Origin of the sequence: Caldanaerobacter sp. (assembly GCF_049701115.1) — a bacterium.
Classification (GTDB): domain Bacteria; phylum Bacillota; class Thermoanaerobacteria; order Thermoanaerobacterales; family Thermoanaerobacteraceae; genus Thermoanaerobacter.
In genome coordinates, this window is record NZ_JBNATX010000015.1 from 1 (window position 1) to 42,504 (window position 42,504).

Here is a 42,504-nt window from a genome sequence, read left to right on the forward strand (position 1 = left end):
CCGGTACCCCGCCTGAGCCTGAAAAGTGAGCCTTAGTTTAGTCGCTTTGCAACTCTGGAGCATTAACACAAAATGCCACTTAAATAAGAAGCACTTTGTCAACAGTCTGAGACCACTCGCAAAAGCAAGTAGTTTATTTGATTTTTAAGTATAGTATTGTCTACGAAATTATATATATTTTTTGCCTGTATACGTTATAAAAAATCGCTTTAAAGTATTGAAATTTGGTTTTTAATTGGTTACAATATTAGTGTAAACCATTAAATTTTTTAAGAGAGGGATTTTGTATGTATGAATCTAAAATTAAGGACAAGCTGGTAGATCAACTTTTTGAGGCCATTCTAAAGCTTAGGAACATAGAGGAATGTTACAGATTTTTTGAAGATATTGCTACTATAAATGAGATAAAGGCTTTAGCTCAGAGGTTAGAAGTTGCTAGAATGTTAAGGCAGAAAAAGACCTACATAGAGATTGCAGAAAAAACTGGAGCCAGTACTGCTACAATAAGTAGAGTAAACAGGGCATTGAATTACGGTGCAAATGGTTATAAAATTATATTGGAAAGGTTGGAAGCTGACTCTGAATCCCGGGATTAACTCCCGGCTTTTTTAAAACTTGATTGGAGTGAATAAAATGAGGGATTTTTTGTCGGATTTGAATGAGAAGCAAAAAGAAGCAGTAGTTACTACGGAGGGACCCCTTCTTATTTTGGCAGGTGCTGGCAGTGGTAAGACGAGAGTTATAACTTATCGAATAGCCTATCTCATAAAGGAAAAGAAAGTTTCTCCTTACAATATCCTTGCGATAACTTTTACTAATAAAGCAGCTGAAGAGATGAAGTCAAGAGTTGAAGAACTGCTAGGGTATGTGGGAGACCTGTGGATTTCAACTTTTCATTCGGCTTGTGTGAGGATTTTAAGAAGAGATATTGACAAAATAGGTTATGATAGGAATTTTGTGATTTTTGATACTACTGATCAGAAGGCTTTGGTACAGGAATGTTTAAAAGAGCTCAACTTAAGTGAAAGGCAATACCCTGTTAAGTCCGTCTTAAATGCCATCTCCTCTGCGAAGGACAAAATGATTTACCCGGATGAATACCTAGATTTTTTTGAAGATAACCATAGGAACAGAAAGATAAAGGATATTTATGCGCTATATCAGGAAAAACTAAAAAAGATAAATGCTCTTGATTTTGATGACATAATCATAAAGACTATAGAGCTTTTTAGGCAAAATCCAGAGATTTTAGAGTTTTATCAGAGAAAATTTAGGTATATAATGGTCGACGAGTATCAAGATACCAATGCCCCTCAATATTATTTTGTCAATTTACTGGCGCAAAAACACAGGAACTTATGCGTTGTAGGAGACGATGACCAGAGTATATACGGTTGGCGGGGAGCCGATATAAAGAACATACTTAACTTTGAAAAAGATTATCCTGATGCAAAAGTAATAAAATTGGAGCAAAACTATAGGTCTACAAAGACGATACTCAGTGCTGCAAATTCTGTCATTGACAATAATATTTATAGGAAGAAAAAGGTGCTTTGGACTCAAAATGAAGAGGGAGACAAGATAATTCTTTGTGAGCTGGAGAATGAGAGAGAAGAGGCAGAGTTTGTAATACAAGAAATAATGAGGATAAAAGAGAGAGAAGGCAGGAGTTTTAAGGATTTTGCCATACTTTACAGGACAAATGCCCAGTCAAGGCCTTTTGAGGAGGTTCTCATAAAGCTTAGGGTTCCGTATAAAGTGGTAGGAGCCTTCAGGTTTTATGATAGAAAAGAGATAAAGGATGTACTCGCTTATTTAAGGCTTATAGTGAATCCCTATGATGACATTTCTTTTAAAAGAATAGTTAATGTACCTAAAAGAGGTATTGGGCCTGCTACTATTGAGGCTTTAGAGGATGTGGCAAGAGAAAAAGATACCAGTCTTTTTTTTGCTATAGATCATGTAAAAAATGTGAGAAGCAAAGCAAGCTTAGTGGAATTTAAAGAATTTATTTTGGAGCTTATGGTTAAAAAAGATTCAATGAGTGTGAGCGATTTGATAAAATATATACTGGATGCTACAGGATATGTAGAAGAACTTAAAAAGGATTATGAAGATTCAGAGGAACGAATAGAAAATTTAGGTGAATTTTTAAATGCTGCATATGAATTCGAACAATCTTCCGATGATAAGTCCTTAGAGGCTTTCCTTTCTAGTATCACTCTGGTATCTGACATAGATATGGCAGGAGAAATTGGTGAAAGCGTGGTTTTAATGACAGTGCATTCTGCAAAGGGCTTGGAATTTCCCGTTGTATTCATGGTAGGAATGGAAGAGGGTTTATTCCCTTCCTACAATTCTTTTGACAATTACGAAGATTTAGAAGAAGAAAGACGCCTGTGCTACGTTGGAATCACAAGGTCTAAAGAAAAATTGTATTTAACTTATGCGAGGCAGAGAAACCTATATGGAAGGTCTTCGTATACTTCCTATTCCAGGTTTATAAGCGAGATACCTCAGCACCTTCTGATAAAACATGGAGAAAAGTCCTCCAGGCAGGGTACCGCAGGTGTCAGGACTTTTTCAGAGACTTACAACAGAAGTTTTTCTTTGGGGGATAAGGTAGAGCACAAAATATGGGGAATTGGAACTGTAGTGAAAGTCGAGGGGGAAGAGATTACTGTGGCTTTTCCGAATGTAGGAATAAAAAAGTTGGATTTAAAATTTGCTCCTATTAAAGCTATTTCATGAAGGCGGAGGGAATTTTATGGATAGGGAAGAAGCGAAAAAAAGAATAGAGGAGCTCAGAGAAAAGATAAATTATCACAATTACAGATACTATGTTTTGGATCAACCAGAGATTTCTGACTATGAGTATGACATGCTCATGCGGGAACTTATAGAACTGGAAGAGAAATATCCAGAGTTTAAAACAGAGGACTCTCCTTCTCAAAGAGTAGGGGGGGAGCCTCTTGAGGAGTTTGAGCCTTTTACTCACATAGTTCCTATGCTAAGCCTTTCCAACGCCTTTTCAGAAGAAGAAATAAGGGATTTTGACAGAAGAGTGAAAGAAGCGGTCGGGGAGACGAGTTATGTCGTTGAACCCAAGATAGATGGTTTATCCGTTGAATTGGTATATGAAAATGGGATACTGTCAGTAGGGTCTACTAGGGGCGATGGGATTGTAGGAGAGAATGTGACGCCAAACTTAAAGACGATAAAATCCATTCCTTTGAGGCTAAAAGAGCCTATTAACGTGGTGGTAAGAGGAGAAGTCTTCATGCCCAAGGCTTCTTTTGCCAAGTTGAACGAGGAAAGGGCAGAAAAGGGAGAGCCTCTTTTTGCCAATCCAAGGAATGCTGCTGCTGGGTCTGTAAGGCAGTTAGATCCGAAAATTACTGCAAAAAGGGACTTGGACATTTTTATATTCAACCTTCAAAAGATTGAAGGCAGGTCTTTTAAAACTCATGTAGAAGCCTTACAATTTCTGAAAGATCAGGGGTTTAAAGTTATTCCTCTTATAAAAGAGTGTTCTACGATAGAAGAGGTGCTTGAAGCCATAAAAGATTTAGGAGAAAAGAAGGAATCTTTGCCCTACGATATAGATGGGGCTGTGGTGAAGGTCAATGAATTGGATAAAAGAGAAATTTTAGGACAGACTGCTAAAGACTACAGGTGGGCGATAGCTTTTAAATACCCTGCAGAAATGAAGAAGACCAAGCTTTTAGACATAGTAGTACAAGTAGGGAGAACAGGTGCCCTTACCCCTACTGCTGTGCTCGAGCCCGTTGTTATTTCTGGGTCTGTAGTAAGTAGGGCTACTTTACACAATGAAGATTACATAAAAGAAAAGGATATAAGAATAGGGGATACAGTGATTGTGCATAAAGCAGGTGGCATAATTCCAGAAGTAGTAGAGGTGGTCAAGGAAGAAAGAACAGGCAACGAGAGAGAATTTGTCATGCCTGATAGATGTCCCGAATGTGGTGCTCTTGCCATAAGACTTCCAGGCGAAGCAGTGCGAAGATGCACGGGGCTTAACTGCCCTGCTCAGATTGCGAGAAGGATAATTCATTTCGCTTCAAAAGACGCCATGGATATAGAAGGACTGGGCCCTGCTATAGTGAACCAGCTGCTTTCAAAAGGTCTTATACACAATGTGGCAGACCTCTACTACCTTAAGTATAGAGATTTAATTACTCTTGAAAGGATGGGAGATAAATCTGCCAGAAATCTACTGGAAGCAATTGAAAAAAGTAAAAAGAGGGATTTGGACAGGCTCCTTTTTGGCCTTGGTATAAATTTGATAGGTAGCAAGGCTGCTCAGGTGATTGCAGAGCATTTTAAAAGCATGGACAACATAATGAAGGCGAAATACGAAGATTTTCTTGAGCTTCCTGATGTAGGTCCTAAAATGGCGCGAAGTATAGTTACTTTCTTTTCCCAAGAGCAGAATAGAAAGGTAGTAGAAAGATTAAAAGAAGCTGGAGTAAATATGGAGAAGCTTTCTACGGCTAAAGTGAATAATATATTTGAAGGTAAGACCTTTGTGCTTACGGGAACGCTTAAAAATTACACTAGGGATGAAGCGACAAGGCTTATTGTAGAGAGAGGAGGTAAGGTAACAAATTCGGTAAGCAAAAAAACAGACTATCTCGTAGTAGGTTCTGAGCCTGGCTCCAAGCTTAGAAAAGCACAGGAACTTGGAGTTAAGATAATTGGGGAAGAGGAATTTGAAGCCATGCTGAAAGGAGATATCCAACCGTAGATTTTTGTGGTAAACTATATGTGAAGAATTGATAAAGGGAGTGATAAAATGGCGATAAGCAGGGAGGAAGTAGAGCACATTGCTAAGCTTGCCAGATTGAAATTTAACGAGGAAGAGATAGAGGTGATGGCGGAAGAGCTTGGCAAGATACTGGATTATGTTAACAAGTTGAAGGAGCTTTATACAGAAAATGTTGAGCCTACAGCTCATGTGGTTCCAATACATAATGTTTTTAGGGAAGACGAAGTCAAGCCTTCCATGCCTAGAGAAAAGGTCTTGATGAATGCTCCTTTTACGGAGCAGGGTTGTTTTAAAGTGCCAAAGATCATAGAGTGAGGAGGTTTGTAAATTGGAGTTATATAATCTGACGATACACGAGCTCAAAAAACTTCTCCATAAAAGAGAAGTAAGTGCCAAAGAGGTTACAGAGTCATATCTCGAAAGAATAAAGGAAGTAGAGCCTAAAATAGATGCTCTTGTGACAGTGACAGAAGAATTTGCTTTGCAAAGAGCCAAGATTGCAGATGAGATGATAAAAAAAGGAGAGGCAAAAGATCTGACAGGGATTCCTGTGATAATAAAAGATAATATTTCAACAGAGGGCATAAGAACTACTTGTTCTTCCAAAATGCTAGAAAATTACATACCCCCCTATAACGCTACGGTTGTAGAAAGGCTTTTAGGGGATGGGGCAGTCATCCTGGGCAAGTCTAATTTAGATGAATTTGCCATGGGGTCTTCAACAGAAAATTCTGCCTTCAAGACAACAAAAAATCCCTGGGATCTGTCTAGAGTTCCGGGAGGTTCTTCTGGAGGTTCTGCTGCAGCGGTTGCAGCTTCGGAGGCAGCTTTTGCCTTGGGGTCTGATACAGGAGGGTCTATAAGACAGCCTGCTTCTCTTTGTGGTGTGGTGGGAATGAAGCCTACTTATGGTTTGGTGTCAAGATATGGACTTGTGGCTTTTGCTTCTTCTTTAGATCAGATAGGACCATTTACGAAAGATGTTACCGATTGTGCGATTGTGATGAACTCTATTGCCGGTCATGACCCTATGGATTCTACTTCTGTAAAGATTGACAAGCCTGATTATACTTCCTATCTTAAGGAGGAGATAAAGGGACTCAAGATAGGAGTTGCAAAAGAATTTTTTGGATCTGGAATTGAGGAGGGCGTAAAAAAGACTGTAGAAGAGGCCATAAAAGTATTTGAAGACTTGGGAGGAGAAATAGTAGATATTTCAATCCCCTATGTAGAATACGCACTGCCTGCATATTATATAATTGCTTCGGCAGAAGCAAGCTCGAATTTAGCTAGATATGACGGAATAAGGTATGGTCACTTTGCGAAAAATTATGAAGACCTCATAGATATGTATATGGTTGCAAGAAGCGAAGGTTTTGGTAAAGAAGTGAAAAGGAGAATAATGCTTGGCACATATGCTTTAAGCTCTGGCTACTATGATGCCTATTACAAAAAAGCATTAAAAGTGAGGACCCTTATAAAAAACGATTTTGAAAGGGCTTTTGAAAAGTGCGATGTGATAGTAGGGCCAACGAGTCCCACAGTAGCTTTTAAAATAGGGGAAAGAGCAAATGATCCGCTTTCGATGTATTTGGCAGATATATATACGGTTTCAGTGAATATAGCAGGGCTTCCAGCTATATCCATACCCTGTGGGCTATCTGATGGTCTTCCAGTGGGACTCCAGATAATCGGAAAACATTTCGATGAAGGGACTGTATTAAATGTGGCGTATGCCTTTGAGAAGGCTTACAAATTTGATGCCAAGCCGCAGGCTATAGGAGGTGGAAAGGAATGAATTACGAAGCAGTGATCGGATTAGAGGTTCACGCAGAACTTTTGACAGAGAGCAAGATATTTTGTGGATGTAGCACCAAATTTGGCAGCGAACCAAATACGCAGGTATGTCCGGTATGCCTTGGTCTGCCAGGTACTTTACCTGTTTTAAATAAAAAAGTAGTGGAATACGCGGTTAAGGCAGGTCTTGCCTTGAATTGTACTATTGCTAATTTTAGCAAGATGGACAGAAAAAATTATTTCTATCCCGACCTTCCAAAGGCATATCAGATTTCCCAATACGACCTTCCACTTTGCAGCAATGGGTACATAGAGATAGAAGTAGAAGGTGGTACAAAGAAAATAGGTATAAAAAGGATACACATTGAAGAAGATGCTGGAAAGCTCCTTCATGAAGGCACGGATGGGTCATTAGTGGACTACAATAGGGCTGGTGTTCCTTTGATTGAAATAGTTTCAGAACCAGATATCTCTACCCCTGAAGAAGCTTATCAGTATCTTGTCAAATTAAAGAGCATATTAGAGTACACAGAAGTGTCCGATTGCAAGATGCAGGAAGGGTCATTGAGGGTAGACACAAATGTTTCTGTAAGGCCCGTTGGGACAAAGGAACTTGGAGTAAAGATTGAACTTAAAAATTTAAATTCCTTTAAAGCCGTACAAAAAGCATTGGAGTACGAGATAAAAAGACAAATAAAGGTTTTAGAAGAGGGAGGTACTATAGTTCAGGAGACTCGCAGATGGAATGAAGCAAAAGGTATTACTGAGCCAATGAGGACCAAAGAGGAAGCACATGACTACAGGTATTTCCCAGAGCCTGACTTGGTGCCAATAATTGTTACAGAAGAATGGAAAGAGGAAATAAGAAAGACTCTGCCGGAGATGCCTGATGCTAAAAGAGAGCGTTTCATGAGGCAATATGGCTTGCCTGAATATGATGCTAAAGTCATAACCTCTTCAAAGAAGATGGCTGACTTCTTTGAAAAGTGTGCTTCAAATTATCACTCTCCAAAGATAGTGAGCAACTGGTTGATGGGAGAATTTGCACGCCTTTTAAATGATACAGGTAAAGAAATGGATGAAGTGCCAGTTACTCCAGATATGCTAATAGAGCTTTTAAAACTTGTTGATGATAATGTTATAAGTGGATCTATCGCGAAGACAGTCTTTGAGGAAATGTTTTTTACAGGTAAAGATCCACAAAGTATAGTAGAAGAAAAGGGTTTAAAGCAGATAGCCGACGAAGATGAATTGAGGAAAATTGTCAAAAAAGTTATAGAAGAAAATCCAAAATCCGTAGAAGATTACAAAAAAGGGAAAGAGAAAGCATTGGGCTTTTTAGTAGGGCAAGTGATGAAGGAGACGAAGGGTAAAGCGAATCCGCAGCTTACAAATCAGCTTCTAAAAGAAGAACTTTCAAAATAGCCTGCACAAATTGCAGGCTATTTTTTAATAATCTGACAATTACAATATCAATCTAAACCTTAAACAATTTTCACTGAATTTCTACAATATTATTGCCAAAATACCTTCTTGATGATATAATTTATCTAAAATTTGCGCGCCGCGGCGCATGGGCTTTTGCGTTGAATAGAGAATTTCAAAATAAATTTTAATTCTTCCAATTTTATTAGAGATTCTTGAATAGTAAAATAATAATTTATTCTTTTGAATTTGCAATTTTGATAATAAAAAATTTATTTAAATTTGTAGAAGGAATTTTAAAAGTTTTGGCTAATATAATTTAATATACGGACAAGTAAAGAAATACGCTGGGGGTGAGAGATTTTTTGGTTCGTTCGGGGGAGAAATTTTTTAATAATAAAATTAAAAGAGAGGGAGGCCGTTTAATGAGTAAAAAATCTTTAATTTTAATGTTTACTTTCCTGTTTATCCTATCTTCTGTTCTCTTCATAGGATGTTCAGGACAGCCTACAGCACCTACACAAACCTCCTCGAAACAGCTGACAGACGAACAGGTTTTGAACATAAACCTTGGGGAAGAACCGCCGAACCTTGACCCTCAAAAGGCTACAGACGTTGTATCTTTTGATGTTTTAAATGCTACTTTGGAAGGATTGGTTAGACTCAACAAAGAAGGGAAAGTTGAGAAAGGATCAGGGCTGGCACTTGATTGGGAGATTTCACCAGATGGATTAAGGTATGTTTTCCATTTGAGAGATGCAAAATGGAGCGATGGTACTCCAATTACCGCTCACGATTTTGAATATGCATGGAAAAGAGCACTGGATCCTGCAACGGGTTCTCAGTATGCTTACATGCTTTTCTACTTAAAGAATGGGGAAGCCTTTAACGCAGGAAAAGCAAAGGCTGAGGATGTGGGAGTTAAAGCTTTAGACGATAAAACGCTGGAGGTCATACTTGAGAGGCCAGCACCTCAGTTTTTAGGACTTACTGCTTTTGGGACTTATTTACCAGCCCAAAAGGCTGCGATTGAAAAATTTGGAGACAAATATGGAAGCTCTCCTGATACAATGGTTTACTCCGGACCTTTCATGGTAAAAGAGTGGAACCACGAACAGAATATAGTGCTAGTAAAAAACCCCAATTATTGGGATAAAGACAATGTAAAACTTGAAAGAATAAACATGGATATGTTAAAGGATGAAAATGCTATAGTGCAGAAGTATGAGGCTGGAGAATACGATGCTATAGGCGTGCCAGGCCAGTATATAGACAAGTATAAGAATGATCCGAATTTCCATCAGATGGCAGAAGCGGTGACTTTCTATCTCCAGTTTAACAATGAAACAGGGGTATTTAGAAATGTGAACTTGAGGAAAGCTTTCACATATGCTATAGACAGGCAAGCTTTTGTAGACAATGTTTTAAAGAACGGATCAATTCCTGCTCTTGCCCTTGTTCCTCCTGGCATTCCTGGGGAGAAAGAGGAGTTCAGGAAAGAGGGCGGCAACTACTTTAAGGACAATGACGTAGCAACTGCTAAAGAATTGTTTGAAAAAGGACTTAAAGAATTAGGGCTTGAAAAATTGCCGGAGATAAAATTTGTTGCAGGAGATAGCGATGCTGCAAAGAAGCACTCACAAGTGTTGCAAGAGTTCTGGAATAAAAATCTAGGAGTAAAGGTCAATATAGTGAACGTTGCTTTCAAAGTAAGACTCGACATGATGGACAAAGGAGATTTTGACATAGTTTATGCGGGATGGGGAGCAGATTATAACGATCCAATGACATTCCTTGATTTGTGGGTGACTGGCGGTGGTAACAACAGTGCTCGCTATAGTAATCCAAAATATGATGAGCTCATAAAGAAGGCAAACTCCACAAATGATAATGCAGTAAGAATGAGGGCAATGCATGAAGCAGAAAAGCTCCTCATGGAAGATATGCCAATAGGACCACTCTATTTCAGAGGAAGAGCATATCTGCAAAGACCATATGTTCATGATTGGGTAAGATTCCCTGTTGGCGTAGACAACGAGTGGAAGTGGACCTACATTGAAGGAAAGAACAAGTAAGAAATTCGGCCGGGCTTCTAGCCTGGCTGAATTTTTTTGAAATTCAACAACGATTTTATACTTTACAAAATATTTTCTTGATTTAATCAAAACAAAGTTACATAATATTTAGAGGAGAAGGAACGATTTATTTTTATAAAACTTTAGTGTAATAAAATTACATTATTTTATAGTTATTATTGAGTTTTTACTTATGATAAATTTTCAACAAAAAATTTTTAAGTTTCAACAAAAAATTGAAGGATTTTTTGATTTTGTGTCTAATAAATAATTATATAGAGAAAAGCTTTTCTTAAATACATTTTTTTGTGTATTGATTCTCTGTACTAAATGATATAAAATGTTATATATCAAACTGTATGCAAGCCCTTCGATACGGGGAATGGGTCAAGGAGAATGATGTAGCTTTAGAGGGGGGTCAAGTCATTCTAAATTTCAAAGGAGGAGAAGGGCATGATAAAAGTAAAGAAGCTTGTAGTTTTAGCACTCGCGCTGGTTTTAGCGCTAGGAGCACTGCTAGCTGGATGTGGTAATCAGGGCGGTACTGCTACTTCGTCGCAGGGACAGAGTGAGCAGGTGCTCAATCTAAACCTGGGTGAAGAGCCACCGACACTGGACCCGCAAAAAGCTACAGATGAAGTTTCTATCACTGTTTTAAACGCTGTATTGGATGGGCTTGTAAGGTACAACAAAGATGGAAAAATCGAAAAAGGTTCAGGGCTTGCGAAAGATTGGAAGATATCTGACGATGGGCTAACTTACACTTTCTATTTAAGAGACGCTAAATGGAGTGATGGTAATCCTATTACGGCTTACGACTTTGAATATGCCTGGAAAAGAGCATTAGATCCTAAAACTGCGTCTCAGTATGCATACCAGCTTTTCTACATCAAAGGAGCAGAAGAGTATAACTCTGGTAAAGGAAGCGCTGATAACGTTGGAGTCAAAGCACTAGATGATAAGACTTTGCAGGTAACATTAAAGGCACCAGCACCTCAGTTTTTAGGACTCACTTCTTTTGTAACCTATTTGCCACTTGAAAAGTCTGTATATGAAAAATACGGCGACAAAGTAGGTTCTGACCCAAGTACAATGGTATTTAGCGGTCCATTTATTATAAAAGAGTGGAACCATGAGCAGAACATTGTGTTAGAGAAAAACCCCAATTATTGGGATAAAGACAATGTCAAACTTGATAAAATAAACTTCTCAATGATTAAGGATAATAACTCTCTTGTCCAAAACTATGATACAGGTGCATTGGATTCTATCTTCGTACCAGGAGATTATATAGATAAATACAAAAATTCTCCGGAGTTTCACACTTATGCCTTAGCTACAGTTTGGTATTTGCAGTTTAACAACAAGGATAAGATATTCAAGAATGCAAATATAAGGAAGGCATTTACTCTTGCAGTAAACAGGGACCTTTTCGTAAAAGAAGTTATGAAAAACGGGTCGATTCCTGCAGAAGCAATAGTGCCTCCAGGTATTCCAGGTTACAATGGAGATTTTAGAAGTGAGGCAGGACCTGGCTACTTCAAAGACAATGATGTGGCTCAAGCTAAGGAATACCTTAAGAAGGGGCTAGAAGAGCTTGGACTTTCTAGTCTACCAACAGTAAAGTTCCTGACGGGAGACAGTGACACGGCAAAGAAATACTCTGTGGCTTTGCAGCAGATGTGGAATCAAGCTCTTGGCGTACAGGTAGAAATTCAGAATGTGGCTTTCAAGGTTAGACTTGACATGATGGACAGGGGAGATTACCAGATTGTTTTGGCTGGTTGGGGTGCTGACTACAACGATCCAATGACTTTCCTCGATATGTGGGAAACTCATAACGGTAATAACACGGCTTTCTACAGCAATCCAGAGTATGATAAACTGATAGAGCAGGCAAAGGTAAATGGCGATCCAAAATCAAGAGTGGAAGAAATGATTCAGGCAGAAAAAATACTCATGCAGGATATGCCGATTGGTCCTCTCTGGTTCCAGGCAAGGGCTTATGTAGTGAAACCCTATGTAAAAGACCTCTACTTCCCAGCATTTGGACCTGATTGGGAGATGAAGTGGACTTACATTGAGGGCAAAAAATAACGAATAATCTTTAAAATACGCGAATATATATGGCTTTAAGCCATATATATTCGCTGTATATTTAAATTAAAACTTCTCTGGAGGTGTAAAGATTTGCTGCGCTATACTTTAGAGCGGACTTTATACATGATCATCACTTTGTGGGTCATTGTAACTTTGACGTTTTTCTTAATGCATATGATACCTGGTGACCCCTTTACAAGCGAGAAAAAAGTACCTGAGCAAATAAGGCAAAATATGCTTGCTAAATACCACCTTGACAAGCCTTTAATCGTCCAGTACGGCTATTATCTGCGGAATCTGCTTCATGGGGATTTGGGTATTTCTTTAAAATATTTGAACAGGACGGTTAATGAAATAATAAAAACGGGCTTTCCTGCGTCATTTCAAATAGGAATGCAGTCCATTATAATAGGAGTATTTTTGGGACTTCTCCTTGGAATCGTAGCGGCTCTCAATAGAAATGGTTTTTGGGATTATGTATCTATGATTCTTGCCGTTATAGGTAGATCTGTTCCCAATTTTATAATCGCTACTTTGCTTCAGTTCTGGCTGGCTTCTAAGTGGAAATTGTTCCCTGTATCTGGATGGGGGACCTTCTCCCATACGGTTTTACCTTCTATAGCTTTATCTTTTGCCTCATTAGCTATTATTTCGCGTTTGATGAGAGCGAGCATGCTAGATGTTATCGGACAGGATTATATAAAAACTGCAAAGTCGAAGGGACTTTCATCTTTTGAAATTGTATGGAGGCATATGATAAGGAATGCTATTTTACCCATCATAACTGTCATGGGACCTTTGACTGCTGGTATTGTTACGGGTACTTTTGTGGTAGAAAGAATTTTCGGTATTCCTGGACTTGGAAAGTACTATGTCCAGAGTATCTACAATAATGATTACACGATGATATTGGGTACTACTATTTTTTACAGTGCTATACTTGTGTTTTTAGTATTTGTAGTAGATATAACTTACGGTTTGGTTGATCCGAGAATAAGACTTGCTAAGGGAGGTAAGTGAAGTGTTAGAAATTACGCGCGATAAGTTTGAGATAGTTGGACCTAATGTAGAAGAAAGCCAAGCCATAGTAAGACCCAGTATGAGCTACTGGCAAGATGCCTGGAGAAGGCTTAAAATGAACAAAGTGGCCATGGCCTCCCTGGCATTTCTGATTTTCTTGGGGATAATGGCTATTATAGGTCCCTATTTACTTCCCTATAAATATTCGGACCAGAATCTCTTGCTGACAAACAGGCCCCCTTCTGCTGAACATTGGTTTGGCACGGATTATCTGGGTAGAGACCTCTTTGTAAGGACCTGGATGGGAGCGAGGATTTCACTTACTATTGGTATTGCGGCAGCATTATTAGACGGTGTGATAGGAGTCATATACGGTGGGATTTCTGGATATTTCGGCGGCCAAGTTGACAATGTGATGATGCGTATAGTTGATGTACTCTACGGTATTCCATATCTTATTCTTGTTATACTTTTAATGCTTGTTATGGGCCCAGGAGTTGTGACAATAATCGTCGCAATGGTCATGACCGGTTGGGTTGGGATGGCGAGACTTGTAAGAGGGCAAGTTTTACAACTAAAGGAACAGGAATTCGTGATGGCAGCAAAGACTTTGGGGGCATCTCCTGGAAGAATAATTTTAAAGCATTTAATACCAAATACTATTGGTCCAATAATAGTTAGTATAACTTTTGACGTACCTGCGGCTATATTCACAGAGGCATTCTTAAGCTATATAGGGCTTGGTGTACAACCTCCTCTGGCGAGCTGGGGAACCCTGGCTAGCGATGCCACAAACGTGCTACTTCTATATCCTTACCAGCTTTTCTTCCCGGCATTTTTCATAAGCATGACAATGCTTTCCTTTAACCTGTTAGGCGATGGATTAAGAGACGCACTGGATCCAAGGTTGCGCAAGTGAGGAGGAATAAGGAATGGAGAAAAGAGAGGTCCTTTTAAAGGTAGAAAATTTAGAATATTCCTTTGACACTTACGCCGGGGAAGTCAAAGCCGTAAGAGGAGTGAGCTTTGAGGTTTACAAGGGTGAAACCCTCGCTATAGTGGGTGAATCTGGTTGCGGTAAATCTGTTACGATGCATGCAATAATGAAGCTCAATCCGGAGCCTCCAGGTAGACTTAAAGGCGGTAAGATAATCTTTGACGGTAAGGATATTACTAATTATACAGATAAAGAAATGCAAGCCATAAGAGGGCGAGAAATTGGAATGATCTTTCAAGACCCTATGACTTCTTTGAATCCTACCATGACTGTGGGAAGGCAGATAGCAGAAGTTATACTAAAGCACGAAGATGTGACAAAGGCTGAAGCAATGAGAAGGGCTAAGGAAATGCTGGATATAGTCGGGATACCTAATGCAGATAAAAGAATCCACCAGTATCCCCATGAATTTTCTGGTGGAATGAGACAGAGAGCCATGATAGCGATTGCCCTCGCTTTAAAACCCAAGCTCCTAATAGCAGATGAGCCTACCACTGCTCTTGATGTGACGATACAGGCTCAGATCTTGGACCTTATGAAAGACCTGCAGAAACAGTTTGGTACCTCTATAATCATGATTACCCATAATCTAGGAGTTGTTGCCGATATTGCAGATAGAGTTGTTGTGATGTATGCAGGTAAGATAGTGGAGAGAGGGACTGTAGAGGAAATATTTGAGCATCCTCAACATCCATATACATGGGGACTTTTGAGATCTGTTCCTAGGCTGGATGCTAAGAAAAAGGAAAAGTTGATTCCTATAATTGGTACACCGCCAGACTTGTTTTCGCCGCCACCAGGATGTCCGTTTGCGGCAAGGTGTGATTATGCTATGAAAATATGCTATGAAATGCCTCCAGAGGTCACTGTAGAGTCTGAAACTCATGATGTGGCTTGCTGGCTCAAGCACCCCTATGCTCCAAAAGTAGCAAATCCTGTAGAAACGGGGGTTGCATCAAATGAGTGAAAACAATGTGTTGCTTGAAGTGAAAAACCTCAAAAAATACTTTTATGTAAAGGGTGGAGTGCTGAAAGCCGTAGATGATGTAAGTTTTGCTATAAAAAAAGGTGAGACATTAGGACTCGTGGGAGAATCGGGGTGCGGCAAGTCTACTACAGGGCGTACCATTATAGGACTTTATGAACCAACATCCGGAGAAGTCATCTTTGATGGGGAAAAAGTTGATTACTCCAGTTTTGAAAACAGGAAAAAGCTTGCAAGAAGGCTTCAAATGATATTCCAGGACCCTTATGCTTCTCTTAATCCGCGTATGACGGTGGGGGATATAATAGGGGAAGGAATTGATATACACGGCCTTTATACTGGCAAAGAGAGGATGGAAAGAATATACCAGCTTTTGGAGATGGTAGGGCTTAACAGAGAGCATGCTAATAGATTCCCCCATGAATTTTCTGGAGGGCAAAGACAAAGGATTGGAATTGCAAGAGCCATGGCGATAGAACCGGAATTCATAATAGCAGACGAGCCTATCTCTGCCCTTGACGTTTCCATTCAGGCACAGATAGTCAATCTGCTGATGGAATTACAGCACGAAAAGGGGCTTACCTACCTTTTCATCGCTCATGACCTCAGCATGGTAAGGCATATAAGTGACAATGTGGCAGTCATGTATTTGGGCTCTATAGTAGAAATGACAAACAGTGCAGAGCTTTACTCTAATCCGCTTCATCCTTACACCCAGGCCCTGCTTTCGGCTGTGCCAATACCAGATCCTAAGATTCAGAAAAAAAGAGAGAGAATAATACTAGAAGGAGATGTTCCAAGCCCAATAAATCCGCCTTCTGGGTGTAAGTTTAGAACGAGGTGCAAGTATGCCATGGATATATGCAAAGAACAGGCTCCAGAATTAAAAGAGGTTGCCAGCGGCCATTATGTAGCTTGTCATCTTTTCGATAAATAAAGTAATTTCTTGGGGGTTTATTAAACCATTTGCAAGGTTTAGAAGTGGCATTTTGTGTAAAAATGCAGTTTAAAGGCATTAACACAAAATGCCACTTAAAATTATTCAATGCAGAAAGAAGGGGGTTATGTGAATAAAAAGGTTTTATCCATTATCTTAATTTCAGTTTTACTTCTAGGTATGATGATGTGGCATTTTTATGAATATTTAAATGCTTACTCTAGAAATCCTTCAAACATGTGGAGCAAAGACCTTGAGGTTGGAGAAAAGACCCTTAATGCCTCTTCACCACTATTTTATAATGAAGGAAAAGTGTACATATTATGGGCTAAAGAAGAGGGGTTTTGTTTACGAGAGGTTTATCCGGACCTCAAAGAGGAGCAGAAGATAATAGTGAGGGATTTTAAAGAGAGTTCTATAAGAAAAGTCAGGTACAAGGATGGAAAAATATTTTGGATACAGGATGGAAAAGTGAAAGATTTAATCTTGGGTCAGGAAAAAGAGGTAGATTTGGGGCTTAAAGGAGAGGATTTTGCACTGACACAAAATCACCTTTTACTTTCCGATGAAAAGGGGATAAAAATATTTGATTTTTCTATGTCTTCTATATCTTTTCTTCCTTTTTTCAATGTGTCTAAAATTGACGCTTTCGAGGAGGGGGATGTAATATACGTTGGATTCTTAACGGATGACAGGGAGGAAAATAAAATATATTATACTTATTATGATTTAAAAAAAGGGGAATGGAGCAAGGCTGTAGAGATTTATAAGCTTTTTCAGACTAGTACTTCCCATATAGACGATGTGAAAATAGCTTTAGATTCTTCAGGAGTCTATGTTTTTTATCTTATCACTGCAAAAAATGGTTCTTCAGCCTATTATGCCTATTTTCCAATGACAGGGGAAAAAGAAATAGCTCCTTCTAAGATAACTCTTCCTTCCTCAGAGATTATCTCTTTTGACCTTATAAGCCTACCGGAAGGTGTGGTAGGGGCTTTTTCTGCTCCTGTTAAATACCAGGTTTTTGGACCTTTTTCGCAGTCTGGAGTTGAGATTTTATGGGCAAAATTTAAAGGGGGGGAGCTTAAAAAATCGAGTTTTATCACGAAAGAAGGTAAATGGGCTTCGGCTCCCTATTTGATTTCTACACCCCAGGGGATGTTTGTTTCCTGGATAGAAACAGGGGGTTTTTCAAAGTACATAATAAAAGTGGCAAGCACAAATAAAGATTTCATGAAAAAAGTTGGTGGGATAAGAAAGATAGATATAGAAAAGGCCTTCAGCCTTCTTATGTATTCGCTTGCCAGTGCAATTTTTTTGGGGGGCATTATGTCTTTTGTAGTGACCTTCCCCTCGTACCTGTGGCTCATAATAGGATTGTTTTTTGAATCGGGGATTTTTAAAAAAGAATCATTAAATTTTTACATAGCGGTAATACTTTATACAGCTACAAAATATGCCGTTTATCCGCCTAAAGTGTTAAAGACGTTTACTGAGCTTTTTCCTCTGTATAGTCAGATTTTAATTCCCGCTTTTACAGTAGTTTTGGCTTTAATCTTTACAAAAATGTATTTTAAAAAGAGAATCGGCTCAGGATTTGGTGCATTTACTTTTCTATGGATTGTAGACAGTTTGATCACAAATATATTCTATTTGCCATTTATGGTGAAGTGATGTTTTTTGCTGGGATATAATAAGCGCATAAAGCTTCTTTTTCTTTTGAAATAGCATCTTTTAGATTGGTAAAATTATTTTTGTCTTTTATAATCTGAGAAAGATTTGATAAAGTGCACTTTCCGTCCTTTTGATATATACAATCTAAAGTACAATTTATATTCGTCATGGCTTTCACTCCTTCTATACTTATTTTTTGCAGAAAGCTAAAAAATAATCTGTTCTTGTAAAATAGCTACAAAGGTTTTAAAATATAAATGTAGATATATAGAAAGAAGGAAAGGGTTGAAGAAATGAATAGAATAGATGGAAGAGAGTTCAATGAATTGAGGCCAATAAAGATTACTAGAAATTTCAATAAATTTGCTGAAGGGTCTGTATTAATTGAAATGGGCGAGACCAAAGTGATATGTACGGCTTCCATTGAGGATAAAGTTCCGCCTTTCCAGAAAGGCACAGGTAAAGGTTGGATTACCAGCGAATATGGCATGTTGCCCAGAGCAACAGAGGTGAGAAATCCTAGAGAAGTTACGAAAGGGAGACCTTCTGGAAGGACAATGGAAATTCAGCGTCTGATTGGAAGGTCTCTTAGAGCTGTCGTAGATTTAGAAGCTTTGGGTGAGAGGACGATTTGGATTGATTGCGATGTAATACAGGCTGATGGGGGAACGAGGACAGCCTCCATAACAGGATCTTTTATAGCTCTGGCAGATGCCCTCAATAAATTAGTAGAGAAAGGTGAATTGCAGAGGATTCCTCTTAAAAGCTTTGTGGCAGCAGTGAGCGTTGGTATTGTGGAAGGTAACAAGCTTTTAGACCTGTCATTTCAGGAAGATGCCAATGCTCTTGTAGACATGAATGTGGTTATGACAGATAAAGGAGAAATAGTTGAAATACAGGGTACAGGAGAAGGTGGACCTTTTTCAAGAGAGAATTTTGAAGAACTTCTGGATTTAGCAGCTTTTGGTATTGATAAGATAATAAAAATACAAAAAGAAGTGCTTTCAGATATCGCTGACAAAATAGGGGTGGAAAACCGTGAAATTAGTAATAGCGACTCACAATCCCAACAAGGTTAAAGAAATAAAGGATTTTTTTAAAGGCTATACTATAGAAGTTTTGTCTATGAAAGATCTAGGAATAGAAGAGGAAATAGAGGAAGGTGGTAGTACAATAGAAGAAAATGCCCTCATAAAAGCGCGTTTTTTAAAGGATAGAGTGAAAGAGGGGATAATTGTTGCAGATGATACAGGACTTTTCGTGGAGTATTTAGGAGGGCAGCCTGGCGTATATTCCGCCAGGTTTGCAGGCGATAATGCCACTTATGATGACAATAACAGAAAATTGCTAAAATTACTGGAAGGTGTGCCCTACGAAAAAAGAAGGGCTTACTTTAAGACGGTTATTGCTCTGGTAGATGGGGAAAACGAAAAACTTCTAGAAGGAGTATTAAATGGTCATATTTTAGACCATCCGCAGGGAGAAAATGGTTTTGGCTATGACCCTGTGTTTTTTGTGGATGAAATAGGCAAGACCTTGGCGGAACTTTCTCTTGAGGAAAAAAATAAAATAAGTCATAGAGCAAAAGCACTGTTAAAGCTTAAGGAATATATTTTAAAGAGGCTGGAGGAAAATTAAAATGCTTGTAGCAGTTATAAGTGATACGCACGGCATGTTAACACTTGTCAGAAAGAAATTAAAAGAGCTCAAAGGGATAGACTATATATTTCACCTGGGGGACCATGCAGGAGATGGGATAGAACTAGCCAAGGAATTTAATATTTCGCTTGAATATGTGAAGGGAAACTGCGATTTCCCTACAAAAGACGAAATAGATAAAATTGTGGAAGTAGAGGGAAAAAAGATATTACTTACACATGGGCACAGATACTATGTAAAATATGAATATGATACAATACTTGAAAGAGGCAAAGAGCTTGGAGTAGACGCTATCTTCTTCGGTCACACTCATGTTCCTATGATTTCTAAGCACGAAAATATTCTGCTTTTAAATCCGGGAAGCCCTTCTCTTCCGAGAGAGGGGTCTAAAAGGACGATAGCGCTTGTTACAATCGATAAAACAGGTATTTTCCCTAGGCTTTTAAACCTAGAAGAACTTTCAATTTTAAGAAATCCTTGAATGCGGGTTTGCACCAAAAATTTTGAGGCAGAAGTGTTGACAAAGAGAAAACCATCTGATATAATCTAAAACTGTCAGAAGGAATTATAAATAATGCGGGTGTAGCTCAATGGTAGAGCCCCAGCCTTCCAAGCTGGTTGCGTGGGTTCGATTCCCATCACCCGCTCCAGAGATGCGCCTGTAGCTCAGCTGGATAGAGCAACGGCCTTCTAAGCCGTGAGTCGGGAGTTCGAATCTCTCCAGGCGCACCATTTTTTCTGTGGTGGATATAGTTCAGGTGGCTAGAACGCCAGATTGTGGCTCTGGAGGTCGTGGGTTCAAGTCCCACTATCCACCCCATGCTGGGATGTAGCCAAGCGGTAAGGCACCAGACTTTGACTCTGGCATGCGCAGGTTCGAATCCTGCCATCCCAGCCAGGGCGTGACCCATTAGCTCAGGAGGTAGAGCACCTGCCTTTTAAGCAGGGTGTCCCGCGTTCGAATCGCGGATGGGTCACCATCTGATTATGAAAAAGAAAGGGCGTCTTAGGTTGTGCGGGAGTGGCGGAATTGGCAGACGCGCTAGATTCAGGTTCTAGTGCCCGCAAGGGCTTATGGGTTCAAGTCCCGTCTCCCGCACCAATGGGCGGGCATAGCTCAGTTGGCAGAGCATCACCTTGCCAAGGTGAGGGTCGCGAGTTCGAGTCTCGTTGCCCGCTCCAAATTGAATACCAGTATGTTACGTGCGCCATTAGCTCAGCTGGCAGAGCAGCTGACTCTTAATCAGCGGGTCCGGGGTTCGAATCCCTGATGGCGCACCATTTTATATGCGGGCATGGCGGAACTGGCAGACGCGCCAGACTTAGGATCTGGTGGGATTTCCCGTGGGGGTTCAAGTCCCTTTGCCCGCACCATTTTACAGTTTGCAATAGAAATTGGTCACAAAATGGTCACATTTTGCCTACAAACGGAGGACTGCCAACAAGGCAGTTTTTTGTTTTTGCAGAAATTGAGATTTATTGTTTTAGAAGTGTAATAAAATTTGCCTCAGATTTAAAAATCTAGTATCATAATACTAGACTTAATAAAATTTCATCTTTATAATTTATATATGGAGCCTATTCATCTCAACAAAAAAGATACTTTATGATTAAAACATGGGAGGGAGTAGTGATGGAAGTTTTGAGAGTATCAACTAATTCCAATCCTAAGTCTGTAGCAGGTGCGTTGGCAGCTATTGTAAGGGAGAAGTCTGCTGCTGAAATCCAGGCTATAGGGGCAGGTGCGGTCAATCAGGCGGTGAAAGCTATAGCAATTGCTAGAGGATTTGTGGCTCCTAATGGTATTGATTTGGTAATGGTTCCTGCTTTTGTAGAAGTAGAGATAGATGGTGAAAAAAGAACTGCGATGAAATTTATTGTGAAGGCAAGATGATAAAATTTTAATGTGTTTTGTTTTCTATTTTTCTCTTCTTTTGTTTCACAAACTTTTTATGTTATAATATTATAAGTTCAAAAGAATCTATACGAAAGAAAGGAACAGGAGGATCTACTTAATGGGTGCGAATCTTAAGAAAATAGAAAAGAGTATAGCTACTCTTGAGTTTACAATACCAAAAGAAAAATTTGAAGAAGGCTTAGATTACTCTTTTAGGAAAAATGCTTCAAAGTTTAACGTTCCGGGTTTCAGAAAAGGAAAAGCTCCAAGATTTTTAGTTGAGAGATACTACGGTGAAGGAGTCCTTTATGAAGATGCTATAGAATATGTCTTTGATGAGGCGTACAAGGAAGCTTTAAAAACGTTTAATTTAGAGCCTATAGATTATCCTGATATTAACGTTTTGCAAATAGGCAAGGGGAAAGATTTGGTTTTAGAAGCAACTGTTCCAATTATGCCTGAGGTTGAGCTCGGGGAATACAAGGGTATAGAAATTGAAAAAATAGAATATGATGTGTATGATGGAGACGTGGAATATGAATTAGAAAAGTTAAGACAGCAGAACGCTAGAATCATTCCAGTAGAAGGAAGGGCAGCAGAAGAGGGAGACATAGCTATTATTGATTTTGAAGGATATATAGATGGTCAGCCTTTTGAAGGTGGCAAAGGAGAAAATTATGAACTTGAACTGGGAAGTGGAACTTTTATTCCCGGCTTTGAAGAACAGATAATCGGTCATAACATAGGGGAGACTTTTGACATCACTGTGACTTTTCCTGAAGATTACAGGGTAGAAGAATTGAAAGGCAAAACCGCAGTCTTCAAAATAACATTAAAAGGATTAAATAGAAAAGAATTGCCGGAATTAGACGATGAATTTGCCAAAGATGTGAGCGAATTTGAGACTTTAGAAGAATTAAAGCAGGATATAAGGAAGAAGCTAGAAGAAAAAAATAAAAAAGAAGCAGAGAATGAGATGAAAGAAAAAGCAGTGATGAAAGTGGTAGAAAACGCCAAAGTGGATATTCCAGATATAATGGTGGAAAGACAGATAGACATTTCTTTAAGGGATTTGGACTATAATTTGAGATTGCAAGGATTAGATTTAAACACCTATTTATCCATAACTGGTAAGACATTAGAAGACTTGAGAAAAGAAATGTGGGAAAGCGCCCTTAATAGAGTAAAGACTCAGCTTGTAATAGATAAAATAGCGAAGGTGGAAAACATCGAAGTTACGGAAGAGGAGCTAGAGAGCAAACTAAAAGAGCTGGCAGAGAGTTACAGAGTAAATCTGGAAGAATTCAAGAAAAGTTTAACTGAAAGCCAGATAAACGGTATAAAAGAGGATATAGCATACTATAAGACGATTGACTTTATTTTCAATGAGAGTAAAATAGTAAGTAAAGAGGAGTGATTTTATGAGTTTAGTTCCAATTGTAGTGGAGCAGACAAATAGAGGCGAAAGAGCTTATGATATTTTTTCCCGCCTCTTAAAAGACCGCATAGTGTTTCTAGGAGATGAAATTAACGATACGACAGCTAGTTTGGTTATCGCTCAGATGCTGTTTTTAGAAGCAGAGGATCCAGACAAGGATATATGGCTTTATATAAACAGTCCTGGCGGCTCTATTACTGCTGGCCTTGCAATATATGACACGATGCAGTATATAAAGCCGGATGTGGTAACGCTTTGTGTAGGCATGGCAGCATCTATGGCTGCTTTCCTGCTTGCTGCAGGGGCAAAAGGTAAGAGATTTGCACTTCCTAATAGTGAAATAATGATTCACCAGCCCTGGGGTGGGATGCAGGGGCAGGCTACTGACATAAAGATTCATGCAGAAAGACTTTTAAGGTTAAGAGACAAATTAGAAAGGATTCTTTCAGAAAATACGGGGCAGCCTCTTGAAAAGATAAAAGCCGATATGGAAAGAGATTACTTCATGACCGCAGAAGAAGCTAAGGCTTACGGCATAATAGATGACATACTTGTAAGGCAGAAAAAATGAGGCCCCCAGAAGAGGTGAAATTTTATGGCTAAATACGATGACCACAAGCAGTTAAAGTGTTCATTTTGTGGCAAAACTCAGGACCAGGTAAGAAGATTGGTGGCAGGGCCTGGAGTGTATATCTGTGACGAGTGCATAGAACTCTGTCAGGAGATTATAAATGAAGAATTTGAAGAGGATATGGACATGGCTATGAGAGATTTACCAAAGCCAAAAGAAATAAAGGCTTTTCTTGACCAGTATGTTATCGGTCAGGACAGAGCTAAAAAAGCTTTGGCAGTCGCTGTTTACAATCATTACAAGCGCATAAATTCTAAAGTCAAATCAGATGACGTCGAACTTCAAAAAAGCAATATATTACTTCTGGGTCCAACAGGATCTGGTAAAACACTTTTGGCTCAGACCCTTGCTAAGCTTCTAAATGTTCCATTTGCAATAGCTGATGCTACAACTTTAACCGAGGCAGGATATGTGGGAGAAGACGTGGAGAACATCTTATTAAGGCTTATACAAGCTGCCGATTACGATATAGAGAGAGCAGAAAAGGGTATAATCTATATAGATGAAATAGACAAAATAGCCAGAAAGTCAGAAAATCCTTCTATCACCAGAGATGTCTCTGGCGAAGGCGTTCAACAGGCTCTTTTAAAAATACTGGAAGGGACGATTGCCAATGTGCCTCCTCAGGGCGGCAGAAAACATCCTCACCAGGAGTTTATCCAAATAGATACGACAAACATCCTTTTCATATGCGGAGGCGCATTTGAGGGAATAGACAAGATAATAGAATCAAGAATTGGAAAAAAGAGCCTTGGATTTGGCGCGGAGGTTCAAAGCAAGAAGGAAAAAGACGTTGGAGAAATTTTGAAACACATCATGCCAGAGGACCTTCTAAAATTTGGAATGATTCCTGAGTTTATAGGTAGAGTTCCAATAGTTGTAACACTGGATCCTCTGACAAAAGAGGACCTTGTGAGGATACTGACAGAACCAAAAAACGCTCTTGTAAAGCAGTATGAAAAGCTGTTTGAAATGGATGGCGTAAAGCTTGAGTTTGAAAAGAAAGCGCTGGATGTTATTGCTGACATGGCTTTAGAGAGAGGAACAGGTGCTAGAGGCTTGAGGGCTATTCTTGAAGAGATAATGCTGGATGTTATGTACGAGATTCCTTCCGACGAAACCATAGAGAAATGCATCATCACTGAAGAGACTGTCAAAAAGCTTGCACCTCCTACGCTGGTGTATGCAGATGCTCAGAAAATAAGTAGAAAAAGGGCTAAAAAGACTGAATCTGTTTCATAAAAGTGAACTCTTTTACATTAACTCCCCTTCTCCTTCACATACTAAAATAGTGAATGAGAAGGGGTTTGATTATATTGCAAAAAATGAGGTGAGGTCATGGCAGAAAAAAGGTACACACTTCCTATGATTCCACTAAGAGGATTAACGATTTTTCCTTATATGGTAATTCATTTTGATATAGGACGAGAAAAATCCATAAAGGCGCTGGAAGAAGCCTTTATGAAAAACCAGCTTATATTTGTGACTACTCAGAAGGACCCAGAGCTTGAAGACCCATCAATTGATGACGTTTACAAAGTAGGAACTATAACCAAAGTCAAACAGATGCTTAAACTTCCCGGGGAGCTCATAAGGGTTTTAGTAGAAGGTATAAGCAGGGGAGAGATTGACAAAGTTACAAGAGAAGACGAATTTTTTGAGGTGGAGGTAGTTGAAAAAGAAGAGCAGACAGAGATTGAAAAGACTCCAGAGTTAGAAGCATTGATGAGAAGTGTGATCTCTTCTTTTGAAGAGTATGTGAATATGACTTCTCGAGTACCTATTGAAAGCCTATATAGTGTAATTAGCATAGAAGAGCCCGGAAGGCTTGCTGACATGATTGCAGCTCATATTTCTTTGAGCACAGCGCAGAACCAGGAGCTTTTAGAGTGTTTTGACGTAAAAAAGAGGTTAGAGATTTTACTCGGTTTTTTAATGAAGGAGCTCGAAATACTAAAAATCGAAAGAGAAATAAATGCAAAAGTGAAAAGCCAGATTGACAAGCTTCAGAAAGAGTACTATCTAAGAGAACAGCTAAAAGCAATAAAGGCGGAATTAGGGGAGACAGAAGATTTTGACAGTGAAATAGAAGAGTACGAGAAAAAAATTGAGGAAAAGGATTTACCTGAAGAAGTGAGAAAAAAAGCCAAAGAAGAATTAAAGAGACTTTCCAAGATGCCTCCTGGTTCTGCTGAGGCGTCTGTTGTGAGAACTTACCTTGACTGGATACTGGAACTTCCCTGGAACTATGAAACAGAAGACATTCTAGATTTAAAAAGGGCTCAGAAAATACTGGATGAGGACCACTACGGACTCAAAAAAGTAAAGGAGAGGATAATAGAGTTTTTGGCAGTAAGAGCTTTTTACAATAAAGTCAAAAGTCCTATTTTATGCCTTGTAGGTCCACCAGGAGTGGGCAAGACTTCTTTAGGAAGGTCCATAGCTAAAGCTATGAACAGAAAATTTGTAAGGCTTTCTCTTGGAGGAGTAAGAGATGAAGCGGAGATAAGAGGGCACAGGCGTACTTATGTTGGAGCAATACCAGGAGGGATTATAAACTCTATAAAAATTGCAGGTTCAAAGAATCCGGTGTTTTTACTGGATGAGATAGATAAAATGAGTCATGATTTTAGAGGAGACCCGGCTTCTGCTATGCTGGAGGTATTGGACCCTGAGCAGAATGCCACTTTTAGAGACCATTATTTAGATTTGCCTTTTGACTTATCTAAAGTACTTTTTATAACTACAGCCAATACAACTGACACTATTCCCGCGCCTCTTTTGGACAGGATGGAAGTTATATACATATCAGGATACACTGAAGAGGAGAAATTTCATATTGCTAAAGGTTATCTGATACCCAAAATTTTGAAAGAACACGGAGTTTCAGACAATAAGATAATAATACAGGATTCAGCTATTAAAGGAATTATTTCTGAGTATACTCGTGAAGCGGGAGTAAGAGGGCTTGAGAAACATCTTGCCACAATTGTGAGAAAAGCTATAAGAAAGATAATGGAAGACAATGTGCCCTACGTGAAGGTAGGTAAAAAGAACTTGCAGTCTTACTTGGGCAAACCTCTTTTCAGAACTGACAAAACCAATGAAAAGAGCGAAATTGGGACGGTGATGGGACTGGCCTGGACAAGAGTAGGAGGAGAAATTTTGACTGTAGAGGCTTCTGTAATGCCGGGGAGTGGAAAGTTAAATCTTACGGGGCAATTGGGAGACGTGATGAAAGAATCTGCTCAAGCAGGGTTAAGTTATATAAGATCAAATGCCGAGAGACTGGGCATTGATAAAGATTTTTACAAAAATGTCGATATACATATACACGTGCCTGAAGGATCTATTCCAAAAGATGGGCCCTCGGCAGGTGTTACCATGGTGACTGCTATGGTATCGGCTCTTATGAAAGTACCTGTCAGAAAAGATGTAGCTATGACAGGGGAAATAACTTTAACAGGAAGAGTTTTACCTATAGGTGGTGTAAAAGAAAAGGTCCTGGCAGCTCACAGGGCAGGCATAAAAAGAGTGGTTCTTCCTGTGGAAAACAAAAGGGATTTAGATGAAATCCCGCAGAGTGTAAAAAAGAAACTGGAGTTTAAATTTGTAGAAAGAATAGACGAGGTACTGGAGTATGCTTTAATCAAGGAGGAAAAACATGAAAATTAAGACAGCCGAATTTGTGGGAAGTGCTTTTAATGAGAGTCAGTATCCAAAAGACAAAATTCCACAAATAGCGATTGTAGGTAAATCTAATGTGGGCAAGTCCACTTTAATAAATACCGTTTTGGGGAGGAAGAACCTTGCCAAAGTTAGTTCTACTCCCGGTAAGACAAGAGGAATAAATTTTTATCTTATTAACCGAGCTTTTTACATAGTGGACTTGCCTGGTTATGGCTATGCGAAAGTTTCAAAAGAGATGAAAAAACAATGGGCTTATAACATAGAGACATTTCTGAATACCTCTAAAAATTTAAAGCACGCTTTGCTCCTAATTGACATAAGAAGAGAGCCTACAGAAGACGATTTTATGATGATTAACTGGTTTTCTTTTAAAAATTTACCTTTTAGTGTTATTCTAACAAAAGCAGATAAAGTTAACAAATCTGAAGCCAATAAAGCTGTAGAGAATATATGCAAAAGTTTTAGTATTTCTTCTGATAGAGTGATAGTTTTTTCTGCAGTCGAAAAGACAGGGATATCAGAAATACTTAGAATTTTTGAAGAAGTGATTAAAAACTAAAGCTTGGGGAAAGAAATCGTTAAAATTTTGACTATTTTTTAATTAGAACAGATTTAGCAACGCTAAAATTATTGTGTTATACTGTAAAAGGGAGTATAATTTAATTAAGTCATAGTGAAATGGTTTTTATAGCTTGGAGGGGTTTTAATGAAGGGTATGCTGGAGAGCAAGATAAACGAAGAAATGATCAAAATTACAAAAGAGGCTATTGGAAGGGGAGCCGAAGCTGCCAAGACCCGCATTTGTGAAGACATGATTATTGTCAGGCTTAGTAAGTCTTTAACTCATGAGGAGAGGCAAATCATCTCGAATGCAGAGGGGAGAAGACTGGTTAGAGAATTAAGGTATTTGCTGGACGAAGAGATTTTAAAACCCAAATTTACAGAGATGATCTTGAGACTTACTGGCTGCCAGGTTATAGGAGTATATAGAGATATAAACCTTGAAAAAGGCGAGTATGTATATTTATTCGTGCTGGATAAAAATTTAGAAGAAGAATTAAAATCTAGATGATTCTATAAGACTTTACACGATTTTACAGGAAAGTAAATATACTAAATTGAAAAATTTTTGGGCAAATTATATAATTATACGTGTTGGGGGTATGCATTGAGGAGGTGAATTAATTGGAGATAGGCTCTCCAGTAGTATTTACCATACCGCTTTTTGGTGGAATACCTGTCACAGAGACGGTAGTGGTAGAATGGATAGTGATGGCAGTTTTGATTGTTGGTTCTGTTCTTTTGACAAAGGGATGGCAGCTGGTTCCTTCTGGGGTGCAGAATGTAGTGGAACTTATTGTAGATGGCTTTAATAAATTTGTAGAAAGCGCACTGGGGGATCATTGGAAGGATTACGCACCGTACTTGGGAACGGTGGCAGCTTTTTTAACTATTGCAAATACCATAAGCATTTTCGGCTTAACCCCTCCGACAAAAGATTTTAGCACCACATCAGCCCTTGCTATTATGTCTATTACGACAGTCATAATAGCATCTTTAAGGGCAAGGGGTTTTTTTGGGTTTTTAAAGCATTTTTTCAAGTCGCCTATAGACTTATTTATAAACCTTTTAGACCTTTTTGTAAGGCCCTTATCTCTGGCTGCGCGACTTTTTGGCAATATCTTTGGAGCAGTTGTAATAATGACACTTATAGAAGAAGCTGTACCAGTAATTGTACCTGCGTTTATGAGCATATACTTTGACCTTTTCGACGGTCTTTTGCAGATGCTGGTGTTTGTATTTTTGACGATGCTTTATATTGAAGAAGCGATAGAGTAGTGTATAATAAAAGGGGTAAAACGATTAAAAATTTTATATAAAAATAATCAAAAAAGAAAAGGAGTGGATATGAATGAATTTATTGGCTATAGGTGCGGGTATTGCTGCGTTAACAGGAATTGGAGCCGGAATTGGCATAGGTATCGCCACTGGAAAAGCTGTTGAGGCTGTATCAAGACAGCCAGAGGCAAGTGGAAGGATTATGCAACTTCTTTTGTTAGGAGGCGCTCTTGCGGAGGCAACAGCCATTTACGGGTTGCTTGTTGCAATAATGATCATAATCTTCAAGCCATAAAGAAAATACCAAAATTTCCTGATGAAAGAAGGGAAAGCCTTGGAACTTTTTAGTCTCTCCACTTTTGTTTTTACAATTATCAACCTTTTAGTACTTTATTATATCCTCAAAAGGCTTTTGTTTAAGCCTGTTACAAAATTTCTGGAAGAAAGAGAGAATAAAATTAAATCGGCTTTAGAAGATGCTGATAAACAAAGAGAAGAAGCCTATAGCTTAAAAGCACAGTATGAGGAAAAACTTCAGAATGCGGAAAACGAAGGCAGGGCTATAATTGAAAAAGCTAAAAGAGAAGCAGAGGAAAGAGCGAATGAAATCATAAAGAGTGCCAATAAGGAAGCAGAGAGCATAATTGAAAAAGCAAAAGAAGAGGCAGTTCTTGAGAAGATAAAGGCTATGCATGAGCTGAGGGCAGAAATGTCACATCTAATAATAGAAGCTGCTTCTAAGGTTTTAGAGAAAAAACTGCCTGTTGAGGATGAAGACCTCATTAAAGAGGTCATTGAGGAGGCAGGGTCATGGAACAAGTAGTGGCAAAAAGATACGCTTCTGCTCTTTTTGAGGTTGCTGAAAAAGAAAGCAAGGTTAAAGAATACTATGAAGAATTAAAAAAAGCTGTAGAGATATTGCAGATGGACGCCGTATGGAAAATTTTTGTAAATAAAAGTATTGACAAGACAAAAAAGATGGGATTTGTTGAAGAAGTACTGGAAGGTTTTTCAAAGGAAATTGTAAATTTTATCAAAGTAGTGATATCAAAGCACAGAGAAAATATCATCAAAGATATAGTGAAGGAATTTGAGGCTTTGTATAAGGATTACTTTAATATAATGGATGTAAAAGTGATTTCTGCTTATCCTTTAAAAGAAGAAGTGTTAAATCAGGTTAGAGAGAAATTAGAAAAAAGATATAATAAAAAAGTAAATCCGATTCCTGTAGTAGATAAGGAGATCTTGGGCGGATTGAAACTGGTCATTGGTAATACTGTGATTGATGGTTCAATTAAGGCAAGGCTTGAAGCACTTCTCAAGAACATGCGCCAGGCTGTCTAAAATGAATTAAGAAGGTGAAAAGCGTATGGGAATAAGACCAGAAGAAATCAGTTCTGTTTTGGCAGAAAAAATTAAAAATTTTGATTTTAATGTAGAAACTCAAGAGATAGGTTATGTGATTCAATCAGGAGACGGTATAGCTAGGATATACGGACTTGATAATGCTGTATACGGTGAAATGGTGGACTTTGAAGGCGGAGTAGTGGGAATGGTGTTAAATTTAGAAGAAGACACGGTAGGCGTTGTAATACTGGGAGACCCTGAGAAAGTAAAAGAAGGGGATGTAGTAAAAAGAACAGGCCGCATAATGGAAGTGCCTGTAGGTAAAGGACTTTTAGGAAGGGTTGTAAATCCGCTGGGAGAGCCTATCGACGGAAAGGGTCCTATAGAGTACGAAGGGAAAAGGCCCATTGAAAGCCCGGCACCTCCTATAGTGAGAAGACAACCAGTTAATACCCCTCTTCAAACAGGCCTTTTAGCCATTGACTCCATGATACCAATTGGTAGAGGTCAGAGAGAGCTCATCATAGGAGATAGGCAGACAGGTAAGACAGCTATTGCAGTCGATACCATAATTAATCAGAAGGGTCAGGGCGTATACTGTATATATGTGGCAATAGGGCAAAAGGCTTCTACTGTAGCAAGTGTTGTGAATATGCTTGAAAAATACGGTGCAATGGAGTACACCACCGTAGTTGCTGCGACTGCCAGTGAGTCTGCGGCTTTGCAGTATATAGCTCCTTACGCAGGCTGCGCAATGGGAGAGCATTTTATGTATCAAGGGAAAGACGTGCTTGTGGTGTATGATGACCTTTCAAAGCACGCAGTGGCATACAGAACTTTATCACTGCTTCTAAGAAGGCCACCTGGGAGAGAAGCTTATCCTGGGGACGTATTTTACCTGCATTCGCGCTTGCTTGAACGCTCTGCTCGACTTTCTGATGAGTACGGCGGCGGGTCTTTGACAGCTCTGCCGATTGTTGAGACTCAGGCGGGAGACATATCGGCGTACATTCCGACAAACGTCATATCCATAACAGATGGTCAGATATACCTTGAATCAGAGCTTTTCTACAGTGGCATAAGACCTGCTATAAACGTGGGACTCTCAGTATCCCGTGTGGGCGGTGCTGCTCAGATAAAGGCGATGAAAAAGGTTGCAGGACGTTTAAGACTTGAACTTTCACAGTACAGAGAATTACAGGTTTTCGCAAGATTTGGGACTGACTTAGATAAAGCTACTCTTGAGGTTTTGAGGCAGGGCGAGAGAATTGTAGAAATTACGAAACAGCCTCAGTACCAGCCTATGGCTGTGGAGGACCAGGTAATATCGATTTACACTGTGATGAATAGATATGTGACGGATATTGAGGTAAGTGAAGTAAGACCTTTTGTGATGGGACTTTTGAAGTTTTTGGATGAAACTTATCCCGAGATCAAGCAGTCTATAAGGGATACAAAAGACCTCACAAAAGAAACAGAAGAAAAACTCAAAGCTGCGATCCTTGAATATAAGGGAAAGTACGCCGCAAAGGGTGAAAAATAATGGGAAAGAGGGATATAGCTTTAAGAATTAAAAGCGTAAAAGAAGTAAGGAAAATCACAAGAGCAATGTACCTCATTTCTGCCTCGAAATTCCAGAAAGCTAAAGGCATGTTGGACAGAGTAAGACCTTATTACTACAGGGTTCAGGCTGTTATGAAAGATATTTTACTTCATACGGGAGAAGTTACGTCGCGATATCTTGAAAGCAGAGATGTCCCTGAAAAAGAAGATAAAAAGAAGGTCTTTCTAATAATAACAGGAGATAAGGGCCTTTGCGGCGCTTATAACCATAATGTCATAAAAGCGGCTTCGGATCTTATAAAGAACGAACGATCGAATTTAAAACTCATAGGGGAAGTAGGGAGAAGATACTTTGTAAAAAAAGGATATGATGTGGATTTAGACTTTTATTACAATGTTCAGAATCCTACTGTTGACTTGGCGGCGGAGATTGCAGATATTCTTCTTAAAGAATATAACAATGGTGATGCGGATGAAATATGGACCGTATACACTGAAATGAAAGGACTATCGCAAAAAGTAAGGACTTTAAGGCTTTTGCCTCTAGATGTTGAAAACTTTATGACTATTGCTGCAGAGGAAGAAGAAGCCGTGGAGGAGCCTGTTACAATTGACAGCGACATGATTTATGAACCCTCTCCTTCAGAAGTCTTTGATGCCATAGTACCAGAGTATTTGAAGGGGCTTATATATAGCATCTTAGTTCAAGCTTTTGCTTCAGAGCATTTTTCCAGGATGGTGGCGATGGATAGAGCGACTAATAATGCTGATGACATGATAGATAAGCTCACTCTCCTCTATAATAAGGTGAGGCAGGCTTCTATTACGCAGGAGATTATAGAAATAATCACAGGGGCATCTGTGTAAAAAGGAGATGATAATTTGAAAAAGGGATATATTACTCAGGTTATAGGTCCTGTTGTAGATATAAGGTTTGAAGGAGATCTTCCTCCCATATACAATGCCATAAAGATTCCCATGGGAGATAGAGAGCTTGTAGTTGAAGTAGCCCAGCATATAGGCGACAATACGGTAAGATGCGTTGCAATGGGACCTACTGATGGGTTAAGAAGGGGAATGGAATGCATAGACACCGGCGGTCCCATTAAGGTTCCAGTAGGCAAGGGAGTGCTGGGCAGGATGCTTAATGTCTTGGGGCAGCCCATTGACGAGATGGGTGAGATAAAAAACGTAGAATACATGCCAATTCATAAAAAACCGCCTTCTTTTGAGGAGCAAAACCCTGCGACGGAAATTTTGGAAACGGGAATAAAAGTAATTGACCTCCTTACACCTTATCCAAAAGGTGGTAAGATAGGACTCTTTGGCGGTGCAGGTGTTGGAAAGACAGTCCTTATAATGGAGCTCATAAGAAATGTCGCTATTGAGCACGGCGGTTACTCCATATTTGCGGGCGTAGGTGAAAGGTCTCGTGAAGGGAATGAATTGTGGCTTGAAATGCACGAGGCTGGAGTCATAGACAAGACAGCTTTTGTGTTCGGCCAGATGAATGAGCCTCCTGGAGCCAGAATGAGAGTGGGACTTGCAGGGCTTACCATAGCAGAGTACTTTAGGGACGAAGAGCATCAGGACGTTTTACTCTTCATAGATAACATCTTTAGGTTTGTGCAGGCAGGGTCAGAGGTTTCTGCTCTTTTAGGAAGAATGCCTTCTGCCGTTGGATATCAGCCTACTCTTGCTACTGAGATGGGGGCTTTACAGGAGAGAATCACCTCCACAAAAAAGGGTTCTATAACATCTGTTCAGGCTATTTACGTTCCTGCGGATGACTTGACAGACCCTGCTCCAGCGACAACTTTTGCTCACTTGGATGCTACTACAGTTTTGTCAAGAAGCATTGCAGAAATGGGTATTTACCCGGCGGTTGACCCACTTGATTCTACCTCCAGAATACTTGAACCCCACATAGTAGGAGAGGAACATTATTATGTTGCCAGAAAAGTACAGGAGATTCTGCAAAGGTATAAAGAATTGCAGGATATCATAGCTATACTTGGTATGGAGGAATTAACTGAAGAAGACAGGCTCATAGTATACAGAGCAAGGAAAATACAAAGGTTCCTTTCACAACCTTTCTTTGTTGCAGAGACTTTTACAGGCACTCCGGGCAAATATGTTCCTCTAAAAGAGACCATAAGAGGATTCAAGAAAATTGTGGAGGGAGAAATGGACGATATACCAGAGCCAGCATTTTACATGGTAGGAACTATTGATGAAGTCTATGAGAAAGCAGAGAAGCTGAAAGAGGTGAGGTAAGTGGAGAAGACCTTTCACCTCGAAGTATTGACCCCTTACAGAAAGTTTTATGAAGGGGATGTGGAAGAGATAATTGTGACTACTACCACAGGTCAGATAGGTATCTTAAAAGACCACATTCCTCTTACAACTCCCATCGCTCAGGCTGGCACTTTACAGATAAAAAAAGATGGTCAATGGAAAGAAGCTTTCATCTCTGGAGGCTTCATGGAAGTGAGAAGAGACGGAGTTACAATACTCTCAAGTGCTGCAGAATGGCCGGAAGAGATTGATATAGCTAGGGCTCAAGCCGCAAAAGAAAGGGCTGAAGAGAAATTGAGGCAAAAAAGGAATAAGCAGGAGTACATTGCTGCAGAAGCAGCCTTGAAGAGGGCATTGATGAGACTTAAGATTGCGGGAAAATATCAGGGAATGTAAAAATGAGCTTCCTTGTAAGGGAAGCTCATTTCTTTTCCGGCTCTTTTTCTGGAAGTTCGGATAAGATTATTCCTGTCAGCATAAAGGCGCCTCCAATGAGGGCTCTTAAGGACATTGTCTCCCCTGCGATTAAATAAGCGGCTAATGCAGCAAATACAGGCTCTAATGAAAAAATCAAAGCTGTATGAGTGGCGGTAGTGTAAGCTTGCATGGTATTTTGCGCCACAAAGGCAAAAGCAGTGGCGAATACACCGGTTATTATTATAGCTCCCCAAACATCCAGGGAAGTAGGTATAAAAGGCTTTTCAAAAATGAAACTTACAATTCCACTTAAGAATGCTACCATTCCAATTTGAACCGTGGCAAGAAGATGCGTGTCCATCTTTACTGCATATTTTGATATTAAAACTATGTGCATGGCGAAAGCAAAGGCACAGAGAAGAGTTAGAAAATCACCTATATTAATTCTAAAATCGATGTTGGTTGTAAGAAGTATAAGGCCTATAAAAGCAAGTACCACTCCCAGGGTAGCTGCCCTGGTGGGTTTTCTTTTAAGGAGTATGGCCTCCAATATGGGTACTAATACTACGCTAAAGCCTGTAATAAACCCGGATTTAGAGGCTGTGGTGTATAAAAGGCCCATTGTCTGAAAGGCGTATCCTAAGAATAACATTGTTCCAATTAAAGAGGCAGCCATTAGAGTACTTTTATCTATCTTTTTAAGTTTTTTATAAAAAATTGCTGCCAACAATAAAAAGGCTAATAAAAAGCGTATGAAAAGAAAATTATACACAGGAAGGGATTGAATGGCATTTTTCACTATTATAAAAGTAGAACCCCATATCATTGTCACAAGAGTCAGCACTATATCGCTTTGAAGTTGCTTTGACAAAATCATCTCCCCCTATGCTTTGAAATTTTGTACTATTGGCATTCTCCTGCCGGTACCAAAGGCTTTTGGTGAGATTCTAAGCACAGGAGCGGCCTGTTTTCTCTTGTATTCATTTTTATTTACGGTATTTATGATGTGTCTTACCAGATCTTTATCAAAGCCTTTTTCTGCTATTTCTTCTAAAGAAGCATTTTCCTCTAGATAAAGCTTAAGCACCTGGTCCAGTATTCTGTAAGGGGGAAGGGAGTCCTCATCTTTTTGGTTTGGCTTAAGCTCTGCCGAAGGAACTTTCTTAATTATCGAAACTGGTATTATCTCTTTTTCTCTATTTATATATTCAGCCAGCTCATATACTTGAGTTTTATATAAGTCGCCAATCACTGCTAGACTTCCACTCATATCTCCGTACAAAGTGCAATAACCCATTGCCAACTCTGACTTATTGCCTGTTGTAAGCACTACGTATCCTTCCCTGTTTGCAAAGAACATAAGATAATTCCCGCGTATTCTAGCCTGTACATTTTCCTCTGCCACATCTCCTAAGGCATTTCCATCTTTGTTGAAGACAGATAAATAGCTTTTGAAAACAGGCTCAATAGGAATCACTCTAAAGTCTATGCCTAAGTTTTTAGCCAAGATTTCTGCATCTTTTACACTTCCTTCAGAAGAATACCTCGAGGGCATAGAAATTGCCAATACATTTTCTTTTCCCAGGGCTTCAGAGGCAATTACTGCCACTACTGCAGAATCAATTCCACCGCTTAGCCCTAAAACTGCCTTTTTAAATCCTAATTTATGAAAATAATCCCTAACTCCAACTACAAGAGCCTTATATATCCAGGATATATCTTCTTTAAGTTCTGGCAGCTCTTCGAAGTCCTCCAAATTTTGTAACTCTACTATTTTAAAATCCTCCTCAAAAGCCTTTAGTCTTATTACCTCTTTTCCTTTTTCATTTAATACGAAACTATTTCCATCGAAAATGAGTTCATCATTTGCTCCTACTTGATTTACATATATGAAAGGAATTCCGTATTTACTAGTTTTTGATTTCATTATTTCAAGTCTTCTTCCATGTTTGCCCAAATGATAGGGAGAAGCAGAGATGTTTATAAAAACATCCGGTTTTAGTTTAAATTGCTCTTCTAAGACATCAACAGAATAATTTGTGTTTGGCTCAAATACATAGCCTTTCCATGCATCCTCACATATATTTACTGCTACTTTTACACCCTTAAATTCAACTGTTTTTATCTGTGATGAAGGAGAAAAATATCTTTTCTCATCAAATACGTCATAATTGGGAAGGAGTGTTTTATCGAATATTTCTATTATTTTCCTGTTGTAAATAAAAAAAGCAGAATTATACAAATTTCCATTTTCATCTTTTTTTACGGTGCCTAGTATTACAGCAATTTCGTCGGTTACCGGCAGTATTATTTTGTTTATCATTTCTTCATTTGTTTTTATGAAGTCTTTCACGAAAAGAAAGTCTTTAGGAGGATAGCCAACAGTCGACAGTTCAGGGAATACAACCAAATCCGCCTTTTCTTCTTTTGCCTTTTCAATATATTTTACTATTTTTTCCGAGTTTCCTTTTATATCTCCAACAATAGGATTTATCTGGGCCAGTGCAATTTTCATTTTTTTCACCTCTATGTGCGATGTATTACAAACATATTTTAGCATATGTTAAAGCAAAAAGCATCTCTTTCTATCTCCAGCGAATAAGCTTTTTTTCGAGATATACTATAAGTACGTACATTAAAGCTGATAGGATGGAAAGGATCAGCACACTCGTCATTACCATGTCCAATTTAAAAATTTGCCCTCCATAGACTATCAGATATCCGAGGCCGGCTTTCGATACTAAAAACTCACCTGTTATGACTCCGACCCACGAAAGGCCAATATTTATTTTTATAGCCGACATTATAGTGGGTACACTGGCAGGCAGCACGCATTTGGTGAGTATTTGCATTTTTGTGGCTCCGAAGGTCTTTAAAAGCTTTATTTTTTCTTCGTCAACTTCTTTAAAGCCTGTCGCTAAAGTTATAATCGTCACAATTAATGAGATAGCCAAAGCCATTGTGATAATTGGAGCTTCACCGTTTCCCATCCAGACTATGAAAATAGGCCCTAATGCAATCTTTGGAAGGCTATTCAAGACTACCAAGTAAGGCTCAGCCACCTGTGAGAAAAAGTCAGACCACCATAGAAGTATTGCAATTAGCATTCCTGAAATCGTCCCCAAGATAAACCCTATGAGGGTCTCGCTTAAGGTTACCCATATGTGCATGAGAAGTGTGCCATTTTGATTTAGAGTGAGCATTGTCTTTAGCATTCTGGAAGGCTGACTTACAAGAAAAGGGTCTATAACTTTGTATCTAGCTGCAATTTCCCATAGCCCAAAAAATATTACTAGAATTGCTAGTTGCGTTACTCTTACCATTATGTTCTTTCTTTTGACATTTCTTAAAAATTCCTGATGCTCTTTTGACATATAATGAGATGCCACTTCATACATGTATATCCAACTCCTTCCATATAGAATTAAAATATTCTTTGAATTCCGGAGCTTTTCTCCGGCCTATGGGGGATTGATCATCAGAAGTAAGGGATATTTCATATATCTTTTTGATGTAGGCAGGCCTTTTTGAAAGAACTACAATCCTATTACACATGGCTATTGCCTCGGAAATATCGTGAGTCACTATTATGGCGGTTTTCTGTTCATTTTTCAAAATTTTATACACCTCATCGGATATGGCTAGCTTTGTCTGATAGTCGAGAGCTGAAAAGGCCTCATCTAAAAGCAATATGTCAGGTTTTAAAGCAAGTGTCCTGATTAGTGCAGCCCTTTGCCTCATCCCTCCTGAAAGCTGATTGGGGTAATAGTCTTTAAACTCCCACAGCCCGTATTTCTTGAGGAGATTTTCTACGTAGCTTCTCGATTCTTCTGTGAGCTTTTTTTGAATTTCAAGCCCAAGTATCGCATTTTGCCATATAGTTCTCCATTCAAACAGATGGTCTTTTTGGAGCATATAGCCTATTTTCCCATTTACTTCTACAATTCCTCTGGAAGGTTTTAAAAGACCGGAAATTATGGACAAAAGTGTAGATTTACCGCATCCCGAAGGCCCTATTACTCCTACAAATTCTCCTTCGTACACATCAAAGGAGATATCTTTTAAAGCTTCAGTTTCACCTTCCAATGTGTGGTATTTAAAAGAGACGTTTTTAAGGCTTACCATCACATTGTCCATACAAGCACTCCTTTCTATATTTTGAGGTTGTGCCCAAGGTAATCTCTTGGGCACAACCGTCAGTTTACTTTTTAATAGTTTTTTCTGCTTTTTCAGCAAAGGTGTTGTCTATAAGAAGCCTTGAATCCACCTTCTCTTTTATCACTCCTGCATCCAAAAGTATTGTCTGCAAGAAGTCAAAGTCTTCTACTTTCATTTTGAGAGTTGTTCCCCACGTATTCTGGTTTTTATACCTTTCAATAGCAGTTGCCATGAGGTCTACATCTGCATCAGGGAAGAAAGGTTTTATAGCCTCTGCCACCTCTTTAGGGGAATGAGAATCTACCCAGAGCATTCCCTTGTACACTGCATTGACAAATTTTTGTATTATATCAGGGTGCCTCTCAATATAGCTCTTTTTGGCGTTAAAAGTAGTGTAGGGTACCTCATGGCTTGACGCTCCTACAGAAGCTACAATATAACCTCCTCCCTGTTTTTCTACCATTGAAGCTGTAGGTTCAAACAAAGCCACATAGTCGGCATCTGATGACATGAAAGCGCCGGCTGCTGCTGTAAACTGTAGATTGGTGATAAGAGTCAGGTCTTTTTTAGGGTCCAGTCCGTGCTGCTTTAGGACGTACTCTAAGGTCATTTCTGGCATGCCGCCAGGTCTTCCACCTATGACTTTTTTGCCTCTTAAGTTTTCCCACTTGAAGTCCGGTTCAGGCTTCTTTCCAAGGAGAAAGGAACCGTCTTTTCTCGTCAGCTGTCCGAAATTAACTAGGTAATCATCTCTTCCCTCCAAAAGCACATATACAGTGGTCTCAGGGCCTTGAAGTCCTATGTCTGCTGTTCCAGATAAAACAGCTGTCGCAGCTTTGTCTGAGCCTTGAGCAGTCGTGATTACAAGCTCAAGACCTTCCTCTTTGAAAAAGCCCTGGCTTACCGCTACATAATAGGGAGCGTAAAAAATGGAGTGGACTGTTTCTACGAAATTTATCTTTGTGAGCTTTTGTTCTTTACTGCTACATCCGGTTATTGAAGAGGCTATAAGTGTAAGTACCACAGCAATTACAATTAAGTACTTGAACCTCATAGACAATCCCCCTTTTCAGTTTTCACTTTATTATATTCTCAAAGCCTTAATTTGTGATTGAGGAGGAATTTTGCTTTATGCTTTTTGAAAAAGAAGGAGAAGTGAAATTTTTGTCGAATAAGTATATACTGTGATTAGATTATTGCTATAGAAAAGGGGATCGGGAATGGCTCAAAAAACTGTTGCAAAGAAGAGTAAAACAAAATCAAAAACAAGACAAATGCCAAAAATCAGTGAAAAACTTGAAATTGTTTTTTACATAGCCCTTTTGATACTAGTATTTTATCCGCCTTTTTTCAGAGGCATGTTCTTTGAAAAAGAGATGTTTCCCACAATTGCTATAACCTCTGTCGTGTTTATACTGTGGGCTGTTTATAAGATTACAGTAAAAGAGCCTATTATAGCTACTACACTGGATTACGCTGCACTCTCTCTTGTTGGAGCCTATGTGATTTCCACTTTTTTCGCTGTAAATGTAAGAGCAAGCATTGGAGAGGTTTTAAGATATTGTGATTATCTTTTCATTTACTTTATGGTAAGTAGACTAGTGAAAGATAATAAAAAAATCTTTATGCTATTAAATGTTTTAGTTTTAAGCTCCTTTTTTGTGGCAGTCATAGGACTTGGTTCTTCTGTAAATTTAATTCATTACAACGGTTCTTGGGTAGGTGGAAGGATAAACTCCACTTTCCAGTATCCCAACACTGCAGCTTCCTTTTTAATGGCATTTTTTCTTGTAAACTTAGCATTAATATCCTATACTGATAACAGATACCTAAAAGCTCTGTATGGTGCCATTGCCTACACTCAATTCTATGCTTACATATTTACGCTTTCTCGCGGAGCATGGCTTATGCTTCCTTTTTTAGGCATTTTATTGATGACTTTAATGCCAAAAGGTAGAAGAATAGAGCCCTTCATGTATTTTATAGGGATAATAATTGCTTCGGCGCTCCCAATAGCAAAATTTAATTCAGCTGTTGCAAGCGGTGATGCAATAAGGCTTGTAAAGTGGTATTTAATAGGATTCTTATCTTCTCTTGTAATCACTTACGCTATAAGCTTTGTCATGGGATTTGTAAATAAAATAAGCCCAAAAATTGCTCTAGCTGTAGCTTCTGTGCTGATAGTTTTAGTAGCTATTGGTGGTTACATAGTTTTTACAACACAGGTGCCACTTACTTTGAAGCACACAGCGGATGAACCTGATGGAATAAAGACAGTTACGCGCTTTGTGAATGTTGACCCTGATAGGGTGTATGTATTAAAATACGATGTGATAGCCAAAAATCCCGAAAACAAAGATTGGGCTTATGGAATAGTGATAGACAGCAGAAATGAAAATGACCAGTCGACAAAAATTGCGGAAGTGTACGAAAAAGAAGACTTTATAGGGGAAAAGACTTTAGAATTTACAACCCTTAAAGACACAAAAAGAATAGCCATTGTGTTTATGAACAATTTTAAAGACACATCTGTCACTTTTACAGAAGCAAAAGTGTATCCCAAAAACGATCCAGAAGACGTGCAAAACGTGATGTTAAAATACAAATACCTGCCGGAAGACATTGCCTCCCGTATACAGGATATAAACCTCACAAGCCGCAGCAGCTCTCAGAGGATGCAGTTTTACATAGACGGCTTAAAAATATTTAGAGATTACCCCATATTTGGGGCGGGTGGAGGCGCATGGGCCGCTTTATACTTTAAGTACCAGTCCTACCTTTACTGGACAACACAGACACACAATTACTTCATGCAGGTATTGCTTGATACAGGCATAGTCGGGGCTATTGCACTACTTTTCTTGCTTGTTACTCTTATAAGGAGTATGGCAAGGGTGTACAGAGGGTATGAAGAAGATAAGTACAAAGTCCTTATAGCAGGTGTAATAACTGCTATAGTCAGTCTCTACGCTCATGCTGCCATGGACTTTGACTTTTCACTTTCGGCTGTGTCAATAGCCCTCTGGGCGTTAATTGGAGTGATAAATTCTCTGGATAGAGAGATATTAAAAGTAAAAAGTAGAAAGGTCTATCTTAACTATGCAGCAGTTTTAGTAGCTTTTGTGGTTCTTTATATGTCTACCTCTATGTCTGTAGCTTTGGGCTATGCAGTCAAAGGCGATAATTTCTTAAAATCTCAGGATTTAAATTCTGCAGAAGCAGCCTATGAAAAAGCAGTTGTTTACGATCCATTTAATGCCCAGTACAGAATGACTTACGGGCAGATTCTTGCGGCTTTGGGTGACAAGTGGCAGGACCCTGTAAGGCTTCAGAAAGCCATGTTTGAAGAAGAAAAAGCAGTTAAGCTTGAGCCTTTCAATTCAAGGTTAAACGCCCAGCTTGGAGCTTTTTACCTTGCTCATGGGCAGATTGGCCTGGGGCTTAAGTACGTAGAAAAGGCAGTAGAGGTACAGCCTTTCAGGCCGGAAAATTATCAACAGCTGGCTGACGCTTACAACAAAGTAGGCATGTATTACCTTAACAAAGGAGACAAACAAAAAGCAAAAGAATACTTGCAAAAAGCTGTAGATGTAGAGAAAATGTATGAAAAAGTAAATGCTAGATCACTTGAGCCAAAGCCCATGACCGAGGCGACAAAACAGATAATTGAAGAATCCAAAAAAGCTCTTCAGGGGATACAGTAAGCTGTATCCCTCAGTTTGTTGACAAAGCAAAATTTTAGCCCCTGTTTTCTTAGTACCGAAAGCA

The 42,504-nt window shown here is 39.1% G+C and carries 38 protein-coding genes and 9 tRNA genes; 41 read left to right on the forward strand and 6 right to left on the reverse strand.

Translation table 11 applies throughout. The annotated features are described in order from the left end of the window. Window positions 1-287 precede the first annotated feature (287 nt). From ACPLVE_RS05950 to ACPLVE_RS06010, 13 genes are all read left to right on the forward strand, one after another. Entirely contained in the window at window positions 288-596 is a 309-nt protein-coding gene (locus ACPLVE_RS05950) for a YerC/YecD family TrpR-related protein (protein WP_424610665.1), read from the forward strand. A gap of 37 nt (window positions 597-633) precedes the next feature. Continuing rightward, window positions 634-2,751, forward strand: a complete 2,118-nt coding sequence (gene pcrA / locus ACPLVE_RS05955) for a DNA helicase PcrA (RefSeq protein ID WP_424610666.1) — start codon at window positions 634-636, stop codon at window positions 2,749-2,751. 16 nt (window positions 2,752-2,767) lie between these two features. Beyond that, window positions 2,768-4,768: an NAD-dependent DNA ligase LigA gene (ligA, locus tag ACPLVE_RS05960; protein ID WP_424610667.1), complete on the forward strand. Its 2,001-nt coding sequence runs from the start codon at window positions 2,768-2,770 to the stop codon at window positions 4,766-4,768. 48 nt (window positions 4,769-4,816) lie between these two features. Then, window positions 4,817-5,104 carry an Asp-tRNA(Asn)/Glu-tRNA(Gln) amidotransferase subunit GatC gene (gene gatC, locus ACPLVE_RS05965; protein ID WP_424610668.1) on the forward strand — a complete coding sequence of 96 codons (288 nt, stop codon included), beginning with the start codon at window positions 4,817-4,819 and terminating at the stop codon, window positions 5,102-5,104. A gap of 13 nt (window positions 5,105-5,117) precedes the next feature. Beyond that, window positions 5,118-6,587 carry an Asp-tRNA(Asn)/Glu-tRNA(Gln) amidotransferase subunit GatA gene (gene gatA, locus ACPLVE_RS05970; protein WP_424610669.1) on the forward strand — a complete coding sequence of 490 codons (1,470 nt, stop codon included), beginning with the start codon at window positions 5,118-5,120 and terminating at the stop codon, window positions 6,585-6,587. Beyond that, window positions 6,584-8,011: an Asp-tRNA(Asn)/Glu-tRNA(Gln) amidotransferase subunit GatB gene (gene gatB, locus ACPLVE_RS05975; protein ID WP_424610670.1), complete on the forward strand. Its 1,428-nt coding sequence runs from the start codon at window positions 6,584-6,586 to the stop codon at window positions 8,009-8,011. Before gatA ends, gatB begins: the two co-directional genes overlap by 4 nt. Before the next feature lie 425 nt (window positions 8,012-8,436). After that, entirely contained in the window at window positions 8,437-10,086 is a 1,650-nt protein-coding gene (locus ACPLVE_RS05980) for a peptide ABC transporter substrate-binding protein (protein WP_424610671.1), read from the forward strand. A gap of 453 nt (window positions 10,087-10,539) precedes the next feature. Further along, window positions 10,540-12,183, forward strand: coding sequence for a peptide ABC transporter substrate-binding protein (locus tag ACPLVE_RS05985; RefSeq protein ID WP_424610672.1), 1,644 nt, complete (start codon window positions 10,540-10,542; stop codon window positions 12,181-12,183). A gap of 93 nt (window positions 12,184-12,276) precedes the next feature. Continuing rightward, complete coding sequence (locus ACPLVE_RS05990) at window positions 12,277-13,206, forward strand: ABC transporter permease (protein WP_424610673.1); 930 nt, start codon at window positions 12,277-12,279, stop codon at window positions 13,204-13,206. A 1-nt stretch (window position 13,207) separates the two neighbouring features. Beyond that, entirely contained in the window at window positions 13,208-14,125 is a 918-nt protein-coding gene (locus ACPLVE_RS05995) for an ABC transporter permease (protein ID WP_424610674.1), read from the forward strand. A 13-nt stretch (window positions 14,126-14,138) separates the two neighbouring features. Then, window positions 14,139-15,170 carry an ABC transporter ATP-binding protein gene (locus tag ACPLVE_RS06000; RefSeq protein WP_424610675.1) on the forward strand — a complete coding sequence of 344 codons (1,032 nt, stop codon included), beginning with the start codon at window positions 14,139-14,141 and terminating at the stop codon, window positions 15,168-15,170. Continuing rightward, on the forward strand, window positions 15,163-16,125 hold the full coding sequence (locus ACPLVE_RS06005) for an ABC transporter ATP-binding protein (RefSeq protein ID WP_424610676.1): 963 nt from the start codon (window positions 15,163-15,165) through the stop codon (window positions 16,123-16,125). The genes ACPLVE_RS06000 and ACPLVE_RS06005 overlap by 8 nt, the downstream gene beginning before the upstream one ends. A gap of 129 nt (window positions 16,126-16,254) precedes the next feature. Then, window positions 16,255-17,799, forward strand: coding sequence for a hypothetical protein (locus ACPLVE_RS06010; RefSeq protein ID WP_424610677.1), 1,545 nt, complete (start codon window positions 16,255-16,257; stop codon window positions 17,797-17,799). Here ACPLVE_RS06010 and ACPLVE_RS06015 read toward each other — a convergent pair. Further along, window positions 17,786-17,968, reverse strand: coding sequence for a hypothetical protein (locus ACPLVE_RS06015; RefSeq protein WP_424610678.1), 183 nt, complete (start codon window positions 17,966-17,968; stop codon window positions 17,786-17,788). The genes ACPLVE_RS06010 and ACPLVE_RS06015 overlap by 14 nt on opposite strands. A gap of 124 nt (window positions 17,969-18,092) precedes the next feature. Here ACPLVE_RS06015 and rph point away from each other — a divergent pair, with 124 nt between their 5' ends. From rph to ACPLVE_RS06150, 27 genes are all read left to right on the forward strand, one after another. Beyond that, window positions 18,093-18,878, forward strand: a complete 786-nt coding sequence (rph, locus tag ACPLVE_RS06020; RefSeq protein ID WP_424610679.1) for a ribonuclease PH — start codon at window positions 18,093-18,095, stop codon at window positions 18,876-18,878. Then, window positions 18,838-19,437: an XTP/dITP diphosphatase gene (locus tag ACPLVE_RS06025; protein ID WP_424610680.1), complete on the forward strand. Its 600-nt coding sequence runs from the start codon at window positions 18,838-18,840 to the stop codon at window positions 19,435-19,437. The genes rph and ACPLVE_RS06025 overlap by 41 nt, the downstream gene beginning before the upstream one ends. 1 nt (window position 19,438) lies before the next feature. After that, a complete protein-coding gene (locus ACPLVE_RS06030) occupies window positions 19,439-19,939 on the forward strand; it encodes a metallophosphoesterase (RefSeq protein ID WP_424610681.1) in 501 nt (166 codons plus the stop codon). A 95-nt stretch (window positions 19,940-20,034) separates the two neighbouring features. Then, window positions 20,035-20,108, forward strand: a tRNA-Gly gene (locus ACPLVE_RS06035). Window positions 20,109-20,113: 5 nt separating this feature from the next. After that, window positions 20,114-20,190, forward strand: a tRNA-Arg gene (locus ACPLVE_RS06040). A gap of 11 nt (window positions 20,191-20,201) precedes the next feature. Beyond that, a tRNA-His gene (locus ACPLVE_RS06045) sits at window positions 20,202-20,278 on the forward strand. Window positions 20,279-20,281: 3 nt separating this feature from the next. Next, window positions 20,282-20,356: transfer RNA gene (locus tag ACPLVE_RS06050), tRNA-Gln, on the forward strand. 6 nt (window positions 20,357-20,362) lie between these two features. Further along, window positions 20,363-20,438 (forward strand) — tRNA-Lys (locus tag ACPLVE_RS06055). A gap of 35 nt (window positions 20,439-20,473) precedes the next feature. Beyond that, a tRNA-Leu gene (locus ACPLVE_RS06060) sits at window positions 20,474-20,560 on the forward strand. A gap of 4 nt (window positions 20,561-20,564) precedes the next feature. Next, window positions 20,565-20,640 (forward strand) — tRNA-Gly (locus ACPLVE_RS06065). A 23-nt stretch (window positions 20,641-20,663) separates the two neighbouring features. Then, window positions 20,664-20,739 (forward strand) — tRNA-Lys (locus tag ACPLVE_RS06070). Between the two features lie 8 nt (window positions 20,740-20,747). After that, window positions 20,748-20,832: transfer RNA gene (locus tag ACPLVE_RS06075), tRNA-Leu, on the forward strand. 259 nt (window positions 20,833-21,091) lie between these two features. Next, a complete protein-coding gene (locus ACPLVE_RS06080) occupies window positions 21,092-21,352 on the forward strand; it encodes a stage V sporulation protein S (protein ID WP_031313958.1) in 261 nt (86 codons plus the stop codon). A gap of 121 nt (window positions 21,353-21,473) precedes the next feature. Next, window positions 21,474-22,772 carry a trigger factor gene (gene tig, locus ACPLVE_RS06085; RefSeq protein WP_424610682.1) on the forward strand — a complete coding sequence of 433 codons (1,299 nt, stop codon included), beginning with the start codon at window positions 21,474-21,476 and terminating at the stop codon, window positions 22,770-22,772. Window positions 22,773-22,776: 4 nt separating this feature from the next. Continuing rightward, on the forward strand, window positions 22,777-23,364 hold the full coding sequence (clpP, locus tag ACPLVE_RS06090; protein ID WP_424610683.1) for an ATP-dependent Clp endopeptidase proteolytic subunit ClpP: 588 nt from the start codon (window positions 22,777-22,779) through the stop codon (window positions 23,362-23,364). 24 nt (window positions 23,365-23,388) lie between these two features. Next, the gene (gene clpX / locus ACPLVE_RS06095) at window positions 23,389-24,666 is read left to right on the forward strand and encodes an ATP-dependent Clp protease ATP-binding subunit ClpX (RefSeq protein WP_424610684.1); all 1,278 of its coding nucleotides are present in this window, start codon (window positions 23,389-23,391) and stop codon (window positions 24,664-24,666) included. A gap of 96 nt (window positions 24,667-24,762) precedes the next feature. Further along, entirely contained in the window at window positions 24,763-27,099 is a 2,337-nt protein-coding gene (lon, locus tag ACPLVE_RS06100; protein WP_424610685.1) for an endopeptidase La, read from the forward strand. Next, window positions 27,089-27,673: a ribosome biogenesis GTP-binding protein YihA/YsxC gene (yihA, locus tag ACPLVE_RS06105; protein WP_424610686.1), complete on the forward strand. Its 585-nt coding sequence runs from the start codon at window positions 27,089-27,091 to the stop codon at window positions 27,671-27,673. Before lon ends, yihA begins: the two co-directional genes overlap by 11 nt. A 147-nt stretch (window positions 27,674-27,820) precedes the next feature. Continuing rightward, complete coding sequence (locus tag ACPLVE_RS06110) at window positions 27,821-28,186, forward strand: DUF2294 domain-containing protein (RefSeq protein ID WP_424610687.1); 366 nt, start codon at window positions 27,821-27,823, stop codon at window positions 28,184-28,186. 113 nt (window positions 28,187-28,299) lie between these two features. Further along, a complete protein-coding gene (locus ACPLVE_RS06115; RefSeq protein ID WP_424610688.1) occupies window positions 28,300-28,953 on the forward strand; it encodes a F0F1 ATP synthase subunit A in 654 nt (217 codons plus the stop codon). A 73-nt stretch (window positions 28,954-29,026) separates the two neighbouring features. Next, window positions 29,027-29,248, forward strand: a complete 222-nt coding sequence (gene atpE, locus ACPLVE_RS06120; protein ID WP_022587431.1) for an ATP synthase F0 subunit C — start codon at window positions 29,027-29,029, stop codon at window positions 29,246-29,248. 21 nt (window positions 29,249-29,269) lie between these two features. Continuing rightward, window positions 29,270-29,776, forward strand: coding sequence for a F0F1 ATP synthase subunit B (gene atpF, locus ACPLVE_RS06125; protein WP_424610689.1), 507 nt, complete (start codon window positions 29,270-29,272; stop codon window positions 29,774-29,776). After that, a complete protein-coding gene (atpH, locus tag ACPLVE_RS06130; RefSeq protein WP_424610690.1) occupies window positions 29,764-30,297 on the forward strand; it encodes an ATP synthase F1 subunit delta in 534 nt (177 codons plus the stop codon). Before atpF ends, atpH begins: the two co-directional genes overlap by 13 nt. 25 nt (window positions 30,298-30,322) lie before the next feature. Next, entirely contained in the window at window positions 30,323-31,843 is a 1,521-nt protein-coding gene (atpA, locus tag ACPLVE_RS06135) for a F0F1 ATP synthase subunit alpha (RefSeq protein ID WP_424610691.1), read from the forward strand. Continuing rightward, window positions 31,843-32,730, forward strand: a complete 888-nt coding sequence (gene atpG, locus ACPLVE_RS06140; RefSeq protein ID WP_424610692.1) for an ATP synthase F1 subunit gamma — start codon at window positions 31,843-31,845, stop codon at window positions 32,728-32,730. Before atpA ends, atpG begins: the two co-directional genes overlap by 1 nt. 15 nt (window positions 32,731-32,745) lie before the next feature. Further along, the gene (gene atpD, locus ACPLVE_RS06145) at window positions 32,746-34,140 is read left to right on the forward strand and encodes a F0F1 ATP synthase subunit beta (protein ID WP_424610693.1); all 1,395 of its coding nucleotides are present in this window, start codon (window positions 32,746-32,748) and stop codon (window positions 34,138-34,140) included. After that, entirely contained in the window at window positions 34,141-34,557 is a 417-nt protein-coding gene (locus ACPLVE_RS06150; protein WP_424610694.1) for a F0F1 ATP synthase subunit epsilon, read from the forward strand. It begins immediately after the preceding gene. Between the two features lie 25 nt (window positions 34,558-34,582). Here ACPLVE_RS06150 and ACPLVE_RS06155 read toward each other — a convergent pair whose 3' ends face one another. The 5 genes from ACPLVE_RS06155 to ACPLVE_RS06175 all read right to left on the reverse strand — a co-directional run bounded on the left by ACPLVE_RS06155 (window position 34,583) and on the right by ACPLVE_RS06175 (window position 39,790). After that, window positions 34,583-35,449: a DMT family transporter gene (locus ACPLVE_RS06155; RefSeq protein ID WP_424610695.1), complete on the reverse strand. Its 867-nt coding sequence runs from the start codon at window positions 35,447-35,449 to the stop codon at window positions 34,583-34,585. A gap of 12 nt (window positions 35,450-35,461) precedes the next feature. Beyond that, a complete protein-coding gene (locus tag ACPLVE_RS06160; RefSeq protein ID WP_424610696.1) occupies window positions 35,462-37,093 on the reverse strand; it encodes an NAD+ synthase in 1,632 nt (543 codons plus the stop codon). Between the two features lie 70 nt (window positions 37,094-37,163). Continuing rightward, window positions 37,164-37,976, reverse strand: a complete 813-nt coding sequence (locus ACPLVE_RS06165; RefSeq protein ID WP_424610697.1) for an ABC transporter permease — start codon at window positions 37,974-37,976, stop codon at window positions 37,164-37,166. Beyond that, entirely contained in the window at window positions 37,969-38,715 is a 747-nt protein-coding gene (locus tag ACPLVE_RS06170) for an ABC transporter ATP-binding protein (RefSeq protein ID WP_424610698.1), read from the reverse strand. Before ACPLVE_RS06170 ends, ACPLVE_RS06165 begins: the two co-directional genes overlap by 8 nt. Before the next feature lie 64 nt (window positions 38,716-38,779). Then, on the reverse strand, window positions 38,780-39,790 hold the full coding sequence (locus ACPLVE_RS06175) for an ABC transporter substrate-binding protein (RefSeq protein WP_424610699.1): 1,011 nt from the start codon (window positions 39,788-39,790) through the stop codon (window positions 38,780-38,782). A 166-nt stretch (window positions 39,791-39,956) separates the two neighbouring features. Between ACPLVE_RS06175 and ACPLVE_RS06180 the strand changes: the two genes are divergently transcribed. Then, window positions 39,957-42,440 (forward strand): O-antigen ligase family protein, encoded by a 2,484-nt coding sequence (locus ACPLVE_RS06180; protein ID WP_424610700.1) that lies wholly within the window; start codon window positions 39,957-39,959, stop codon window positions 42,438-42,440. Window positions 42,441-42,504: the final 64 nt, after the last annotated feature.

Excerpts from the sequence above, each read along its gene's own strand:
- ACPLVE_RS05950 (WP_424610665.1), top strand. The coding sequence starts at position 288 with ATGTATGAATCTAAAATTAAGGACAAGCTGGTAGATCAACTTTTTGAG.
- pcrA (WP_424610666.1), top strand. The coding sequence starts at position 634 with ATGAGGGATTTTTTGTCGGATTTGAATGAGAAGCAAAAAGAAGCAGTA.
- ligA (WP_424610667.1), top strand. The coding sequence starts at position 2,768 with ATGGATAGGGAAGAAGCGAAAAAAAGAATAGAGGAGCTCAGAGAAAAG.
- gatC (WP_424610668.1), top strand. The coding sequence starts at position 4,817 with ATGGCGATAAGCAGGGAGGAAGTAGAGCACATTGCTAAGCTTGCCAGA.
- gatB (WP_424610670.1), top strand. The coding sequence starts at position 6,584 with ATGAATTACGAAGCAGTGATCGGATTAGAGGTTCACGCAGAACTTTTG.
- ACPLVE_RS05980 (WP_424610671.1), top strand. The coding sequence starts at position 8,437 with ATGAGTAAAAAATCTTTAATTTTAATGTTTACTTTCCTGTTTATCCTA.
- ACPLVE_RS05985 (WP_424610672.1), top strand. The coding sequence starts at position 10,540 with ATGATAAAAGTAAAGAAGCTTGTAGTTTTAGCACTCGCGCTGGTTTTA.
- ACPLVE_RS06000 (WP_424610675.1), top strand. The coding sequence starts at position 14,139 with ATGGAGAAAAGAGAGGTCCTTTTAAAGGTAGAAAATTTAGAATATTCC.
- ACPLVE_RS06005 (WP_424610676.1), top strand. The coding sequence starts at position 15,163 with ATGAGTGAAAACAATGTGTTGCTTGAAGTGAAAAACCTCAAAAAATAC.
- ACPLVE_RS06015 (WP_424610678.1), bottom strand. The coding sequence starts at position 17,968 with ATGACGAATATAAATTGTACTTTAGATTGTATATATCAAAAGGACGGA.
- rph (WP_424610679.1), top strand. The coding sequence starts at position 18,093 with ATGAATAGAATAGATGGAAGAGAGTTCAATGAATTGAGGCCAATAAAG.
- ACPLVE_RS06030 (WP_424610681.1), top strand. The coding sequence starts at position 19,439 with ATGCTTGTAGCAGTTATAAGTGATACGCACGGCATGTTAACACTTGTC.
- ACPLVE_RS06080 (WP_031313958.1), top strand. The coding sequence starts at position 21,092 with ATGGAAGTTTTGAGAGTATCAACTAATTCCAATCCTAAGTCTGTAGCA.
- tig (WP_424610682.1), top strand. The coding sequence starts at position 21,474 with ATGGGTGCGAATCTTAAGAAAATAGAAAAGAGTATAGCTACTCTTGAG.
- clpP (WP_424610683.1), top strand. The coding sequence starts at position 22,777 with ATGAGTTTAGTTCCAATTGTAGTGGAGCAGACAAATAGAGGCGAAAGA.
- clpX (WP_424610684.1), top strand. The coding sequence starts at position 23,389 with ATGGCTAAATACGATGACCACAAGCAGTTAAAGTGTTCATTTTGTGGC.
- lon (WP_424610685.1), top strand. The coding sequence starts at position 24,763 with ATGGCAGAAAAAAGGTACACACTTCCTATGATTCCACTAAGAGGATTA.
- yihA (WP_424610686.1), top strand. The coding sequence starts at position 27,089 with ATGAAAATTAAGACAGCCGAATTTGTGGGAAGTGCTTTTAATGAGAGT.
- ACPLVE_RS06110 (WP_424610687.1), top strand. The coding sequence starts at position 27,821 with ATGAAGGGTATGCTGGAGAGCAAGATAAACGAAGAAATGATCAAAATT.
- atpE (WP_022587431.1), top strand. The coding sequence starts at position 29,027 with ATGAATTTATTGGCTATAGGTGCGGGTATTGCTGCGTTAACAGGAATT.
- atpF (WP_424610689.1), top strand. The coding sequence starts at position 29,270 with ATGAAAGAAGGGAAAGCCTTGGAACTTTTTAGTCTCTCCACTTTTGTT.
- atpH (WP_424610690.1), top strand. The coding sequence starts at position 29,764 with ATGGAACAAGTAGTGGCAAAAAGATACGCTTCTGCTCTTTTTGAGGTT.
- atpA (WP_424610691.1), top strand. The coding sequence starts at position 30,323 with ATGGGAATAAGACCAGAAGAAATCAGTTCTGTTTTGGCAGAAAAAATT.
- atpG (WP_424610692.1), top strand. The coding sequence starts at position 31,843 with ATGGGAAAGAGGGATATAGCTTTAAGAATTAAAAGCGTAAAAGAAGTA.
- ACPLVE_RS06160 (WP_424610696.1), bottom strand. The coding sequence starts at position 37,093 with ATGAAAATTGCACTGGCCCAGATAAATCCTATTGTTGGAGATATAAAA.
- ACPLVE_RS06165 (WP_424610697.1), bottom strand. The coding sequence starts at position 37,976 with ATGTATGAAGTGGCATCTCATTATATGTCAAAAGAGCATCAGGAATTT.
- ACPLVE_RS06170 (WP_424610698.1), bottom strand. The coding sequence starts at position 38,715 with ATGGACAATGTGATGGTAAGCCTTAAAAACGTCTCTTTTAAATACCAC.
- ACPLVE_RS06175 (WP_424610699.1), bottom strand. The coding sequence starts at position 39,790 with ATGAGGTTCAAGTACTTAATTGTAATTGCTGTGGTACTTACACTTATA.
- ACPLVE_RS06180 (WP_424610700.1), top strand. The coding sequence starts at position 39,957 with ATGGCTCAAAAAACTGTTGCAAAGAAGAGTAAAACAAAATCAAAAACA.